The 57,223-nt window shown below is 33.3% G+C and carries 60 protein-coding genes, 2 tRNA genes and 7 pseudogenes (2 of these 69 cut by a window edge); 38 read left to right on the plus strand and 31 right to left on the minus strand.

The genetic code is table 11. The features are described 5' to 3' along the window. The 3 genes from nusA to wTKK_RS05825 all read right to left on the minus strand — a co-directional run. On the minus strand, window positions 1–1,307 hold the 5' portion of the coding sequence (gene nusA / locus wTKK_RS05815; protein ID WP_407512677.1) for a transcription termination factor NusA. The gene continues 247 nt to the left of window position 1, outside the view; 1,307 of the gene's 1,554 nt are visible here — the first part of the coding sequence; the start codon lies at window positions 1,305–1,307; its stop codon lies beyond the left edge, outside the window. 170 nt (window positions 1,308–1,477) lie between these two features. Next, window positions 1,478–4,246, minus strand: coding sequence for an efflux RND transporter permease subunit (locus wTKK_RS05820; RefSeq protein WP_407512678.1), 2,769 nt, complete (start codon window positions 4,244–4,246; stop codon window positions 1,478–1,480). A gap of 39 nt (window positions 4,247–4,285) precedes the next feature. Further along, complete coding sequence (locus wTKK_RS05825) at window positions 4,286–4,468, minus strand: hypothetical protein (RefSeq protein WP_407512680.1); 183 nt, start codon at window positions 4,466–4,468, stop codon at window positions 4,286–4,288. A gap of 161 nt (window positions 4,469–4,629) precedes the next feature. Between wTKK_RS05825 and wTKK_RS05830 the strand changes: the two genes are divergently transcribed. Further along, window positions 4,630–5,367, plus strand: coding sequence for a hypothetical protein (locus wTKK_RS05830; RefSeq protein WP_407512681.1), 738 nt, complete (start codon window positions 4,630–4,632; stop codon window positions 5,365–5,367). A gap of 3 nt (window positions 5,368–5,370) precedes the next feature. On the opposite strand, the gene wTKK_RS05835 is transcribed toward wTKK_RS05830, so the two are convergent. Continuing rightward, the gene (locus tag wTKK_RS05835) at window positions 5,371–6,108 is read right to left on the minus strand and encodes a type I glutamate--ammonia ligase (RefSeq protein ID WP_407512682.1); all 738 of its coding nucleotides are present in this window, start codon (window positions 6,106–6,108) and stop codon (window positions 5,371–5,373) included. Window positions 6,109–6,434: 326 nt separating this feature from the next. Here wTKK_RS05835 and dnaA point away from each other — a divergent pair, with 326 nt between their 5' ends. Together dnaA and secF are read left to right on the plus strand one after the other, a co-directional pair. Beyond that, window positions 6,435–7,817: a chromosomal replication initiator protein DnaA gene (dnaA, locus tag wTKK_RS05840; protein ID WP_407512683.1), complete on the plus strand. Its 1,383-nt coding sequence runs from the start codon at window positions 6,435–6,437 to the stop codon at window positions 7,815–7,817. Between the two features lie 157 nt (window positions 7,818–7,974). Next, window positions 7,975–8,850 carry a protein translocase subunit SecF gene (gene secF / locus wTKK_RS05845; protein ID WP_407512684.1) on the plus strand — a complete coding sequence of 292 codons (876 nt, stop codon included), beginning with the start codon at window positions 7,975–7,977 and terminating at the stop codon, window positions 8,848–8,850. Between the two features lie 5 nt (window positions 8,851–8,855). Here secF and wTKK_RS05850 read toward each other — a convergent pair whose 3' ends face one another. Further along, on the minus strand, window positions 8,856–9,380 hold the full coding sequence (locus wTKK_RS05850; protein ID WP_407512685.1) for a TIGR02281 family clan AA aspartic protease: 525 nt from the start codon (window positions 9,378–9,380) through the stop codon (window positions 8,856–8,858). 113 nt (window positions 9,381–9,493) lie between these two features. On the opposite strand from wTKK_RS05850, the gene yidC reads away from it, so the two are divergent. From yidC to nusB, 3 genes are read left to right on the plus strand one after another with little or no spacing between them, the layout of a single operon-like run. Beyond that, window positions 9,494–11,203, plus strand: coding sequence for a membrane protein insertase YidC (yidC, locus tag wTKK_RS05855; protein WP_407512687.1), 1,710 nt, complete (start codon window positions 9,494–9,496; stop codon window positions 11,201–11,203). Then, window positions 11,181–11,609 carry a 6,7-dimethyl-8-ribityllumazine synthase gene (locus wTKK_RS05860; protein ID WP_407512688.1) on the plus strand — a complete coding sequence of 143 codons (429 nt, stop codon included), beginning with the start codon at window positions 11,181–11,183 and terminating at the stop codon, window positions 11,607–11,609. Before yidC ends, wTKK_RS05860 begins: the two co-directional genes overlap by 23 nt. Beyond that, window positions 11,609–12,091, plus strand: coding sequence for a transcription antitermination factor NusB (gene nusB, locus wTKK_RS05865; protein WP_006014794.1), 483 nt, complete (start codon window positions 11,609–11,611; stop codon window positions 12,089–12,091). The genes wTKK_RS05860 and nusB overlap by 1 nt, the downstream gene beginning before the upstream one ends. Here nusB and wTKK_RS05870 read toward each other — a convergent pair. From wTKK_RS05870 to dut, 3 genes are all read right to left on the minus strand, one after another. Further along, entirely contained in the window at window positions 12,074–12,325 is a 252-nt protein-coding gene (locus tag wTKK_RS05870; protein ID WP_407512689.1) for a hypothetical protein, read from the minus strand. The two genes, nusB and wTKK_RS05870, sit on opposite strands and share 18 nt — an antisense overlap. A gap of 145 nt (window positions 12,326–12,470) precedes the next feature. Next, window positions 12,471–12,920, minus strand: coding sequence for a DUF1206 domain-containing protein (locus wTKK_RS05880; RefSeq protein WP_407512691.1), 450 nt, complete (start codon window positions 12,918–12,920; stop codon window positions 12,471–12,473). A 184-nt stretch (window positions 12,921–13,104) separates the two neighbouring features. Further along, a complete protein-coding gene (gene dut / locus wTKK_RS05885) occupies window positions 13,105–13,566 on the minus strand; it encodes a dUTP diphosphatase (protein WP_407512693.1) in 462 nt (153 codons plus the stop codon). A 253-nt stretch (window positions 13,567–13,819) separates the two neighbouring features. Here dut and wTKK_RS05890 point away from each other — a divergent pair, with 253 nt between their 5' ends. The 6 genes and pseudogenes from wTKK_RS05890 to wTKK_RS05915 all read left to right on the plus strand — a co-directional run bounded on the left by wTKK_RS05890 (window position 13,820) and on the right by wTKK_RS05915 (window position 16,657). Beyond that, window positions 13,820–14,029, plus strand: a complete 210-nt coding sequence (locus wTKK_RS05890) for a hypothetical protein (RefSeq protein ID WP_407512694.1) — start codon at window positions 13,820–13,822, stop codon at window positions 14,027–14,029. Window positions 14,030–14,140: 111 nt separating this feature from the next. Continuing rightward, window positions 14,141–14,433 (plus strand): annotated as a pseudogene (locus tag wTKK_RS05895) (hypothetical protein). 102 nt (window positions 14,434–14,535) lie between these two features. Beyond that, on the plus strand, window positions 14,536–14,883 hold the full coding sequence (locus tag wTKK_RS05900; protein ID WP_407512695.1) for a head-tail connector protein: 348 nt from the start codon (window positions 14,536–14,538) through the stop codon (window positions 14,881–14,883). Window positions 14,884–15,101: 218 nt separating this feature from the next. Then, window positions 15,102–15,503 (plus strand): DUF3168 domain-containing protein, encoded by a 402-nt coding sequence (locus wTKK_RS05905; protein ID WP_407512696.1) that lies wholly within the window; start codon window positions 15,102–15,104, stop codon window positions 15,501–15,503. Then, entirely contained in the window at window positions 15,478–15,867 is a 390-nt protein-coding gene (locus wTKK_RS05910) for a phage tail tube protein (RefSeq protein ID WP_407512697.1), read from the plus strand. Before wTKK_RS05905 ends, wTKK_RS05910 begins: the two co-directional genes overlap by 26 nt. 55 nt (window positions 15,868–15,922) lie before the next feature. Beyond that, the gene (locus tag wTKK_RS05915; RefSeq protein ID WP_407512699.1) at window positions 15,923–16,657 is read left to right on the plus strand and encodes a hypothetical protein; all 735 of its coding nucleotides are present in this window, start codon (window positions 15,923–15,925) and stop codon (window positions 16,655–16,657) included. A gap of 53 nt (window positions 16,658–16,710) precedes the next feature. On the opposite strand, the gene wTKK_RS05920 is transcribed toward wTKK_RS05915, so the two are convergent. The 3 genes from wTKK_RS05920 to wTKK_RS05930 form a co-directional block, all read right to left on the minus strand. Next, window positions 16,711–17,085 (minus strand): holo-[acyl-carrier-protein] synthase, encoded by a 375-nt coding sequence (locus wTKK_RS05920; protein ID WP_407512700.1) that lies wholly within the window; start codon window positions 17,083–17,085, stop codon window positions 16,711–16,713. Further along, window positions 17,082–18,341, minus strand: coding sequence for a proline--tRNA ligase (gene proS / locus wTKK_RS05925; RefSeq protein ID WP_407512701.1), 1,260 nt, complete (start codon window positions 18,339–18,341; stop codon window positions 17,082–17,084). Before proS ends, wTKK_RS05920 begins: the two co-directional genes overlap by 4 nt. Before the next feature lie 186 nt (window positions 18,342–18,527). Then, window positions 18,528–18,929, minus strand: a complete 402-nt coding sequence (locus wTKK_RS05930; RefSeq protein ID WP_407512703.1) for a hypothetical protein — start codon at window positions 18,927–18,929, stop codon at window positions 18,528–18,530. Between the two features lie 97 nt (window positions 18,930–19,026). On the opposite strand from wTKK_RS05930, the gene wTKK_RS05935 reads away from it, so the two are divergent. Continuing rightward, complete coding sequence (locus wTKK_RS05935; RefSeq protein WP_407512705.1) at window positions 19,027–19,161, plus strand: hypothetical protein; 135 nt, start codon at window positions 19,027–19,029, stop codon at window positions 19,159–19,161. 204 nt (window positions 19,162–19,365) lie between these two features. Here the strand turns inward: wTKK_RS05935 and wTKK_RS05940 are convergent. Beyond that, window positions 19,366–20,454, minus strand: a pseudogene (locus wTKK_RS05940) (IS481 family transposase). A 284-nt stretch (window positions 20,455–20,738) separates the two neighbouring features. Between wTKK_RS05940 and wTKK_RS05945 the strand changes: the two are divergent. From wTKK_RS05945 to wTKK_RS05975, 7 genes and pseudogenes are all read left to right on the plus strand, one after another. Beyond that, complete coding sequence (locus wTKK_RS05945; protein WP_407512707.1) at window positions 20,739–20,912, plus strand: hypothetical protein; 174 nt, start codon at window positions 20,739–20,741, stop codon at window positions 20,910–20,912. A gap of 38 nt (window positions 20,913–20,950) precedes the next feature. Continuing rightward, window positions 20,951–21,148: a hypothetical protein gene (locus wTKK_RS05950; RefSeq protein ID WP_407512709.1), complete on the plus strand. Its 198-nt coding sequence runs from the start codon at window positions 20,951–20,953 to the stop codon at window positions 21,146–21,148. A gap of 185 nt (window positions 21,149–21,333) precedes the next feature. Next, the gene (locus wTKK_RS05955) at window positions 21,334–22,500 is read left to right on the plus strand and encodes a hypothetical protein (RefSeq protein WP_458695415.1); all 1,167 of its coding nucleotides are present in this window, start codon (window positions 21,334–21,336) and stop codon (window positions 22,498–22,500) included. Window positions 22,501–22,543: 43 nt separating this feature from the next. Next, window positions 22,544–23,224 carry an orotidine-5'-phosphate decarboxylase gene (gene pyrF, locus wTKK_RS05960; RefSeq protein ID WP_407512712.1) on the plus strand — a complete coding sequence of 227 codons (681 nt, stop codon included), beginning with the start codon at window positions 22,544–22,546 and terminating at the stop codon, window positions 23,222–23,224. A gap of 891 nt (window positions 23,225–24,115) precedes the next feature. Continuing rightward, window positions 24,116–25,288 (plus strand): annotated as a pseudogene (locus wTKK_RS05965) (phage major capsid protein). A gap of 196 nt (window positions 25,289–25,484) precedes the next feature. After that, window positions 25,485–25,832, plus strand: a complete 348-nt coding sequence (locus wTKK_RS05970) for a hypothetical protein (protein ID WP_407512714.1) — start codon at window positions 25,485–25,487, stop codon at window positions 25,830–25,832. Between the two features lie 53 nt (window positions 25,833–25,885). Then, window positions 25,886–26,974: pseudogene (locus wTKK_RS05975) on the plus strand (IS481 family transposase). A 117-nt stretch (window positions 26,975–27,091) separates the two neighbouring features. Here the strand turns inward: wTKK_RS05975 and wTKK_RS06315 are convergent. The 5 genes and pseudogenes from wTKK_RS06315 to secG form a co-directional block, all read right to left on the minus strand. Further along, window positions 27,092–27,233: pseudogene (locus wTKK_RS06315) on the minus strand (IS3 family transposase); the annotation flags it as partial. Between the two features lie 72 nt (window positions 27,234–27,305). Continuing rightward, a complete protein-coding gene (locus wTKK_RS05980) occupies window positions 27,306–27,713 on the minus strand; it encodes a nucleoside deaminase (protein ID WP_211907921.1) in 408 nt (135 codons plus the stop codon). Window positions 27,714–27,730: 17 nt separating this feature from the next. Continuing rightward, complete coding sequence (locus tag wTKK_RS05985; protein WP_407512716.1) at window positions 27,731–28,018, minus strand: hypothetical protein; 288 nt, start codon at window positions 28,016–28,018, stop codon at window positions 27,731–27,733. 37 nt (window positions 28,019–28,055) lie between these two features. Further along, the gene (locus tag wTKK_RS05990; protein WP_407512718.1) at window positions 28,056–29,663 is read right to left on the minus strand and encodes a CTP synthase; all 1,608 of its coding nucleotides are present in this window, start codon (window positions 29,661–29,663) and stop codon (window positions 28,056–28,058) included. Then, window positions 29,663–29,983, minus strand: a complete 321-nt coding sequence (secG, locus tag wTKK_RS05995; protein WP_407512831.1) for a preprotein translocase subunit SecG — start codon at window positions 29,981–29,983, stop codon at window positions 29,663–29,665. Before secG ends, wTKK_RS05990 begins: the two co-directional genes overlap by 1 nt. 116 nt (window positions 29,984–30,099) lie before the next feature. On the opposite strand from secG, the gene wTKK_RS06000 reads away from it, so the two are divergent. Then, entirely contained in the window at window positions 30,100–30,624 is a 525-nt protein-coding gene (locus wTKK_RS06000) for a gamma carbonic anhydrase family protein (RefSeq protein WP_407512720.1), read from the plus strand. On the opposite strand, the gene wTKK_RS06005 is transcribed toward wTKK_RS06000, so the two are convergent. The 5 genes from wTKK_RS06005 to wTKK_RS06025 form a co-directional block, all read right to left on the minus strand. Then, entirely contained in the window at window positions 30,614–31,654 is a 1,041-nt protein-coding gene (locus tag wTKK_RS06005; protein WP_407512721.1) for a hypothetical protein, read from the minus strand. The two genes, wTKK_RS06000 and wTKK_RS06005, sit on opposite strands and share 11 nt — an antisense overlap. Before the next feature lie 226 nt (window positions 31,655–31,880). Further along, a complete protein-coding gene (locus wTKK_RS06010; RefSeq protein ID WP_407512723.1) occupies window positions 31,881–32,630 on the minus strand; it encodes a hypothetical protein in 750 nt (249 codons plus the stop codon). A gap of 354 nt (window positions 32,631–32,984) precedes the next feature. Further along, window positions 32,985–34,796 (minus strand): glutamine--fructose-6-phosphate transaminase (isomerizing), encoded by a 1,812-nt coding sequence (gene glmS, locus wTKK_RS06015; protein WP_407512725.1) that lies wholly within the window; start codon window positions 34,794–34,796, stop codon window positions 32,985–32,987. Window positions 34,797–34,804: 8 nt separating this feature from the next. Next, window positions 34,805–35,218, minus strand: a complete 414-nt coding sequence (yajC, locus tag wTKK_RS06020) for a preprotein translocase subunit YajC (RefSeq protein WP_407512728.1) — start codon at window positions 35,216–35,218, stop codon at window positions 34,805–34,807. A 130-nt stretch (window positions 35,219–35,348) separates the two neighbouring features. Next, window positions 35,349–35,425 (minus strand) — tRNA-Asp (locus tag wTKK_RS06025). 181 nt (window positions 35,426–35,606) lie between these two features. On the opposite strand from wTKK_RS06025, the gene rpsB reads away from it, so the two are divergent. The 5 genes from rpsB to wTKK_RS06050 all read left to right on the plus strand — a co-directional run bounded on the left by rpsB (window position 35,607) and on the right by wTKK_RS06050 (window position 39,770). Then, window positions 35,607–36,422: a 30S ribosomal protein S2 gene (gene rpsB, locus wTKK_RS06030; RefSeq protein ID WP_407512731.1), complete on the plus strand. Its 816-nt coding sequence runs from the start codon at window positions 35,607–35,609 to the stop codon at window positions 36,420–36,422. Further along, a complete protein-coding gene (gene tsf, locus wTKK_RS06035) occupies window positions 36,419–37,264 on the plus strand; it encodes a translation elongation factor Ts (protein ID WP_407512732.1) in 846 nt (281 codons plus the stop codon). Before rpsB ends, tsf begins: the two co-directional genes overlap by 4 nt. After that, window positions 37,248–37,991 (plus strand): UMP kinase, encoded by a 744-nt coding sequence (gene pyrH / locus wTKK_RS06040; RefSeq protein ID WP_407512734.1) that lies wholly within the window; start codon window positions 37,248–37,250, stop codon window positions 37,989–37,991. The genes tsf and pyrH overlap by 17 nt, the downstream gene beginning before the upstream one ends. Before the next feature lie 7 nt (window positions 37,992–37,998). Continuing rightward, entirely contained in the window at window positions 37,999–38,556 is a 558-nt protein-coding gene (frr, locus tag wTKK_RS06045; protein ID WP_407512736.1) for a ribosome recycling factor, read from the plus strand. A 194-nt stretch (window positions 38,557–38,750) separates the two neighbouring features. Then, window positions 38,751–39,770 (plus strand): substrate-binding domain-containing protein, encoded by a 1,020-nt coding sequence (locus wTKK_RS06050; protein ID WP_407512738.1) that lies wholly within the window; start codon window positions 38,751–38,753, stop codon window positions 39,768–39,770. Between the two features lie 115 nt (window positions 39,771–39,885). On the opposite strand, the gene wTKK_RS06055 is transcribed toward wTKK_RS06050, so the two are convergent. Then, window positions 39,886–40,326 carry a hypothetical protein gene (locus wTKK_RS06055; RefSeq protein ID WP_407512739.1) on the minus strand — a complete coding sequence of 147 codons (441 nt, stop codon included), beginning with the start codon at window positions 40,324–40,326 and terminating at the stop codon, window positions 39,886–39,888. A gap of 23 nt (window positions 40,327–40,349) precedes the next feature. Beyond that, complete coding sequence (locus wTKK_RS06060; protein WP_407512740.1) at window positions 40,350–40,523, minus strand: hypothetical protein; 174 nt, start codon at window positions 40,521–40,523, stop codon at window positions 40,350–40,352. 356 nt (window positions 40,524–40,879) lie between these two features. On the opposite strand from wTKK_RS06060, the gene wTKK_RS06065 reads away from it, so the two are divergent. Together wTKK_RS06065 and wTKK_RS06320 are read left to right on the plus strand one after the other, a co-directional pair. Beyond that, window positions 40,880–42,337 carry a TrkH family potassium uptake protein gene (locus wTKK_RS06065; RefSeq protein ID WP_407512741.1) on the plus strand — a complete coding sequence of 486 codons (1,458 nt, stop codon included), beginning with the start codon at window positions 40,880–40,882 and terminating at the stop codon, window positions 42,335–42,337. A gap of 141 nt (window positions 42,338–42,478) precedes the next feature. Beyond that, a pseudogene (locus wTKK_RS06320) lies at window positions 42,479–43,428 on the plus strand (IS5 family transposase). A 117-nt stretch (window positions 43,429–43,545) separates the two neighbouring features. Here the strand turns inward: wTKK_RS06320 and ychF are convergent. Next, window positions 43,546–44,640 (minus strand): redox-regulated ATPase YchF, encoded by a 1,095-nt coding sequence (gene ychF / locus wTKK_RS06085; RefSeq protein ID WP_407512743.1) that lies wholly within the window; start codon window positions 44,638–44,640, stop codon window positions 43,546–43,548. Between the two features lie 192 nt (window positions 44,641–44,832). Between ychF and wTKK_RS06090 the strand changes: the two genes are divergently transcribed. Together wTKK_RS06090 and wTKK_RS06095 are read left to right on the plus strand one after the other, a co-directional pair. Further along, entirely contained in the window at window positions 44,833–45,438 is a 606-nt protein-coding gene (locus wTKK_RS06090; protein WP_407512744.1) for a hypothetical protein, read from the plus strand. A 70-nt stretch (window positions 45,439–45,508) separates the two neighbouring features. Beyond that, the gene (locus wTKK_RS06095; protein ID WP_407512745.1) at window positions 45,509–46,201 is read left to right on the plus strand and encodes a hypothetical protein; all 693 of its coding nucleotides are present in this window, start codon (window positions 45,509–45,511) and stop codon (window positions 46,199–46,201) included. A gap of 335 nt (window positions 46,202–46,536) precedes the next feature. Here wTKK_RS06095 and wTKK_RS06100 read toward each other — a convergent pair whose 3' ends face one another. The 3 genes from wTKK_RS06100 to odhB all read right to left on the minus strand — a co-directional run bounded on the left by wTKK_RS06100 (window position 46,537) and on the right by odhB (window position 50,378). After that, complete coding sequence (locus wTKK_RS06100) at window positions 46,537–47,313, minus strand: enoyl-ACP reductase FabI (RefSeq protein WP_407512748.1); 777 nt, start codon at window positions 47,311–47,313, stop codon at window positions 46,537–46,539. 421 nt (window positions 47,314–47,734) lie between these two features. After that, on the minus strand, window positions 47,735–48,088 hold the full coding sequence (locus wTKK_RS06105) for a hypothetical protein (protein WP_407512749.1): 354 nt from the start codon (window positions 48,086–48,088) through the stop codon (window positions 47,735–47,737). Window positions 48,089–49,205: 1,117 nt separating this feature from the next. Next, complete coding sequence (gene odhB, locus wTKK_RS06110; RefSeq protein WP_407512750.1) at window positions 49,206–50,378, minus strand: 2-oxoglutarate dehydrogenase complex dihydrolipoyllysine-residue succinyltransferase; 1,173 nt, start codon at window positions 50,376–50,378, stop codon at window positions 49,206–49,208. Between the two features lie 173 nt (window positions 50,379–50,551). Between odhB and wTKK_RS06115 the strand changes: the two genes are divergently transcribed. From wTKK_RS06115 to wTKK_RS06135, 5 genes are all read left to right on the plus strand, one after another. Then, complete coding sequence (locus wTKK_RS06115; protein ID WP_407512751.1) at window positions 50,552–50,905, plus strand: hypothetical protein; 354 nt, start codon at window positions 50,552–50,554, stop codon at window positions 50,903–50,905. 493 nt (window positions 50,906–51,398) lie between these two features. Next, window positions 51,399–51,842, plus strand: coding sequence for a hypothetical protein (locus tag wTKK_RS06120; RefSeq protein ID WP_407512752.1), 444 nt, complete (start codon window positions 51,399–51,401; stop codon window positions 51,840–51,842). Then, window positions 51,839–52,279 (plus strand): hypothetical protein, encoded by a 441-nt coding sequence (locus tag wTKK_RS06125; RefSeq protein ID WP_407512753.1) that lies wholly within the window; start codon window positions 51,839–51,841, stop codon window positions 52,277–52,279. The genes wTKK_RS06120 and wTKK_RS06125 overlap by 4 nt, the downstream gene beginning before the upstream one ends. A gap of 279 nt (window positions 52,280–52,558) precedes the next feature. Continuing rightward, window positions 52,559–53,254: a polyprenyl diphosphate synthase gene (gene uppS / locus wTKK_RS06130; protein ID WP_407512754.1), complete on the plus strand. Its 696-nt coding sequence runs from the start codon at window positions 52,559–52,561 to the stop codon at window positions 53,252–53,254. Continuing rightward, complete coding sequence (locus wTKK_RS06135; protein ID WP_407512756.1) at window positions 53,244–53,870, plus strand: phosphatidate cytidylyltransferase; 627 nt, start codon at window positions 53,244–53,246, stop codon at window positions 53,868–53,870. Before uppS ends, wTKK_RS06135 begins: the two co-directional genes overlap by 11 nt. A 14-nt stretch (window positions 53,871–53,884) precedes the next feature. Here the strand turns inward: wTKK_RS06135 and wTKK_RS06140 are convergent, their stop codons facing one another. Both wTKK_RS06140 and coaD read right to left on the minus strand, forming a co-directional pair. Next, entirely contained in the window at window positions 53,885–54,094 is a 210-nt protein-coding gene (locus tag wTKK_RS06140; RefSeq protein ID WP_407512757.1) for a zinc-finger domain-containing protein, read from the minus strand. Between the two features lie 71 nt (window positions 54,095–54,165). Continuing rightward, the gene (gene coaD, locus wTKK_RS06145; RefSeq protein WP_407512758.1) at window positions 54,166–54,672 is read right to left on the minus strand and encodes a pantetheine-phosphate adenylyltransferase; all 507 of its coding nucleotides are present in this window, start codon (window positions 54,670–54,672) and stop codon (window positions 54,166–54,168) included. 74 nt (window positions 54,673–54,746) lie between these two features. On the opposite strand from coaD, the gene wTKK_RS06150 reads away from it, so the two are divergent. From wTKK_RS06150 to wTKK_RS06325, 3 genes and pseudogenes are all read left to right on the plus strand, one after another. Then, a tRNA-Phe gene (locus wTKK_RS06150) sits at window positions 54,747–54,819 on the plus strand. Window positions 54,820–54,879: 60 nt separating this feature from the next. Then, entirely contained in the window at window positions 54,880–55,818 is a 939-nt protein-coding gene (locus wTKK_RS06155; protein ID WP_407512759.1) for a gamma-glutamyl-gamma-aminobutyrate hydrolase family protein, read from the plus strand. 211 nt (window positions 55,819–56,029) lie between these two features. Next, a pseudogene (locus wTKK_RS06325) lies at window positions 56,030–56,977 on the plus strand (IS5 family transposase). A gap of 211 nt (window positions 56,978–57,188) precedes the next feature. Here wTKK_RS06325 and ubiH read toward each other — a convergent pair. Beyond that, window positions 57,189–57,223, minus strand: the 3' portion of a protein-coding gene (gene ubiH, locus wTKK_RS06175) for a 2-octaprenyl-6-methoxyphenyl hydroxylase (protein ID WP_407512762.1). It continues 1,114 nt past the right edge of the window; the window shows 35 of its 1,149 coding nt (coding positions 1,115–1,149); the start codon falls outside the window, past its right edge; its stop codon occupies window positions 57,189–57,191.

Consider the following 57,223-nt stretch of genomic DNA (forward strand, 5'->3'; position numbering starts at 1 on the left):
TCTGCTTTCAGGTAATTATTTGCCCTATTATGAAGTTCATTTGCAATATCTTCATTGAAGCCCTCTATTGAAGCAAGTTCCTTAATTGAAGTGTTAGATATATCTTCTACACTTGAAAAACCTTCTGTTACCAATAATTGGCCCATAATCTCTTCTAAGTTTAAAGCTTCAGCAAATAAAACTGAACATTGACTAAATTCTTTATTTCTTCTTTCTGATTCTTGCTGAGTGCTTAATATCTCAATTTTCCATCCAACAAGCTCTGAAGCTAATCTTACATTCTGACCCTTTTTTCCTATAGCTAAACTCAATTGATCTTCAGCAACTATTAACTCTATACAATTTTCATTTTCGTCAATAATGACCTTTGATACTTCTGCAGGAGTAATGGCTTTAATAACAAATTGACCCAAATCTGATGAGTAATGTACGACGTCGATTTTTTCACCGTTTAATTCTTGTATAATAGTTTTTATTCTATCTCCTTTAACTCCAACGCAAGCACCTACTGGATCGATATTCTTATCAGATGAAAAAACAGCAACTTTAGATCTTGAACCAGCGTCTCTAGCTATACCTTTAATTGTTATCAATCCGTCAGCAACTTCTGGTACTTCTTGATTCAATAATGCCTCTAAAAAGCCTTCATGAGTCCTAGAAAGAATGATTTGACGTCCATCGTCAGAGCGCTTAACAGCTTGTATGTAAGCTTTAACCTTATCACCTTCACGAAATGACTCACCACCAATTAAGTTTCGTAAAGGGAGGTATGCTCCAATTCCGTTTATGTCTATAATAAGATCTGAATATTCTACTTGTTTAACGATGCCATACCTCATTTCTCCTACCTTATCTTTAAATTCCTCATATTGCTTTTTTAACTCTTCATTTTTGATTATTTCAGAAATCTTTTGCTGGGCAATTCTTGCTGAAACAAGATCAGTGTTAAGAGAAATCAACTCACTAATAGTATCTCCAACTTTTGCATCTTCTTCTATTAACTTAGCTTGTGTCAGCTTAATTAAGTCACACTCACTTTCATTTGATTCATCATTAATGACTTTTAGTTGTCTATATGAGGTAACTTTGCCTGTGTTTCTATCTATATTAACTACAATTTTACTTTTGCTACCATACTTTTGTTGAGCTACTGCTTCGATAGCACTTTTAAGTGCATTTATTATAATATTAAAATCTAAACCTTTTTGAAGTGAGAGCTCCCCCGCTGTTTTTATTACATCAAGGCTTCCAACTATGTTATTTTTGTTGCTTTTCTGCTTAACACTGCTTTTACGACTAGCAATCATACAAATAAATCCAATTTAATTAGTTATAGTTATAGCTTCAACAGGTAAAGAACGCTACCCCAAATCTTAAATGATTGCTAATTTAAGTCAAGTTTTTTCATGTCTTTGTATGATAAGCAATGCCGGAGTAAAGAATAAAGTTAGGACCGTTGCAGCCAATATTCCACTTGCTATGGTTGCTGAAATATCAACCCACCACTGGCTTGACGGAGCATCATATGTGATTTGTAGCTAAAAAAACTGATATTTAACCTAGTAATCATCGGTATTAAACCAAGAACTGTAGTTGCAACGGTAAGTATTATTGGCCTGATGCGAGAAATTGAAGCGTTTATTATACATTGCTTAATGTTATTTTTGTGCACCTTAATTTTCTGATGAAAGGCATCAAGCAATAGTATATTATTATTCACTATAATTCCTGCTAAAGCAATTATCCCCACTCCACACATGACAATTACAAAAACTTTCTGAATAAGAAAGAAAATGAAAAATACACATGTTGTTGATAAAAACACCGCTGTCATTACGATAAATGTATAGTATATGTTGTTAAACTGTGCCACTAGCACCAATATCATCAATGTAATTGCTAATACAAAAGCCTTTAATAAAAATGCTCCTGATTTTTGTTGATCTTCCTTGTCACCTTTGAAATCAATCTTTACTCCTTTACTACAGTCTTGAGTAATCGAATTTTGAATGAACTTAACTCTTTCATCAACAAGATAGCCAGTATCAACGTCAGCAGAGATTGTTACTGTGCGTGATCCATCAATCCTACTTAGTTTGTTTTCCTTTTTTTCGGGAACGTATTTTACTATGCTACTCATAGAATATGGTCCATTTGCTGTATTAATAAAAAGGTTATCTATAGTTTTCATGTTGCGATTCTTTCTGGGAAAGCGTAGTACAATATCAATTTCTTCATCTGCGTTATTTGGTCTATATTTTCCAATTAATACTCCATTTGTAACCATCTTTATAGAATCACCGATGGTTGCAACACTTACTCCAGAGCTTGTAGCCTTACTCTTATCAATACTCATATTCCACTCTATTTCAGGTGATGATCTACTATCTTGAATATTTATAAATCCAGATGAAGGTTGGTCCATAATTTTTAGGATTTTCTCTGCTACTGAATTCAAGTTGGATGCACTTCCTCTTAAGTTAATTTGTATTGGCTTGTCAGCTGATGGTCCTGACTTTTGTTCCTGTACATCAATTATTACCCCTTTTATGTTTTGTACACTACTCCTTATGTCATTTAGTATTTGCTTAGCTTTGCGCCTGCAGCGCCAATCTACAAGTTCCAATTGAATTTTGGCAATAACGTTGTCTGAAAATTTTCCTGATCGAGCATAAAAAACATAAATTTCTTTTTTAACACCCAAAATATGTTCTTCTACTTTCTTAAGTATCAAATCTCGTTCTTTGGCTGATAAGCTTTCTTTTACTTTAACGCTGATTAAAATGTTATCTGAATCTACATTCGGAAAGAACTTTAATCCAGGACCAAAAGTAAAATATAATATACTAGATAAAAATAAAACAAATACAACAACACATACAAATTTTTTGGGGTGATCTAAGACTTTCTCTAACATACGTACATAAGTACTTATTATAAGCCCAGTATTTTTTACCTCACCACTTTCTATAGCACTCATTCTTATTATTTCTTTTTTTGAAGTTATTGAAGGTTCACCAAATATTGCACCAAGTGTTGGTATAAAAACCAAAGCCATAATTAGCGATCCAGTTAAAGTTAGAATTATTGTAATTGGTATGTACTGCATAAATTTACCGACTGTATCGGGCCAGAGTAACAGAGGGAAAAACACTGATAATTTAGTTAATGTTGATGATAAAACTGGATAGAACATATCATGAACTGAGGTGCAAAAGGCTTCTACTTTATCCATGCCACAAATCATCTTTCTATCAGCATATTCGCTGATTACAATTGCATCATCAACCAGCATCCTAACTGCCATAATTAGACTGAAGAGCACAACTATATTTAGAGTAATACCCATTAGGTAAAGAGCCATTATTCCTATGAGAAAGGAGCCAGGTATTGATAGTGCAACAAGAATAGCAGCCCTTTTTCCCATAAAGAGCATTATTATGGTTAGTATTAGTAATACGGCAAATATTATGCCATTTTCCAAGTCTTCAAGCACATCACGTACATTTTTTGACTGGTCATTCAAATAAACTACTTTTAAATTTTCAGGTAATTGATCTTTTGCTTTGTCCATTAAGTATTTTACTTGATTTACCGTGTCTATTATGTTTTTTCCATTACGTTTTGAAATTTCTAGTACAATGCTAGGTAGTCCATTAATACGAGCAAATCCTTGGTGATCTTCAAACCCAAAGTATACTTTTGCTATATCTTTGATTCTCAAAACTGCATCACTTTGAGATCTAATAGGAATATTCATAATATTTTCCATGTCTTTTAATAACCCTGATATTTTAATCGAATATTTACCGGTATCATTTTCTAGTGATCCAGCTCCTACCAATCTGTTGTTGTTTGATATAGCTTGAAATATCTCATTTGATTGAATGTTATATTTTGTTAGAACTGTGGGTTCAATTATAACTTCCACTGTTTCTTTACGCATACCTGCCACTTCAACTTTAAGAACATTTGGCAGAGATTCTATTTCTTTCTTTAGTTTGAGTGCTATTTCAGTTAAAGCTCTTTCCGGCAAATTACCAATCAAGCCAACGTTTAGTATAGGAAATAAGCTCAAGTTTATTTCATTGATTATCGGAGATTCTGCTTCAATAGGTAATTTTGATTTTATATTTAAAAGCTTTGAACGGACGTTATCAAGTACTTCTTTGTTATCATATTCTGTACCAAACTTAATTATCATGTGAGCACCGTCATTAGTTGCAATTGCCTTTAGCTCTCTCACGCCCTCAATGGACCTTAGTTCATTTTCTATTGGGAATAGCTAATAACTTTCACTATCCTCGACAGAAATACCAGGAAACCCAACAAATACGCTAATTATAGGAATCTGTATATCAGGATTGCTTTCTCTTGGCATCTTTATATGAGTGTATGAGCCGAAGGTAAAAATCACGATAAGCAATAATATTACTGTTCTATTTATCTCTACAAGTAAGCTTTTCATGCCAAACACCATGCGTATTTATATCATATTATGTCTAAGATAAATTATATATTAATTAATCCTTACATATATTTATGTAGATGATAAAAATTTTTATAGCTTTGCAAGCGTGAGAAAATTTCTATATAATATGACTTTAGTATGGTGTTTGAGGGATTATTATGGTAGCAGTTTTAAGTGTGACAGAAGGCAAGAATAAAGTGATCGTATCTGGGTTGGTTGGTGTTTCATCAACTTTAGTATTTTTGACAGTGATTCACATTGCTGCAAAGATAGCCATTATAGTTACTGCTGCTGCAGTTACTTATGCATTACTTTCATTGCTTAATAAATCAGGACCTAAGTCTGTTAAAACTGATGATATGTCAGAAGATGAAGGGTATAGCAGTTTTGATGAAGGTGAAGAAAAAGATACCGTAAAAGAACCAAAAAGAACTGAAACTGAGCTAGAAGAAGGATTAAAAAATAAAAGAGCAGAAGAAGAAATGAAAAATGGACTACCTAAACGTATGGATTTCAAAGGTAATTCACTTTCTAAAAGTGCTGATACTACAGATAGTCATTTCGTTTCTAGTGCTACAAATATTGTCATAGAATCTTTATCTAAACACATGGATGCATTTGGTAATCCACTTCCTGAGCAGCCAACGATCGTTTCTAGTGCTACAAATATTGTTATGGAACCTTTATCTAAACACATGGATGCATTTGGTAATCCACTTCCTGAGCAGCCACCGAGCAACCTTACCAATATAGGGCTTGAATCATCTAAAAGTACGCAGAAAATATCTGCTGCAGACTGGCTATTACAGCATGGGAATACAAATAATGATGTGAGGAAAGTGCTAGGATTGACAATTATCTCAAAGGAGTTTAATGGGTTAGGGTTTAATAGGTAGTTGCTATATCAAACTCTCCATCTTATATTGAGGATCGGATGCAATGCCATATACTCTATTTGGCGGAGCAATTTTGTTCTCTATACCAAAAACTATACCTTCAATTATTGCTGTGAGTACTTTTTCAAGATTACAATCTGCTCCAGGAACACGGTGCTCTAGGCGGCATCTTTTGGAATCGTTGCCAAAATAGGGAATTCTTATCGCAGCAGTTCTGTTATTCACTCCCCAACTAATCGTAGTTGGAGTGTGAATATCTGGGTACTGAAATCTTAAATATGAATCATCATTTGGAGCAAAGAATAGCATATGTTTTTTCATCATTGCACATAATCCACCTATGCTGTGAATAAGGTGGTCACTGTATTTTTGCCTATTGCCATAAAATAAGTTATGATTATTTGAATCCATGAGGCTAACATGTACATTTAGTGCGCTGCCTGCTCTATCCAAATAAGGTTTTGCTTTAAAAGAAACATTACCCCCAAGTTTTTGTCCTACTTCAGTAAGCAATTGTTTTGCCAACTCAAAATGCATAATTAAATTATCAGAGCTCGTATAACAGTCACTTTTTATCTCATATTGGTTTAAAGAACTCTCTTTCTCACAAAAAAATCCAAGAGAAGCTATTTTATTTTTGATGCTATTCAGAAATAAATATTCTTTTTTTATTCCCTCAGTGTAAAACTCCAGTTCAATACCGAATACAGTATTATGACTCAAATTACTTAATATAATCACAAATTTACTTCAATAAATTTATACTAAATCAGCTGTATTTATACAGTACTTTACTTATTTATCAGTCAATTTAATATCTTGTTTATACATAATATATTACTATTTTTTAATAACATACTTCTAATCCTTGGTACAAGCGACATTTACAAATTGATTGTTTTTATTTCAAAAAAAATGATCAATTTTAGTGCTTTTATACTCTTTACAACTCATCAAAAAATCTACATAATTTTAGGTGTGTATTAAGTAGTGTTAGCTTTTTATCTTACAGTAAGCTGTTGATTATCTTGCATCTTTCTGATTATTGTTCTTTCTTGGTGTGGTATATGAACTTAACTAACCCTAAGGTTTCTACTGTGTTTTTTGATCAGATTATTACAGTAACGGACCACAATGTTACTTGGGAAAAAATCCAAAATTATCTCCATAATCTCTATGGAGAAGCAACATATAACAGCTGGCTGAGTTCACTAAGATTTATCAGCAATAGAAATGGAGAAGTTTTGTTGTCTGTGCCAACAAGATTTATAAAGGAGTGGATTACAGTTCACTACATGGAAAAAATATTATCATTATGGCAAAGCGAAGATCAAAGTGTATGTTCTATTGATATTCAATTAATTGAAGAAAGAAATTCAAATTCTAATACGATACCAAAAAATAGAGAGGAAAATAATCATAATCTTGGTTCACCACTAGATACCAGATTCACTTTTGATAATTTTGTGGTAGGAAAGTCAAATGAGTTAGCATTTACAGCGGCAAAGCGTGTAGCGGAATCTATAGATCCAATATCAGGAAGCAACCCTTTATTTCTATATGGTGGAGTGGGACTTGGTAAAACACATTTAATGCATGCTATAGCTTGGTACATAGTCAATTCTCCCTCAGCAAAAAGAAAAGTGGTATATTTATCAGCAGAGAAATTTATGTATCAATATATTACGGCGCTGCGGAGCAAAGATATTATGTTATTTAAAGAGCAATTTAGATCAGTAGATGTATTGATGGTAGATGATGTGCAATTTATCAGTGGTAAAGATAGTACACAAGAAGAATTTTTTCACACTTTCAATGCGTTGATAGACCAAAATAAGCAATTGGTTATATCAGCTGATAGGTCTCCTAGTGATCTCGATGGAGTAGAAGAAAGAATAAAATCGCGACTTGGTTGGGGATTAGTTGCAGATATTAATGAAACAACTTTTGAATTAAGACTTGGTATATTGCAGGCGAAAGTGGAACGAATGAATATGTATGTTCCAAAGGATGTCCTAGAATTTTTGGCAAGGAATATAAAATCCAATATAAGAGAACTAGAAGGAGCATTAAATAAGGTTGCTCATACCTCTTTAATTGGAAGAAGCATGACAGTAGAATCAGCTAGTGAGACCCTGATTGATCTTCTTAGGTCAAATCATAGGTCAATCACAATAGAAGAAATACAGAGAAAAATAGCTGAATTTTTCAGTATAAAGGTTGCAGATATGCAATCTAATAGAAGGCTTCGCAGTCTTGCGAGGCCGAGACAAATAGCTATGTATTTCGCAAAGAAGTTTACACAAAAAAGTTTACCAGATATTGGAAGAAATTTTGGTGGTAGAGATCATGCTACTGTTATACATGCAGTCAAACAAGTGGAAAATTTCATAAGAAATGACCCAAAATTTGCTGATGAAATCAATCGATTAAAAAAGATGTTTAAGTAGCACTTTATTAATGACAACCAGGCTGTTTTCATTTTTTTGATCAAATATCTTTTTCAAGTAGATTAAGTAAATCAAAGATCATTATCAATATAAGCTAAAAGAAAATAGCTAGTCGATTGCTTAAAAAGTGTATAAAATCACAATTTAAGTAGGAAATATGGCAATTAGACTTATTCCAGATAATCTTGATATAAGATTTAGTAAATATAGAAATTTGACAGCACTTGTTAGCGTTATTCTTATCATTTTTTCAATGCTTGCTTTTATGCTGCGTGGGATGAATTTGGGTATAGACTTTACAGGTGGAATTTTGATAGAGATAAAATCTTCAAGCAAGGATGATGCTATTCTCAGTATATTAAAAGAGAGTGGATTTACGATACAGAGTTCAAAAGCTGGTGATAACTTAGTTGTGCGGTTTAAAGATGAGGGAGATGAAGATAAAATTAAAAAGGTTAAAAGTATATTAGAGAGCAAATTAGGTAATTTGGTAACTTATCGTAAAATAGATTATGTTGGTCCACAAATAGGCTCAACGCAGATATTTGAAGGGATATCAGCCATGTTAATTGCAATTATTGGAATATTTTTTTATGTTTGGTTTAGATTTAACTGGCAGTGTGGACTTGGTGGAATAATGGCACTGATCCATGATGTGATTTTAACTCTTGGCTTTATCAGTTTAACGAGTATTGAGTTTAATATTTCATCAGTTGCAGCTCTCCTTACCGTGATTGGCTACTCAATCAATAACTCAGTGGTTATATATGATCGGATTCGAGAGTATCAAAAAAGTGGAAAAAATGCAAAAATAGGTGAAGTAGTTGATGCCAGCATTAATTCGACGCTATTTCGCACTATGTTAACTTCAGGTACTACTCTTCTTGCCGCTCTTCCATTAGTGCTGATTTGTACAGGTGTGGTCAGAGACTTCTGCTTAATCATTTCTTTTGGCATTGCAATCGGCACCTGTTCCGCAATATTTATCTCTGCTCCTATATTGACCTGCAGAGCGTTGATAAGTAGAGTATAGAACGTTTAACTACGATATAATATTAGCTTGTTATCCCTAATAGTGAAATGAAAATATCTCAAAAAGCTCATACCAAGTAATGAATGGGACATAGAGTGAGTATTAACACTAGCGTGCACATCATTAATTAAAAAATTTCCTATTTTAATTTGAGGTATTTGAACCACTTCAGCTTTTATTTGACCTTTTGCAGTTTCATATATTTTAAAGTCTTGAATGTTTTGTAAGTTAATACCAGCATGTAACGCATCTTTTTTTGATAGAACAATATCAGTTGCTCCGGTATCAAGCAAAAACGTTATATTACGATTATTGACTTGAGCTTGAATATAAAAGTGTCCATCGTATGACTTTGTAAATTCAATACTTCTGCCATTTTGAACCCTTCCTTTGTACGGTAGAAAAGTGCTCAGAAACCTATTGCTTAGTTTATCCCCTTGTGAATCAATAAACATTGCAGTAATGACTATTATCAGTAGCCAAATAACTAGATTTTTTGCTGCATTCATATTATTAAAATTTGAAGCCATAAGAGTGAATTTTTAAGATTAGCGTTAAAAGCTATTATTTAAAATAGGTAAATTTTATTGTTTTAGTACAATATTTAATATATAACTTAAGTAGATATGTTCGATTGAATTTCATGTCAGAAGCAAAAAATTTAATTTTAGCGATAATTCTTTCTATATTGATTATAGTATTATGGCATATTATTTATGATAATTTTCTTAACACGAGCCAAAGCCAACCATCGGTTGAAAATATTGAACATATCGAATCTTCTAACGACCTTGCTCCTGTGGTATACCAAAATCGTTCTGAAATTATTAATTCTACTAGAGAACAGAGAGTTAATTTAACCAATAACATGCTTGAAGGATCAATTTCTCTGAAAGGTGCAAGGTTTGATGACCTAATCCTAACTAACTACCACTTAGAACCTAGTTCTTCTTCTCCACAAGTGGTATTACTGTCACCTGCAGAATCAAAAGATGTATATTTCGCAGAATTTGGGTGGATCGATCCGAATGAAAAAATTAAAGTTCCAGATTCTAAAACATTATGGCAAGCGGATAAGCTCAATCAAAAAGAGGTCAATTTATTTTGGGATAATGAAAATGGCATTTTATTTAGAATGAAAATTAGCCTTGACGATAACTATATGTTTAAAGTTGAGCAAATTATTGAAAACAATACAAAAGATAATGTAGTTTTGGTTCCCTATGGTAAAATCAATCGTAAACGTGATAATATTAACGAATCCTATTGGATATCACATGAAGGAGTACTAGGTGCATTTAACAATAAGCTAGAGGAGTGGACATATAAGAGTATTTCTAAGAAGCGTTTAATAAAGGCAAGCACGAGTGGAAAAAGTTGGTTTGGTTTTGCTGATAAATACTGGCTTACAGCCATCGTACCTGAGAAATCAGATAAAATAAATGTGAGCATTAAACACACGAATGTTAATAACATTGATAAGTTTCAAGCAGATTTTGTTAGACCTTACATACACATACTCCCTGGTACAAGTGCTTCTACTCTGAACTACTTTTTTGCTGGTGCAAAGAAATTGAATTTACTTGATTCTTATAAAGACACTCTCAATATACCTTTGTTTGATAAGGCTGTAGATTTTGGTGTTCTTTATTTTATAACCAAGCCGGTGTTTTTACTGCTTGAATATTTTAACTTTGTTTTGAAAAATTTTGGCTTAGCAATATTATTGTTAACTTTAGTAATCAAACTTTTGATGCTTCCCTTATCTAATAGATCATATATTTCGATGTTCAAGGTGAAAAGCCTGCAGCCTGAATTAACTCGTATAAAAGAGTTATACAAAAATGACAGCTTAAAGCAGCACAAAGAGACAATTGCGTTGTTCAAGAGAAATAATGTAAATCCAATGTCGAGCATTTTCCCTATGCTCATACAAATACCAGTATTTTTTGCCCTTTATAAAGTATTATTTGTTACTATAGAGATGAGACACGCCCCTTTTTATTTATGGATTAAGGATCTTTCAGCTTCTGATCCAACAAACATTTTTACATTATTTGGTTTGTTTAATTATAACTTTCCTATTTCTATAGGCATTTTACCTATAATTTTCGGCGCTACCATGATAATTCAGCAGAAGCTAAGTGAGAAAGATCAAACCAGTAAAGATGATATTCAAGTAAATGTTATGAAGTTTTTACCTTACATTTCTGTCTTTATTTTTTCTTCTTTTCCTGCCGGCCTAGTAATATATTGGATATTTAGTAATATTATAACTCTGGTTCAACAATCATTGATAAAGTTGCTTTTAACAAGAAAAGTGGGGATGAATGTCGAAAATACTAATAGTTAATTCAATTTACCACACTGAAATAGCGAACCTTTTGCTTGAAGGTGTAGTTGATAGATTAAAAGAAAGTCATGCAAGCTATGACATAATTGAAGTTCCTGGTGCATTTGAGATACCAGCTACAATTCTCTTTGCAGTAAAAAGCAAGAATGCTAATTATGACGGTTATTTAGCTCTTGGGTGCGTGATTAGCGGTGAAACTGATCATTATAAATATGTTTGTAAAGGAGTAATAAAAGGCTTAAATGAAGTTATTATGCATTATGCAATACCCCTTGGTATGGGCGTAATTACCACTGACAGCAAAGATAAAGCACTAATTAGAGCTGACAAAAATAAAAAGAACGTTGGTGGCCATGCAGCCTCAACTGTTTTGCATATGATAGATCTACACGATAAATTAAAATAATGGAGGAAAAACCAGTAGATAAAAAGTGGCGCATAAAAAGAAGTACGGCAAGATTTCTTGCTGTACAAATTGCTTATTCAAATATTTTTGTAAGTTACAACAAAAGCACTTTTAAATTGGAAAATTGTGAGCTTAAGGACTACATAAGTACGTTGAAAGATATATTTGAATGTGAAGAATTTGAACATCAGTTCTTAGAAAACTTGTTATGTAAGGTTATAAAAAGCAGTGAAGAATATGATAAAATAATAGAGTCTTATTTACACCCAAGCTGGTCACTTTCACGATTAAATCTTATAAGCTTATCTATTTTGCGTATTGCAGTATGTGAGTTAATTGATTTTGATACACCAGCACCAATTGTTATTAATGAATATACTAACATTGCATCTGATTTACTTGATGCTCCAAACAAAATTGGCTTTATTAATGGGTTGTTAGATAAGGTAAAGGATGCAGTCAGACTAAATAAAAATCCTTAGTAACTTCTCGTAAGGTATTCGTTCAGTAGGGTGACAAAATAAGATAGAAAAGACAGCTATAGAAGTAAATGGTGTTATCCAATATGATGGCAGTGCTCCTTTTTCTGTCATCCCAGTGCTTGACACTGGGATCGAGATTGCAAGTAATGCATTCGGTTTGGTAAATATGGATTTTGCGTTATAGAATGAAACACTTTTGGTAAATTTATCAAGAAAACTGGATCCCAGTGTCAAGCACTGGGATGACACCACTTTTGCTTCGATATTTACACATTAGTCATGCATCTGAATGGATACTTTGAGACAGATTCTATAATAAGCTTAAATAACTAAAACTAAAAAATGAAGGGCAGACTTATTTAGTCTACCCCTTCTATACTTAGTTGGATAATGATCTTTCTTCCTCTTGTTGCTCAATTCCTGGTGATTTAATAATTGAGCTTGGCACAAGTCTAATGATGAGTTCTTTAGGACCATAATAATCCATCATTGTTATCCATTCCTTACTTGTAGCAGTAATGTAGTAACTGTTACTTTCTAAGCTAAAATCTATAAGATACTCATCGAGGATAACACTGCCATCTTGATTCTTATTTTGGTTGTGTTTTTTGATATACTCAAAATCTTCATTTTTTACTTTCACAAATAGATCTCCTTTATTACTTCTAATAACAATGTTCGGAGTTTTAGGCTCAGATATTTTATTGTTTTTGATGATGGAATATATTGCTAAACCAACCAGTGCAACGGCAACAAATGCTAAAACACTTATTCCAAGTGGTGTAGCTGCAAAAACTGCAAGTGGCGCTAAAAGCGAAGTTGAAGACACTCAATACGGTGTTGAAAGTACTGCTGCTGTGCCTATAACATACAGAGAAGTAAGCGCTACAAGTGCAATGTTCGTTTTGTGACGGTCGTTTTTTAAAATTGACATAATTTCCTCTTAAAATAAGTTAATAATATATTAATATTATATATCAAAAAATCAATATAGTCAACTCACATATAATGAACTACCTACCGCTTGAGCCAAAGCCCCCTTCATTGCGGACGGTTTCTTCTGTGTAGAATTCTTCTCTGTCATCCCAAATTACTTGAGATACAGGAGTAATAAGGATTTGTGCGATTCTATCTCCTCTTTTTATTTCATATGGTTGATTACTTAGATTGATTAGGCAAACTTTAACTTCACCTCGATAATCGGAGTCTATAGTACCCGGAGAATTTAAGACAGTGATTCCATGTTTTGCAGCAAGTCCAGAACGTGGGCGAACTTGCCCTTCAAAACCGTTTGGTATTGCAATTACAATGCCAGTTGGAATAAGTAACCTTTCAAGTGGATTTAAAATAATAGAGTCGTCCAATGCAGCATAAAGATCCATACCAGCACTCTGCATAGTTGCATAACAGGGAAGAGGCAGGCTTTCGCCATGTAATAACTTTTTTATTTCTACTTTAATTTTATCTCTTTGCATTTTTATTAACTAGTTATGAAAATTTGATTGTAGCATGTAAATTATGCCTGTAAAAGATAAGAAAACTACTTGACAAGTTTTTCAGCTTCCTTACCATAAAATTGAAACTATTTTATTTACTTCAATCTATGCAGATTAAACGACAAGAGTATTATACAGTTGGCCTCTTATAAATATTTGCGCTATGTGCACTTTATGTCCTCACAATAATTTCTAGGTTTTTACCTAATATAAGCTGAAGCGGGCTCATAAAATGTTTAAATACAGTATAGAACGCCAATTTGTAGGATTAGAGAGTAACAACTGGCTAACGCTTTTGCCTTTTTTTATTAGTAAATTTCTTAATGTTTATACAGAGGGTGTCATTCCAGCGCGTGACGCTGGTTCCTGGATCTCAGTGTCTGTGCACTGGGATGAGAAAAAAAAGGGCTACTTGAATGACATACTTGAATTTACGCTATAAAGTGAACCGGTTTGGTGTGCTGCTGTTGTTTGCAGTATTGTAGTGCTAATTTTACTTCGGTAGTCTTTGTTATTGTCATTATAATTACAAGAATAGTTGAGGCCAATTAATATGAAAACTTTTACGAAAAATTTTAAAGGTAAGGAAAGAAAGCTAGAAGAGTTCAATGAGAAAGTAGAAGACATATCAGCTGTAGCTCAAGATAAGTTTGCACATGAACTTGAAAATATCGCATATGAAAGTGTGCAGAAATTTTGCAGTCTACTTGCTAAAGAAATAAACTCCACTTTCAATGACACTCATTCTCAGAATGTCAATCTACTAAAATCCTGCTTAGTAAACCTGATCAATAAAAAGGAGAAACAGCGTTAATACGTTCTCTTCTCAATATACTTGTACGATAGAGTTGCTGCTGCAATTTAATATTAAGTGATAACTAAAATAAGTAAGATTTTTTATGGATAAGTCTTACTTATTTTAGCTATATATAGAAAAGGAGGGTTGTTATGTCAACAAGACTGAAGTATCCAATCATAAACATACAACGTAAGTCTAAGCCTAAATCTTTTCCAGTAACTTTAGGAGAGGTTAAATCTTTTTTACGAATTGAAAATGATCAAGATGATAAGTTGACTTCAAGTTTTATTTTTATGGCAAATGATTATGCTCAGTGGCATATGGAAAAGTCTCTAGTAAAGCAAACGTGGCAAGTTTCATATGAAGGTTATATACCTCGTAGAATCTATTTAAGCTATGGTCCTGTGAATAAAATAATATTGGCTACTGATAAGAATAGAAAACTTAGTTATTATTTTCGTGATATAGGAAGCTATATTGAATTTTCAATTATTTGAGCATAATTAAGAGCTGACGTTTTATATGAAGCTGGTTATGATAGTGTTCCTGAGCAAATAAAGCTAGGTATTATGCAGCACGTTTCTGCTCTCTATAAAAATAGTGAATCAGAAGTAAGTAGCCATTTATCTGAAGTGAAGAAGGTGTATTCTCCATTTCGCGAACCAAAGGTTGTTTTGTACCTACAAATTGCAATCTTCGTAACCGTATCTGTGAGATGGAAAAAATTCAAATTATAAATGAGTTGTATAATAGTATTTATGAAGAATTAAAAGCAAACTCTGATTTAAAGAAATATGTTACTAACATGTATGATTACCTGCCTAAGCAGGTTACTATTCCTTATCTGAGATTGAGCATAGTAAATTATATTAACCTGCATATGCTATCTAACTTTGCTACAAAAGTAAGATTTTCATGCGACATATATACTTATCATATAAGCAGCATGCTTGCTGCTATAAAGCATGTTAGCTTGGTGGTAAAGAGCATTAGTAGTGAGACCATTTTGGAAAGTAATTGTGCTATAAATCAGCATGATGAAGTTTTACATTCAACAATTAATTTTGATATTTTAATACAGGGAGGTAGCGATGAGCAAATTACAGCTGAAAATTAAAGGTCATGACAATAATTTTGTCGTGCTGAATAATATACGAAACTTAAGGTTTACTTTGCGTAATAACAAAGAAGAGATGAAAGATATTTCCTCTTTTGGCTGGAGAAAAGTGCTTGATTGTGCTGGAAGTAGAAAGATTACAATAAAAATTAATGGCATTTTAAATTCAGTATTGGCTGATGAATTATTGCGTAATTCTGCAATGTTAAACTCTAATAATGATTATGAGATTAGTTTCAATGCTAAGGAGAAGATAAAACTCAGGTATTCGGTTGAATTGTATGAGAGATATTACGATCCTGCCACTTTTGACAGCTTCACTGTAGTTTTAGTCAGTGCTGAAGTTGTGAACACTTTTCATTAGTGTTAATTTAATTTTTTCATATACAATAATAAGTGGGAATGCATTAAAAAAAATTATGAACGATGAGGATCTTTTCGAAGAAGCCGATGATAATGTTGAAGAGAATAGCGATGACAGAAGAGAAAGGAATTTGAAGAATGAAAATCAGCTTGAAGAGCAGTGCAAAGAGTATTTAAAACCTTTCGAGGATATTTTAAGTCAAATTGATGAAGGAGTTGATAATTTAGATAGTTATGAAAGGACTATGCAAGTAAAGCGAAGTATAGATAGGCTCATAGAAACCTTATATAGCCAAGCAGCATCTGAGGATATTGATGTTGAACTTGAAACCACAAAACACACTCGCGATAAATCAGAGTCCAAGAAAAGAGTTCTGGAAAAGAGAAAGAAACAACTGATGGAAGAGATCTTAAGTTTTCAACAACAAAAGGAGCTAATGAATAGTAGGGAAAAACATGAAGTAGCAAGTGATGGGGATGTTCAGAAGGCAAAAGCACGAGTGAAGTCTTCAATTAGGGGGGTGTTGTTTTCAGTTATTGCTCATAGAATGGATCCAAGAAGGAGGGCAGGGGAAACTGCTGATGACAATGAAAAGCAAGCTCGTATGTACGGTAGAGAAGCAGTTGGTGGAGTTTTAGGTGGATTGTTCAAGGCGTTTTTAACTGCAGTTGCTGCTGTTGTGCGCGAAATTGCTAAACCACTTCAACATATGAACACACAAGAGACGTCTTTTGCAAAACAAGTTGCAGAAAGCAGAAACCAGGATTCACAAAAAGGTCGATCTGTGTAGTTCAAAGTATAATTTCAAAAAAAAATTTTGAAATCGTATGCACTAAACAATGTCTATGCAACGCAAATTACAACAAACGCAGTAGCATAATCTTGATCATCACTTAGAGAAAGGTGTATCTTGTAGTCTTTCGAGATGAAATCCTTTGTCATAGCAAGATGTGGTTTTCCCCTGATATTACCGTATATTTCTATATCTTTCATTATAATTCCTTGGCTGAATCCAGTGCCTAGCGCTTTAACAAAAGCTTCCTTTGCAGCAAAGCGTTTAGCAAAATATTTTGCTCTTACTTCTTGGCTATTATATTTTTTGCTTATCTCTATCTCCTTCTTAGTATAGACTTTATTGAGAAATTTTTCCCCGTATTTTTGTGATATTCTCAATATTCTGGGTATATATACTATGTCAGTGCCAATACCGTATATCATTTTGCGCTAAAACGATTTATTGCTTCTTCAACTTGTATTTCCTCTACCTCTCCAGTTGCCCTATTTTTTACTTCAACTATATTTGAAGTTACTGCTTTCTTTCCAATAATTATTTGCCACGGCAAGCCTACCAGATCCATTCTGGCAAATTTCACTCCTACACTTTCGTCCGTATCATCATAAAGCACTTCATCGCTTTTCAAAGCTTTGTATATTTTATCTGCAGCCTCTGTTACTTTCGTTTGTAAACTGATCAAACCAACTTTAAAAGGAGCTACTGCCTCTGGCCAGATAATCCCTTTATCATCATGGAAAGCTTCTATTATTGCGCCAACAAGCCTTGAAACTCCGATGCCATATGAACCCATATGTATGTTAACATTTTTTCCATCTTGAGAAGTAACACTTGCCTTCATAGGTTTTGAATATTTATCACCAAAATAAAAAATATGCCCTATTTCAATACCCTTGCTAACATTTAACTGTTCTTGCGGTATAGGACAAATTTTAGGATCATGCATATCGTCTGCAACTATATATATGGTCTTCAGGCTTTCAATATCTTCACTCTCTAGCAGTTCAGAAAATTTATTGTCATAATATAAAGTGCTCTCACCGGTGCTTGCCAATATATGAAATTCATGACTTAAATTTCCTCCAATTGGTCCTGTATCTGCCCTCACTCCAATTGGAGTAAGTCCCATGCGTTTGAAGATTTTTATGTAAGTTTTATACATCAAATTATATGAATTCAGTGCACCTTCGTAATCTACATCAAAACTGTATGCATCCTTCATCAGAAATTCCCTGCCTCTCATAACGCCATAACGAGGTCTTACTTCGTCACGAAACTTCCACTGAATTTGATATAAACAAAGTGGCAAATCTTTGTAACTTTTTACTGTATTTCTAATCAAATCAGTTACCACTTCTTCATGTGTTGGACCAAAAAGCATATCGCTTTCATGCCTGTCTTTAATACGCAGCATTTCTTTGCCGTAATCATCGTAACGTCCTGACTCTTGCCAAAGACTTGCTGGCTGCACACAAGGCATCAACACTTCAATAGCACCAATTTCATCTCTGATAATATTTTCAATATTTTTAAGTACCAAAAGGCCAAGAGGTAACCAAGAATAAATTCCAGATGCTGTCTGCTTGATTAAGCCCGCACGTAACAAATATTGATGAGAAATAATTTCAGCACCAGAAGGGGTTTCTTTTAAAGTTGGCAGGTAATATTGAGATAAGCGCATTTGATAAATCTGATTGTACTGAGTAATCCTAATACAATTAGACTCATAGGTAAACTTATTTTAAGAAGGATGCACTACTGCTCTTGCCTCGATCTGTGACACTTTTAAGTTGACATGGGTCTGCTTTTCCACCAAAAAGATTAACCTTTTGAATAACAAAAGAAGATGGTTTTTGCACCTCACTATTCACTGGATCAACATTATTTGTTTGTACTCCAGGAGAAGCTTCAGATTTCGTTTGTAAACCAGCAGTCTTAGGAGGTACCAGTGGCTTACCTTCTGTTTGCACAGAACGTAACGGAGATGTAGGTTTAGATTTTTCATTATCATCAGATTCATGACCACTGTCAGAACTTTCACTTCTTTTTTACCGTCTGATTGCGGAGTTGAAGGTGTTGAATCTTCCCACTCACTATCAGATGTACGATTTTGATCATCATCTTTGTCATCACTTTCGCTATCTAAGGATTTAGTTACTTCTAGCATAGAAGAATTCTGCAAATTCTCAAATGCGTTCTTTATCAAATTTGTATTTTCGTTATTACTTAGCTTTTTATCATTTTTATTCTGATCGGAAACTTTTCTCAACGTAAAATCCTTCTTCTTTGTTTGTTCCAACAAAGCATTTCTATCATCCTATTGATTAGCGTTATTACTAACTTCAGCACCAGGCTTATCAGAACCATTGGTCTTTTTCAATGAATTAATTCCACCTGGAGCTGAAGGAGGAGATGGTGGTGAAACAGCACCTTGTGGCAATGGAGGTGGTGGTGTCGGTGTACTGGATGTTCCAGGAGTTACTGGAAGTGATGATGTATGAGTGTTGCTATGTTCAAGTCCTTTTGCTTTCTGTAAACTACTATCTTGCGTAATAGTTTAGACTTGATCTGACAGATTAATAAAGTAAGATAAAAATATAAATAAATTTTAAAGGAGTGTCAGACATGAGTACAACACAAGAAAAAATACTAGAACCAAAGTTGGGGTTGCTAGAACTTGCAAAGCAATTAGGAACTCTAATAATTTAGACTTGATCTGACAGAAGAATTGACGAGTTCAAAACTGATATCAGAATCTGTTTTAATGTTATCAATATTTTTTTTTGGTAAGCAATACTCATACTATCAAAAAAGGTCTGCATAGGCATAGCAATACTTACTGGAATGAGTTCTATCTCTGTTATAAGAATGCAACCAATGACGACATCTAACTGAAGCTCCTCCAAAGTACTATAAATCTTTTTCCTAAAGATAATATTGTAACATTCATCTTGCATAGTTCTATGAAACCTTTGACATATACCATTAGTTTGTGGAGAATAAGCTTTGGTTCTAGAATGATCAATATTTTCTACTCCCAAATATAACAGGTACGCATGACTACCTGGTTTACCACAATACTCTGTACCACGATCAGTTAAAATGCGTAGCAATGGAACTTTCTGTTCATCAAAAAATGGTATAACTCTATCATTGAGAAGATCTGCAGCTGTGATAGCAGTTTTCTCCGTATAAAGCTTAGCGAAGGCCACTCTAGAGTAGGTGTCAATAAAAGTTTGTTGATAAATTCTTCGAATACCTTTGATATTGCCTACATAATAGGTATCTTGACTACCTAAGTATCCAGGGTGTTGTGTCTCAATTTCGCCATTGGCTTCTTTTTGTTCCCTAGTTTTTTTCTAAAGCAGCAACTTGCTCCTCCGTTAAAATTATACCGTCTTGGACCACCTTTGCTTCCAGGGCTTTCAATCTCTTTTTAAAATTTTCGAGATCGTTTCTTTGCCATATTGACCTTATACCACTAGCAGATATTAGAATTCCTTTTTTCTTTAATTCATTAGCTGCTCTTTCTTGTCCATATGCTGGAAACTCTACTGCTATTTTAACTACTGCTTCTTTTGTATCCTTTGGTACTCTATTGGTAAGTAATGGTTTGCTTTTGTTTATCTCATATAATGCTTTTCCCCTCCTGTTTCATATAGCTCTTTGAAGCGGTAAAATGTATCCCTTGAATATCCCATTACTTTACACGCTTGGGATACATTTCCTAATTGCTTTGCAAGTTCTAGCAACCCCAACTTTGGTTCTAGTATTTTTTCTTGTGTTGTACTCATGTCTGACACTCCTTTAAAATTTATTTATATTTTTATCTTACTTTATTAATCTGTCAGATCAAATCTAAACTATTATAATTTAAGACTTAAATCATCGGATTTAGAAGAAGAAAAAAAAGACGATTACAAGAAAAGTTAAATGAAAAAACTCAAGAAGTGATTAAACTGACTGTAGATTTAGAAGAACTGAGTAAGCAATCGGAAGAGAAAGAAACTAAATATTTCAGTAGGATTAAAGAGTTAGAAAAAAAAATCTTAATAAAGAAAGAAAAAACAGTGAAGAGTTGGAAAATTATAGCATCAATCTGGAGGAAGAAAGTCAAATTCAACATAAAAAGTACAAAGAGTTACTATTTGAGAAGCATTCTATAAAAGAAGAAGTTTCAGATTTGAATGATCAATCTTCATTAGTTTATCATAATCGTGTGAGCTTAGCACAAGATTTGGCAAAAACATGATATATTTGTTCAAAGAGAATGTAAGAGAAGGAGATAAAGTGATTATATCACAGGAAACTGTATTAGAGATTTTGAATAGATTGGAGGAATTAATCAAGAATGTTGGAGTCAGTGATCAAGAAATAAAAGGAGTAATTGAAGAAATATCTGTACAAACTAATGATAGCCTTGCTCCTTCAGATATAAGTAATGGAGATTTATCAGCACTACCAAATAAAGAGCTAGATAAAGCTTAATATTCAGAAGATTTTGGATATTCTAGTAGATGTTCTACTCCCGTCTGATGCCACCTTGCATTTTGAGTTTAGTTAGAATATCAACTAAAGTTGATCGCTGGTACAATTGTGATAAGTGTTCTCCTCTACAGGTAAGACAATTTTAATCAATATATATAAGAATGCTGAAGTTTTGTATATGGATGATGAGCAATTTACTTAATAAATATAATACGTTTTATTTTATAGCTAGTTCTCTGGCTACTTTCACGTTACTTGAATCTTTAGCGCTTATTAATGTACCTAATTCTTTAATTCTCGCTTTAGCTGTATTATCTGTTTTGGCTTTTATGATTTTATATAAAATAATTATTGACGCTAGTAAAGTGGAGAAGAAATTTGCTCACAAAGAGCGTGAGTTGACTCAAGAAAAGCACAATTTATACGAGAAAGAAAGAAAATTTGGTCAAAAAATAGAAGATGAGAGGAAATCTTTTCTTAAAGAAAAAAAATCTTTGGAGGAGAAATTAGAAGAAAAAATTATCTATATAATTGGAATGGAAATTATTACTGGGTCAAACACTATATACAATGCTGTAATTACAGACAAATTAGAAAAAGTAACGAAGGAGAAAGATGAGCTTACTGCACAAGAAAAAGAACTACTCCATAAAATCTCATATTTGTGTAAACAGTTACAGGAAAAAGAAGCTGATCTAACTGAGAGGAAAAAACTTATAATCGAATTGAAAAGAAAAATAGACAGTGATAAATATGGAGAATTATATAAGGAAATAGACAAATTACGTAAAGAGAAACGTATACTATATATGCAAAAAGAAGAATTGCATAAAAGAAAAGAAGAACTTTGTGTGAAATCAGATGAATTACAATGTAAATTTAAAGAAATTGGTCAGAAAAATAAAAACTTATTTCAAGAGTTAAAAAGGAAATTTGAAGAGCTAGATAAAGCAGACGGTTTCATTAAAAATCAATCTTTTGAGTCAGACAGAATAAGACAAGATTGTAATAACGAAGTGAAAAATTTAAGAAATTCACTTTTAGAGCAATACAGTCAAATAAAAGAACTTCAATATTTGATAGATAAGATAGAAGAATCGATGAGAGAAAATGAAACAATTAAAGATTATAGCAAAAAAATAGTATTAGGAGAGACTCAGAAAGTAAAATTTATATTAGGGCAGCTTATGGAATTCAAGCCAATTAAAGGTTCGAAAACATCGGAGGAAACTTCTGATTCTTTACAGGAAGATCTTGGATGCGCCAGTCGTTCACCCACTACGACCAGATTATCGTGTTCAATGTCTATACAAGGCATTGCAAGTGGAACAATCACTGAATATCGATTGTAAAATGCAACAATTACTCTTATTATAAAAAAAATTATACAAGATAATGAATCCAATAATATGCGCACTAGATACACAAGATTTGAATAAAGCTATATCTTTAGCTAATGGTCTGCGTGATAAGGTTGGCATGATCAAGCTTGGGTTGGAATTTTTTGCTGCACATGGCCCTTCTGGAGTGAGAGAAGTTGCAAAGTGCAATATACCAATTTTTTTAGATCTTAAATTGCATGATATTCCAAACACTGTCGCTAGAACGATTGAAGCAATCAAGATTCTAGATATTGAAATGCTAACATTACATATCAGTGGTGGAACAAAAATACTTAAAGAAGCACTAAGTGTAGTGCAAGGAAAGAAAATAAAGCTAATTGGAGTAACAGTACTGACCAGCATGATCAATGAAGATCTGAGTGAACTCGGAGTAGCAAGGGAAGCAAAATCACAGGTAATTTTGCTGGCAAAGCTTGCAAAAAAGATTGGACTACATGGAGTAGTTTGCTCTGCACTAGAAGCTCAAGAAGTGCGCCAAGAATGTGGTAAAGACTTTAAAATTATTACTCCAGGAATCCGTATGAATTCAACTCATAATGATCAAAAAAGGACAGCAACACCAAAAGAAGCAATAAATTCAGGAACTGATTATATCATAATTGGCAGACCCATTACAAAAAGTGACAATCCCGCAAGTAGTGCAGAATTAATATTGAAATCCCTTACTGATTGAAGCAGGGCAGATAAGGTAGAATAGGGTAAAAGCAACAAATGGTATGTATCCGTTCAGCAGGGTGGCAAAACAAGGTAGACGAGAAAAGATAACTAAATGGGTGTCATCCCAGTGCTTGACACTGGGATCCAGATATAAAAAGTATTTGCAAATTATGCAGTAAATAATAGTCCTTAAGGACATATGTCAAAATAATGTCCAAAAACTAGATCACAGTGTCAAGCACTGGGATGACATCATAGACACGCAAAGCTACTTGTTTCGAAAACAGTATGTTAAACTAATTTTGCCTCGAACACAAAGGCAGTGCTTGACACTGTTTACTATGAAAATTGCCACAATGTTCGTACAGCTGTGACTGAAATGATAAAAAGAGGATAATTAAAGGGTAACATTTATTGTTTTAGCAAATTTGTACAGCTACGTACTTTACTTGCACATTCTTCTGAACAGATACGCAGCGAAAAAATGCTTGACACAAAAAAAATGGATGCTGTATGGTACTAACAGTTAAGTATAGTATTTACCGTGGTGTAATACTACACTACCTTTTTTTTCCTTCAACAAGTAATCATTATTATTTTTTTCTCACTGCCAAGTAGCTTACGTTCATCTGTATCTACCATGAAGCCAATGCTAGAATCCAGAAAAAAGACCAGTGAATGGCAGGCGCGAGCATTATACGTATACAGTTGTATGAACGTTGTTTACCATGAGGGCAACATCCCAGCACTGGGATCCATATTGTAAACAAGCGTTTGAGTTATAATAAGCTGCCATTCACCGGTCTTGTTTCTGAATGAAGTTTACATGATAACAAAAAGGTACTGAGATGAAAGATTACCTTCAAATTACAATACTATTCTAATTTTATTTTTAAAGGAGGCTATTATGTCACTTACTGATATCGCTCACCGTGTTAATGAACTCGCTTCATCATGGGAGCAATTTAAATTAATAAATGATCGCAAACTAAAAGAAATCGAAAGCAAAGGACCTGCAACGATCGAGGAGCTATGCAAGATAAATAGTAATATTGATAATTGCAAAGAGCGCTTAGATTTTATTGAAACCTCAGCTCAACGCCCAGAGATTAACACAGATTGTAATACAGGTGATAAATATTTTTCTGATTATATTCGCAAAGGAATGGAAAACAGGTTATCACATAAAACCCTAAGTGGAGATGACAATGATATTCGAGGGTATTTAGTTATTCCTCATATTGTAAAACGCATAAACAAGCGTGTAACTGATTCATCTCCAATGCGGCAGATATATTCCAATCAAAGAATCTCTACTGAAACGCTGGATTATATTATAGAAGATTGTGACCGTGTTGGTGCAGGTTGGAGTGGTGAAGTAGTAGACGACGAGGATGGTAGCTATAAATCCAAGTATGATTTTGCACAAGACACAAGTACACCTAAAATTCAAAAGATTTCCATCACAACTTATGAGCTCTATGCTCAGCTGCAAATATCACAAAATTGCTCGATGATGCATTTGTCAATGTTGAAAATTTACTTGTAGAAAAGGTTGCCGAAACTTTCAGTAAGAAGGAGAACGAAGCCTTTATTAAAGGTGATGGCACTTTTCAGCCTAAAGGAATTTTAACTTACGAAAATGGAAATGGTCATAATAAGATAGAGCAAATTAAAGCTGATAAGCTAGACAGCGACGCCATAATGATATTGTACTACTCTCTAAATGAACATTACTCTAAAAATGCATCATTTTTGATGAACAGGAGTACGTTAAAGGACGTGAGGCTACTAAAATCTGAAACAGGTCAGTATCTTTGGTAGCCCAGTTTATCGCTTGAAAAACCAGATACTTTAATGGGAATACCAGTATATCAATCTGCTGATATGCCACCTACAATGATTGCAGTAGCGGATTTTAAACAAGCTTATAAGATCGTAGATAACAGAGGAATGAGAACTACTTAGAGACCCTTATACAAACAAACCTTATGTTAGATTTTTTGTCACTAAGCGTGTTGACGGGGAGATTGTCAACACCAGTGCTATTAAATTGTTGAAAATTGCGAGCAAGTACTAAAATTTTTATGAAATAATTGACATATTATACTTTTTATATAACAATTAAATTATTATTAATTTAAGGAGTAAAATATGTTAAAAAAATAAAAGAGTCTTTTAAGTGGATTGCAGGAAGAATTTCATCAGTCTGGAACAGCATTAAAAACTTGTGTTCTGGTCAATCGGATCAAAAGATTCTAACGAGAAAAGATGTGATGACGAAACTAATAAATGGTAAAGCCAATTTTTCTTTTGCTATTGTAGAAGATAATAGTAAGCGGTTAGTAATCCATATAAGGGACAAGGACATACTAGAATCTCTGGATTGGAGAAATATTAATTATGAAGATCCATCAAAATATCGTGTATGTGTCAAACGTGACAAAGATATATTCAAAATTACTTACAGCGAACTTGTTGCCGTGAACAATAATTTTGTATCCTTTATAGTGAACTCGGTAGAAGATGGTAAAACTTCGTCTTGTGAGTTAGAAGGAATGAAAAAGATGTTGGGTTTAAATAGTAATCGTGAAGTTTTTTGTAATAGTTTAGATTTGATCTGACAGATTAATAAAGTAAGATAAAAATATAAATAAATTTTAAAGGAGTGTCAGACATGAGTACAACACAAGAAAAAATACTAGAACCAAAGTTGGGGTTGCTAGAACTTGCAAAGCAATTAGGAAATGTATCCCAAGCGTGTAAAGTAATGGGATATTCAAGGGATACATTTTACCGCTTCAAAGAGCTATATGAAACAGGAGGGGAAAAGCATTATATGAGATAAACAAAAGCAAACCATTACTTACCAATAGAGTACCAAAGGATACAAAAGAAGCAGTAGTTAAAATAGCAGTAGAGTTTCCAGCATATGGACAAGAAAGAGCAGCTAATGAATTAAAGAAAAAAGGAATTCTAATATCTGCTAGTGGTATAAGGTCAATATGGCAAAGAAACGATCTCGAAAATTTTAAAAAGAGATTGAAAGCCCTGGAAGCAAAGGTGGTCCAAGACGGTATAATTTTAACGGAGGAGCAAGTTGCTGCTTTAGAAAAAAACTAGGGAACAAAAAGAAGCCAATGGCGAAATTGAGACACAACACCCTGGATACTTAGGTAGTCAAGATACCTATTATGTAGGCAATATCAAAGGTATTCGAAGAATTTATCAACAAACTTTTATTGACACCTACTCTAGAGTGGCCTTCGCTAAGCTTTATACGGAGAAAACTGCTATCACAGCTGCAGATCTTCTCAATGATAGAGTTATACCATTTTTTGATGAACAGAAAGTTCCATTGCTACGCATTTTAACTGATCGTGGTACAGAGTATTGTGGTAAACCAGGTAGTCATGCGTACCTGTTATATTTGGGAGTAGAAAATATTGATCATTCTAGAACCAAAGCTTATTCTCCACAAACTAATGGTATATGTCAAAGGTTTCATAGAACTATGCAAGATGAATGTTACAATATTATCTTTAGGAAAAAGATTTATAGTACTTTGGAGGAGCTTCAGTTAGATGTCGTCATTGGTTGCATTCTTATAACAGAGATAGAACTCATTCCAGTAAGTATTGCTATGCCTATGCAGACCTTTTTTGATAGTATGAGTATTGCTTACCAAAAAAAAATATTGATAACATTAAAACAGATTCTGATATCAGTTTTGAACTCGTCAATTCTTCTGTCAGATCAAGTCTAAATTATTAGAGGTATAATATAATATTTAAGTTATTTATGATAAAAAATAGATTTCTTGCATAACCAGCCAGTCCGCGATTTAGCAAGAAAATCTAGATTCCAGTAGTGCAAGAAATCTAATTTCTACGTATTCAAATATGGAAGTCCTAGTTTGTTGAACAGAACGCTGAGAAGTATCAATAAGAAGCTCCCTTTTGAGTAAAATTTTCTGCAACGGAGTTATCGTAATAACATCCCTTGTGTACGTTGAATGAGCAAATTGGTCAAATATACGAAAGAGTTATAATACAGATTTTACTCAAAAATATTGAAACAATCTCACAAATCTTAAACTAAGTTCTCAATTTCTCAAAGAAATCTTTTAATAAAAGAGAACATTTTGTTTCTAATATTCCACCATAAACTTCAGGTATGTGGTTACAGAATTGAAATATTCTAGTGCCGTTTTCAACTCCTCCACCTTTGGGATTGTAAGCCCCGAAGTACAGACGTTTAATTTTTGCAAAAGAGATAGCTTGAGCGCACATCGGGCATGGCTCTAACGTTACGTACATTTCAGCTTCATAAAGCGTGGAAGTTGAAAATGCTTTTCTAATTGTTAACATTTCTGCATGTGCAGTTGGATCATTAGATATATTGTGTGCAGAGGAGATGATATTGTTTCCATTAACTATTACAGCACCTATTGGCACTTCGCCATCTTTCTGAGCAAGTTTTGCTTGCTCTATGGCAAGTTCCATGTATTGGTACTTAAACATTAGGTGGTTGGGTAAATATAATTTTCTTTTCTTGGCTTTTCTATTTTTTCTAGGTTATAGAATCCACTAAGGACTATTGTCCTTTTTACAAGGCTATCTATTTCTCTCTTTAAATATTTTTTTATTTCTTCTACCGATTTTAGTTCGTTTATAGCTACAACTACTTCTTCCATTATATCCTCTATAATTTGATCCTCCTCTAATTTATATATTATTTGTTCTATATGCCTATCTTCGAAGGTCGCAGATCCATATGTAATGCTATTTTTACTATTTCTTAGTAACATTTTACCTCTCTATTAGAATAGAGTTTATTCAGTTCTATTAAACTCTATTGTCAATAGCTGCCTTAATAAATGATGTAAAGAGAGGATGAGGAGAAAATGGTCTTGATTGAAATTCTGGATGAAATTGCACACCAATAAACCATGAGTGATTTTTTAGCTCCACTGCCTCTATGCATGTTTTATCTTCTGATATACCACTGCATATCATTCCATTCTCTTCTAAGTTATTTTTATAATCTAAATTAACTATATATCTGTGTCTGTGTCTTTCTGAAATAGTGACACTACTATACACATTTGCCATTTTTGAATTTGGATTTACATTACACTTGTATGTTCCAAGTCTCATGGTTCCACCAAGATCAACGTTCTTACCATCAGCGAGCTTGATGATTGGGTGTTTGCAAGTATAAAATTCTTCAGAGTCTACATCTTCAAGCTTAATAACGTTACGAGCAAATTCAATCACTGCAAGCTGCATACCAAGACATATTCCTAAAAAAGGAATGTTATTTACACGGGCATAGTTTATTGCTAATATTTTGCCTTCTATTCCGTTATCACCAAATCCTCCTGGAACAAGGACTGAATTAGAGCTTTGTAATTTTTCTCTGATAAACTTTGCATCTATAAATTTTCCATTCTCTTCTCTTGAGTTGACCCAATTTATCTTCACTCTAGCTTTATTACTAATTGCACCATGGTTTAATGCTTCAATCAGTGATTTATATGCGTCAGGAAATTCAGTATATTTTCCTACTATGGAAACGATAACTTCTTGTGTTGGATGTCTCATAGAGTGTACTATTTGGTCCCATTTAGGCAAGCTTGGTTTTGGCTTACTTAAGTGAAAGTGATCCAAAATTTGTGTCCCGAGCCCACATTGATTATACAAGGAAGGTAACTCGTATATATGGCTTACATCAGGAGCAGGTATTACGTTAGATAAAGAAACATTGCAAAGATTGGCTATCTTTTCTTTTTGATTATCGGAAATTTCTTTTTCACTGCGACATAATATAATATCTGGTTGTAACCCCGCAGAGTTTAACTCTCGAACTGAATGCTGTGTCGGTTTTGTCTTTAATTCTTGTGCTGCAGTGAGATATGGTATTAAAGTTAAATGAATAAGGATAACTTTTTGCTTTCCTAGTTTATAATTGACTTGGCGTATAGCTTCCAAAAACGGTTGGCTTTCAATATCACCTACGGTTCCGCCTATTTCGCATATTACAAAATCTAAATCCTCTGTACCATTAAAAATGAAAGATTTGATTAAATCTGTCACATGAGGAATGATTTGCACAGTTTTGCCTAGATAATCACCACACCTTTCCTTCTTTAATAATTTATTATATACTTTGCCAGTCGTTATATTGTCGTCCTTGGTTGCTTTAATTTTAGTAAAACGCTCGTAATGTCCAAGGTCTAAATCAGTTTCAGCACCATCCTCAGTAACAAATACTTCCCCGTGCTGAGCTGGGCTCATTGTTCCAGGATCAATGTTGAGATATGGGTCAAGCTTTCTGATGCGAACATTGAACCCATGAGCTTGAAGAAGTGCCCCCACACTTGAAGCAACTAAACCCTTACCAAGTGATGAAACAACTCCACCTGTAACAAAGATAAACTTGGTTTCTTTCATTAATTTTCAAATGGAACAGAAGTTGATTGGCCTTCTTGCTTTTTTTCTAATATAATCTTCTCTGCAATTGATTTTTTATGTACATCTTTTGAACATAATCCTGATAGTAACAGTGTATTTACAATGAACAGTCCAGCAACTATAGTAGTTATTCTACTGAGTGGATTTTCAGAAGACTTTACCGGAATTATTGAATTCATTCCCTGTTGTGAATTACTAAAGCCACTTAACGAACCACTTTCAGGTGGCTGCAGGAGCACTAAAATTACCAATACAACAACCAATATTATTTGAAGTACACTAAGCACTGTTACTGACATTATGAATAGAGCTAAAAATACAAATTTTAGGAGCATGAGGATCATAAGTCAAGAATATCTTTACCCAAGTAACTTGACTACTGGAATCTAAGTATGTATTAAACCTTATTTAAATTATGAGCTATCACATTTTAAAATACAAAGATTATGAGCCAAAAATGGATGAAAGTTCTTTTATCGCAGATGGTGTGCGTATCATAGGTAACGTTGAAATAGGAAGGAATGCGAGTATCTGGTTTAATTGTGTGATCAGAGGAGATGTTGGATCAATCGAAATAGGTGATGAAACGAATATTCAAGATGGCACCGTAATTCATGTAGATAGAAATCCAGGAGGTGACACGGTTATTGGTAGTATGGTGACGGTTGGACATTTTTGTGTGTTGCATGCATGCACGATACATGATAAAGCATTTATTGGTATGGGCTCTGTTATAATGGATCATGCGATTGTCGAGTCTGAAGCTATGGTAGCTGCTGGTTCACTGGTGACACATGGAAAAGTGATAAAAAGTGGTGAAGTATGGGCTGGCAGGCCAGCACAATTCTTCAAAAAAATGTCAAATGAAGAAATAAAACATATTACACAATCTGCACAAAACTATATCATGCTGATGAAAGAATATAAGGCTATGTGCTAGGCTGAGAAATCTTCAGCTCTGGTGCACATTCTACGCTAACTACTTCAAAAGTTTCTTCAACTATATAATTCTTATCAATATAAGGCTCAATCACTTTTTCAACTCTAGTTTGCTTATCAATAAGCTGATTAATAAAACCACCTCTGACTATAATATCCTTTATTGGCCAATTTGTTTCTGTTGGAGTACCTGATGATTTAGCTGCAAGTTTCATCAGTTCTGATGTTAGAAAAAGAGATATAGTATTGTTTAAGTTAAGAGAGAAATTTGCATGACTCCTGCAGTGTTCAAGAGATTTGCCCACTAGATAATCTGGTATTTCACCTATAACCTTTCTTATTAGCCAATTGCATTCTTTGGTAAGTATGCTTGCTTCTTTTGGAACTTGTAGCAGTATTATAATATCATTCCTAATTCTACTTTCTTCTTGAGAAAAAAGTTCGCTGTAAGCTCCTTTTTTACTGTGTTTCTCAAAATACTTAGGAAAATAAATATTGAGATATTCAGAGTGTAATTCTATTCGATTTTTCTGATCATTTTCCAAGACAAACGTATATTTATCACCATTTTGCTTAAGTTCGCATAACTTAAATTTACTAAGGTCAGAGTCTGGAAATGGCTTTTCAATTTTAAAAGCAAGTGTAAGAGTGTGCGTTGTGTGATCAAATTCATTTTTTTCTTGTAGACCATCTTGTAGACTATAGTACTTATTTTTTTCATATTCCTTTTTTTCTCTACTAGCATTAACTTCCTGTTCATTAAAACTTTCAACATCATAAAAAAATTCTTCTTCATCTAGCTCTTCCCCTGTTAGAGCATCCTCAAAAACATCCTGTTCATCCTCTAAATCAATCTCATTACCTTTCGTTTCTATTTTATTCTCTATACTTATTTTTTTTGTATGGTTATTTCCATTGCTAGCAGTTATTTGACGATGTGCATCGTTAATTTTAAAAAAGCTCTTTACTCTTGATATTAACCTATTCCATGAAAGTCTGACTTGATTGAGTAGCCATTTGAAACTCTTCATTATTTTACCCAACGTGCTCACCAAGAATTATAACAGAATAAATTAAATATGTCAATAAGATACGCAGATTGTACTAACTGGGAATTAGTGGCAGCACTTAACATCTGTGTAAATTTTGACATAGGCGTTTTCTGCATTTTAACCGAATCAGTAGGGAGGACACCATTGATATTCTCCTTTTGGAAGCAACTTGAATAAAACTGATAAAGTTTGAATTAAAGTGTGATTAGGAAAGTGAGTGATGAGAACTCTTTATTTGGACTTCTTTTGATTCATCTATTTTGGTATTAGGTCTTAGTGCTTCATATGTAGCACCACCAGCTACGAGTGCAGATGCTGTAGCTATGCCAATTATTGCTAATATACCTAGTCTAGTTGTATGTTCAAGTATAGTACTCGCTACTAGCCCAACAGCAAGAACAACACCAATAACAGCAGTGTACAATATTCTAGGATTATTTGAATTAGGCATATAGCTCACTAACTCTCTGCAACACTTTTCTGATTCTTTCTCTATGCCCCCGAGCTTATTTAGATCTTCTTTTTCTATTTTAGCATTTAATTCTAGTTTCTTACATAATTCTTGCATTTGTTCTACTTGTTTTTCTAATGTTTTTAAAAAATTTATTATTTTTGTTCCTTGTAATTTTATCATTTTTTCCTTACGTAGTAACTTTGATACTGGCATTGCTATTTCTTCTACCTCTTTTTCTGTTTTCCTTTCCAATTCCACTACTTTTTCTATTACCTTTTCTGATATTTTAGTGTCTTTTTTTAGTTCTATTCCAAACTTTCTTTTTTTTAACTCTGATTTTGCTTCTTCTAATGATTCTAATAGATTCCACAGCTTTTTACCGTAATTCTGGCTCTGTTCTGGTGACATATACTGACTGTCTTTTAACTTTTTTGGTGATATGGTCTGATTTTTACCATCTTTAAGCTTTTTTGAGTTTTTACCAGCACTTGCTTTAGCCATAATAAACCTCGCATATTAGATAATACTACTACGTAACATCTTTAAACCTCAATGTCAAATAGTATCTTTACATAATATAACTCATAAACAGAAAATTTTAGTAGTATTACATTGAGAAACTGGTATTGGTTTTCAATTTTTCTGTTAGTTAATTCTTGCTTTCTAGGTTAAGTTGTCTCTGATAACCATGATGGTAAATCTTGTTAATTTGAAGCGTGGATTTTAGCCTCTCTCATCCTCACATTAGTTACATATTCTTTCGCAAAGGGCTAATGATAGCAATGAACTTATTAGTAAAATTCAGTGATTTATAACTGACAATTAGAGCTGTATTAGTAACTCACTTTAAATAAGCTACTCAACTGTGACAGATTTAGCTAAATTTCTCGGACAATCTACATCTAACCCTTTTTTTTCTGCAATAGAATAAGCAAGAAATTGCATAGCAACACTGTAGATAATTGGAGAAACAAAATTGTCAACTTCTGGAAGTTCCACCACATCTATGCAAATTCCCTTTAAGAGCGGTGCTCCTTGCTTATCACTAAAGGCAATTACTTTACCTTTTCTTGCAATAATCTCTTGTATATTGGATAGCGTTTTAAAGAATAAATTATCGTAAGGAATAATTGCGATAACAAGTACAGTAGAGTCTATCAAAGCGATAGAACCGTGCTTCATTTCTCCCGCTGCAATACCAATTGTGTTGATATATGAAAGCTCTTTTATCTTCAATGCACCTTCCATTGCAACTCCATATGAGCTTCCTCTCCCAATTATAATTATATTATTGTGCTCTAATATACTGCCTGATATATGTTGTATTTCCATCACATTTAAAACATGCTCAACATGTTCGGAAATAGAATTAATAGCACCGCTTAGTTCCTTTATCCTTTCTCTACCCAGTATACCTTTTATTTTTCCAAGTTCTACAGCAAAGCATGCTAAAATTGCAAGCTGCGTAGAAAAGGTTTTTGTCGAAGCAACACCAATCTCAGGTCCAGCAAGAGTATGCAATACAATATCTGAGGCTTTTTCTATGCTGCTATTAAATGTATTAATTATGCTAATGATCATTTGTTTCTGCAATCTTGCATAACGTAGTGCTTCCATAGTATCTGCAGTTTCACCAGATTGAGAAATGAATAAGCCAATACTACCTTCTTCGAGCTTGACGCTGCTATACCTAAATTCTGACGAGATTTCTAGATATACCCGAATTTGAGCAATACTTTCCAGCCAACACTTTGCTATTAGTCCAGCAAAATAGGATGAACCGCATCCAACTATAGTAATGTAACCTAGTTCAGAAAATAATTCTTTGTTGATTTCTTTATATTGTTTATAAAATTGATTTATTGTTTTCTTTAATGCATACGGCTGCTCAAAAATTTCTTTTAGCATAAAGCTAGGGTAACCATTTTTACTAATTAGAAAATTCCTTGGACTGCTATTTTCTGTTCTGCGTTTAACTTGCGTGCCATTATTATATATACTAAACTCGTTAGGTTTTATTACTGCAATATCATTATCTTCTAAATGCAATACTTTTTCTACAAATGAACTCAAAGCATTAGTATCAGAGGCAGCAAATACTTTATTACAGTTATATCCTATTGCTAAAGGCAAATTTCTTTTTGCAACAAATAAAGTATCTGGATATTCTGCAAATAATAAAGCCAAAGCAAGTGAACCTTGTAAATTGTTTAGACACTGTAATATAGAATCAACTGGTGACAATCCTTCATTAAGATATGCAGTTAATATGTTTGGTATTACTTCTGTATCAGTGTCGGTATGAAAAGATACTCTCTTTTCCTCCAGATCCTTTTTTAATATATTGTAATTTTCAATTATGCCATTATGAGCAACAACAACATTATTTATATAAATGGGATGAGCATTTTTAAGATTTGGAACTCCATGTGTAGCCCAACGAGTATGTGCTATACCAACCTTGCTACTAGATATCTTGCTCTCATGAACAACTTCACATAATCTTTCAACTTTACCTTCTGATTTTTTGACTTCTATCTCACCTCTATTGTTTATAATTGCTATACCTGAAGAGTCATAGCCTCTGTATTCCAATTTTTGCAACGCGGCTAGTAGAGTTGGTATTACTGAATCACCGCTACTTACTATACCTAGTATTCCACACACCTCGTAAATTATGAAGCATTTCTGTCTTTTTTACTTTCCTCTAGTTTATTTTTCTTGCCATTCTTTTCAATTTTGCTTTTTTCAATAGATTTAGCTACTGGATTTTGAATTTCTTTATTTAAGATTTCAGATATAGCAGACTTTAGGATTTTTATTTCAATTTTTGGTGCTATTTCTAGTATTAGTTGTGCATTTACTTCGTCAACTTTGTTTACTTCACCTATTATTCCACTAGAAGTAATAACCGTATCACCACGTTTTATTTGATCTATCATCCTTCTATGTTCTTTTAGTTTTTTGTGATTGGGGCGAATAATGAGAAAATAAAATACTACAAATATTAAAATGAGTGGAATAAAGCTAGCAACAGATGCTGATACATTGTTAGTCGCATCTGCTGCAAAAACCTCAGAAATAAACATATTTAATCCCAATTATTAACGATAAAACTAAATAGATTAAGCAGCAATTACAATATCATGTCAAGTCTCTGAAAGAAATTAATTCAAATTAATAAGAAACTTAAAGAATTTTAGGGTGTTCCTGCTGTAATGGCGGGAGTGATGAGACTTGAACTCACGACCTCATGCGTGACAGGCATGCGCTCTAACCAACTGAGCTACACCCCCCATTGCTTTTTAACGTCTGCAGCTTTAAAGCTAATCAACGTGTTGCCACTTGTCAATATTTTTTGTTTGCGCTTTTTTGTCTTTTTTATTACTATGTAAATAACTTAATTTCACACATGGCTTATGCAAATAGTCCCATTAGGGTTATGCCATGGAAGGTAAACTATTTGGAGGAGTAAATATGATAAATTTGCCTAAAGTTACTATACGTGATTTAGCTGAATCTGGCGTGCATTTTGGCCATAAAGTTAGTCGCTGGAATGCGAAAATGGCCCCATACATATATGGTATACATCAACAGAATCGCATACACATAATAGACTTACGAAAAACATTACCATTGTTAGAGGTGGCGATGAAAGCTTTATACGGTATTGCATCTCAAGATGGTCGAATTTTATTTGTTGGTACGAAATTTCAAGCTTTAGATATTGTTGCAAGTGAAGCAGTTCGTTGTGGTCAATATTATGTAAATGATCGATGGCTTGGTGGTATGCTTACTAATTGGAACACTGTTTCTTCTTCGATAAAAACTTTGATACAATATGAGAAAATATCCAATGATGAAGATAGCATCTTAACAAAAAAAGAATTAGGAAACATTGAAAAGAAAAGAAAAAAGCTTGATAAAGAATTGGGTGGAATTAGAGAAATGGGAGCAGTTCCTGATATTTTATTTATTATTGATACTAACAAAGAGCATATAGCGGTTAAAGAGGCCAAAAAACTGGGTATTCCTGTAGTTGGAGTACTTGATACCAATTCTGACCCAGATGGTATTGCCTATCCTATACCAGGAAATGATGATTCAAGAAAATCAATAGAGCTCTATTGTAAATTAGTTGCTGATTCTATATTAGCCGGAATAGAGTCTAGTTTGACAAGGTCTAGAGTTAAGAATGATGAGCTTATTCAAGAAAAAGAAGAGGATATTGTGCAAACTAAAAAGAAGCGTATTAAGGTTGAAACAGAAAGGGGGGTAATAGTAAGTAAATGAAGATGGATTCAAGTATTATAAGGGAATTACGCGATAGAACAGGGCTTGGCTTAAGCGATTGTAAGAAAGCGTTAGAAGAGTGTGATGGTGATATTAAGAAAGCCGTTGATAGGTTGCGTACAATAGGGCTTGCTAAAGCTGACAAAAAGTCTGATAGAGTAGCTTCGGATGGGCTTATTGCTATGTGCTTGGCTAAAAATTATGGTGTATTGGTTAGAGTCAATTGTGAAACTGATTTTGTTGCTAGAAATGAGAAGTTCATAGCATTAGTTTCAAATTTAGCATCAATTGCTTGTCAAGAACGTTGTACTAGTCTTGATGAGTTAAAAAATGCTAAATGTGAAGATGTTGGTACAGTACAGGAAGCTATTATGAGTGGTACATCGGTTCTTGGTGAGAAGTTAGAGTTAAGCAATCTTTGCTACCTAGAGACTAAGGATGGGATTATTGCTGGCTATGTACATGGTGATATGCATGGCTTAGGTAAGATTGGTGCTTTAGTAGCATTGCAATCATCTGGTGATAAACAAGAGATTGGAAAGCAAATAGCTATGCATGTAGTTGCTATGAAACCTGAAGCTTTATCTATAGATGACTTAGATCAAGAAAAATTAAACAATGAGCGTTCTATAATTGAGGAGCAAGTAAAGAGCTTAAATAAACCTGAAGAGGTAGCGAAAAAAATAGTAGATGGACGAATGGCTAAATACTATGAAGAAGTTGTTCTGCTGGAGCAGAAGTTTATAAGAGATGATAAAATAAAGATTGCTGATTTTATAGAATCAAGTGCTGTTAAATTAGCTAGTTATAAGTTACTTACTTTGGATGGTGCAAGTAAGTAACAAAACTTCAGAAGTAAAATACCCCAGAGTTTTATTCAAAATCTCTGGGGAGGCTTTGATGGGATCAAAGCTGTTTGGCCATGATATGGAAGTAATAGATAAACTATCCAAAGACATAGTTGAAGTTTGTAATCTCGGAGTTCAAGTTTGTATTGTTGTTGGTGGTGGGAATATTTTTCGTGGTGCATCAGCATCTTTAAGTGGCTGTGAAAGAGCAAGCAGTGATTATATTGGAATGCTTGGCACTGTCATTAATGCTTTAATTTTGCAAAATTTTTTAGAAAAAAGCTCTATAGTCTCTAGGGTGTTGTCTGCTATACCTATGACTACTATATGTGAGCCTTATATAAGAAGGAAGGCTATTCATCATTTAGAAGAGGGCAGGGTGATAATTTTTGCAGCAGGAACGGGTAATCCATTTTTTACTACGGATACAGCTGCAGCTTTACGCGCTGTTGAAATGAATTGTAATGTTATTTTAAAAGGTACGCAAGTAAGTGGCGTGTATTCTGCTGATCCAAAAAAAAATGAGAATGCTGTAATGTACGATAGGCTTTCTTACACGGATTTGTTAACTCGTGATTTGAAGGTTATGGATGCGTCAGCAATTTCACTTGCTCGTGAAAATTCTATTCCAATTGTAGTTTTTTCTTTGAAAAGTGAAAAAATGGTCAATATTGTTAAAGGTCAAGGTACTTATACTATAGTCTCAGATTATAAACATTAGGTAATTTATGTTAAACAAAATAAAAGCTAAAACAAAAGAAAGAATGCTAAAAACTATTCAGTCTTTTCATGATGATATGAAAGGTGTACGTACTGGTAGAGCTAACTCATCATTACTTGATGGTATAGTTGTAAATATCTATGGTGGACATCAAAAACTGAACCAAGTTGCAGGCGTTTCAGCTATAGATAACAAAACTCTATCAGTTAAAGTTTGGGATGCTACTGTTATCGGTGAAGTAAAAAATGCGATAATCAATGCTAACCTGAATTTAAATCCTGTTGTTGAAGGAAATACTATACGTATAGTTCTTCCAGACTTAACACAAGAAACCCGTGAGAAGTTAGTGAGGTTATTGCATCAATTTTCTGAAAATGCACGAGTTGCAATTAGAAATATACGCAGAGATATTATGGAAGAAATAGAAGAAATGAAGAAAAATAAGGCAATCTCAGAAGATGATTTTCATGTTGCCAAAAAGGAAATACAAAACATTACTGATGATAATATAAAAAAAGTCGATGACGACTTATCTATTAAAGAAAAGGATATATTGCATCATTAAGTTAATATGGAAGAATTTTCAGTGTTGAAAAACATACAAGGATTCGATACATATGCAACTGTATGAATGCTGTGATTCAGATCTCATCATTACGCACACATTTGATCGTTATACCTTTTGAAATCTAGAAAAAAAAAGCTTTTCAGCTTGATTTTTTATTACGATAATTAAGTTTACACTCTTGAGCGAAAACGATGCTGAGACGCCTTTTCCTTATTTTTGCATTTGTATTACTCATCCCACTGTCAAATGTTGATGCCAGAAGATATATCAGAATTGTTGGATCTTCAACTGTTTTTCCTTTTATCTCATTTATATCTGAAGAATTCAGCCGTATATTTTCCTTTAAAACTCCAGTTGTAGAATCGATAGGAAGTGGATCAGGGTTCAAAATGTTTTGTTCAGGAATAGGGGAAGGCACACCAGATATCACTACTTCATCTCGCCCTATGAAGGAAGTAGAGAGAGAATTATGTAAAAGAAATAAAGTGAATGAAGTAATAGAGATCATAATTGGCTATGATGGAATTGTTATTGCAAATTCAAATCAAAGCCATAGATTTGATTTTACAAAAAATGACCTATTTGAAACTTTATCTTCATATTCTGAAGACAATGATAGATTAGTAAAGAATAACAAGAAATTTTGGTCTGACGTAAATCAAGCTCTACCAAAAACAGAAATTAAAATCTATGGCCCACATCAAAATACAGGTACACATGAAACTTTGATTAATTTTATTATGCTTGATCAATATTCGTGTATGAACTCAAGGATTTTCAAAGAGAATTATCAAGACCAAGAAAAGAGAAAGAAAGCATGTAGTAATATCAGAGATGATGGAAGATATATAGAAGTTGGAATTAATGAAAACATAATAATACAAAAGTTGAAGAGTAATAAAAATGCTTTAGGAATATTTAGCTTCAGCTTTTTAGCGAGAAACCAAGATGAGATTCAAGGAAGCACAATCGCAGGAATTGAGCCAACTTATAAAAATATATCATCGGGGGAGTATATGTTAGCAAGGCCTTTATATCTTTATATCAAGAAAGAACACTTAGATACTGTTGATGGATTAAGGGAATTCATTAGAGAAGTTGTAGACTCTATTAGTACTGAAGGTGGATATCTATCTAGGCTTGGTCTAATTCCACTTTCAAGTGAAGATATGAAGAAAATCTTGGAAAAGGTTCGTGATATAATATTATGATGACTTTGATATTTTTTTTATTCTGGATACTAGGTTGACAATAGAATATTTAAATTCTTGTTTTTATTGTTATCATACTTAGCTTTCCTAAGCACTCATTTACTACAAAAACTTTCTACGAAATATAACAGGCTCTATTTGTGCTCACTTTAGAAAGTTGTGTGTTTTGCAGAACACATTTGGTGATAGGTTTCTCTATGGCTATTCCACAATTCTCTTTTATGCTTTTTTGTTCTTTGTAATCCTTAACTTTTCGAATAAAATCTTCAAGCCACTTCTCACTACCTATCTTGGAATGCCGTTGTTGCTCACCTTTAAGAAGTTTTATTACAGCTGCATCTTGATTTTCAGGCACTCTTTGATGTTTAAGCCACAAGTCACGAATATCAGGAGAAGCTTTATCCCCAAGAAGTTTAGTAATTTCTTTTATATTTCTCAGATCTTCTTGTTTCAATCTTTTACCATCACCTATATATCGTTTATTAAGACCAACTTGCAGAGGATAAAGTAAAAGGGTAGTTTTGCTCTGTGAATGTATAGGTCTATTTAAAATCATTGCTAGATTTGTATCACAATCTTCTAATACTGCTTTAACTTTTTTTTAACATCTAAATAATCTATTGTTTGACGTAATTTGTGGTGAAGATCACTTATTCTCTTTAAGTTTTTCACTTTTTGCATATGCGAATCATCACTTCCTTTCCCTTCTTGTATAGCTATATCACATGAAATACTCTCAATTTTTTGCTCCATTTCTGTATAAATTGATTCATTTCCTTTTGATTTTTTTAGAATATAATAAATTGTGAAGTGGTACAAGGATTAGGTAGATCGCCTTTAAACTCTTCTTTTATATTACTAGGTAATTCGTTTTCAAAACTTCTTGTATATCGCTATCGCGATTATTTTTTGTATTCTTAAAGTTGCCTTTTATAGCTTCACTAATTAATGAATCTCGAATTTTTTTTGTCTGTCAGTTAATAACATACCTTACCTCTATCTCTTATGGCAAATTTAGCGCTATAGTTATACTTATTTATAATCAAATCAAGAGAAAATTAGCAAAGCGGTTGAAGTTTTAATAACATATAGCTTTCAAAGTACTGTCTATGGAAAATCTGCAAGTTTTACGTTCAATTGTGTTTATTGTGGGAATTTTTCTGTTGTTGTTTGGCGTAGCAATGCTTATTCCTGCTATTACTAATAATTATCTAGGTTACGAATGGAAAAATTTTCTGGTTGGATTTATAGTTACCTGCATATTTAGTGCGATTTTTATTCTACTGGGTAAACTAAGTAGGTTACATGGAATGCCGGCAATTTTTGCGATTACCAGTTGTACCTGGATTGCATTATCTCTATTTGCAGCTATTCCATTTTATCTTGATAGTTTAAGCTACATTGATGCACTGTTTGAAGCAGTATCTGGGATTACGACCACAGGAGCAACTGTTCTAAGTTACATCGAGCAACAATCTCCGGGGATACTATTGTGGAGAGCAATGCTGCACGTTATAGGTGGTTTTGGAGTAATTACAGTAGGAATTGCAATTTTTCCCATATTTAAGGTTTTGAGCTTAAATAATTTACTCTATTCTGAGTACTCAGATGCTCTTAAAAGAAAGTTACCACATACGCGAAGCGTAGTAATACATATTGCAGAAATATATTACTGCCTAATTTTATTGTGCATATTTTCCTACTATCTAGCTGGCATGCCATTATTTGACGCAGTATGTCACGGAATGTCCGCTGTATCAAATGGTGGACTTGCTAACTATAACGATTCTATAGGCTACTACAATAACCCTATATTGGAGGTCATAACAATTATCTTTATGATTTTAGGCTCTTTACCTTTTATGAGCTATTTAAAAGTTATAAGACGATTAGACGTTTGTTATGATGAACAGGTCTCTTACTTTATTAAGATAGTTGTTATCTCATCTTTTCTTGCTTGTTTTTGGTTATATAAAAATTTTGACTTAGGAGTATTTTTATCATTTAGGTACAGCACATTCACCATTACCTCCTTTATCACATCAACTGGCTATGTAATGTGCAACTACTTGAATTGGAGCTTTATTTCAGTCTTAGCTTTCTTTTTAGCCTTTATTGGTGGATGTGGTGGTTCTGCTAGTGGTGGAATCAAAATCTTCCGTTTAGTCATTTTTCTAAAATCTATAAGGAATTACTTTAGCTATTTATTAAATCCAAGTGAAAGAGATAGAGTAAAACTCAATGGTAAAATACTGGAAAATGATGAAGTTCAATCCGTCTTTACGTTTTTTGCGATTTACATGTTAACGTTCGCTATATCATCAATAGTGATGTCTTACTTGAGCAATGCGGACTTTATAACTAGCATCAGCTCTGTTTCTGCAATGCTTACAAATTCTGGCCTAGGATTTAGTAACCTAATAGGTCCTTCAGGTAATTATTCCTCCTTTAGTGGTGGAGTAAAGCTGTTTCTATCGTTTTTGATGCTGCTTGGCAGGCTTGAAATATTGCCAATTTATTTTTGTATAGGTAGTTTATACTGTAAACTTTTCCATTCCAGGGTGTAACGCTAATTCAGGCTGGCTTTGTTGCATAGCTAGTGTTGGTAGAGGTTATTGTAAGAAGAAAAGCTTTTCAATATATGACTACTAACGAATTTTGTTGTAGAATAGGCATTTTCCAAACAAGCATAACTTATGCTGTAAAAAGTGAGAGTAAGCAACCAAAGAGAATATAACGAATTTCTCAAAAAAAAGAGGAAATATTTTTCATTTTGTTAATCAAGCTATAGAAAATTGGTATGAAAATAGTCCAAAAGTTGCAGGTGGCAATACTACTTATAGTGATAAGGTTGTGATTTTAATACACATAATAGTTCATCTTTTTAGAATTGGCTTGAGGCAAGCTGTAGGTTTTGTAAAAGGTTATATGGTACAAATAGGCAAAAAAACTTAAGATTATCAGCTATACACAAGCTTCCAGAAGATTTAAAAAGCTTAATTTGAAGATTGATGACAATAGAGCCAATAAAGATGATTTTGAAAATATTGAAATTGCCGTAGATAGCACTAGAGTTAGTATCTACAATAATAACGGTGGGCACAGTAAGCTTAATACTCGAAAAAGAAAATACAGTGGTTATGGTCAAGTAAGAAAACTACATGTTGTTTTAAACGTGAATGATAAGAAAGCAATAAGCATGAACTACACTAGTAGTGTTGCTGTAGACTATTTGCCGGTCTGTGATATGTGAGAAGAAGTCAGTGATAAGTATAATATTTGTTCTATTCGAGCAGATGCGGCTTATGATATAAAAAGTGTGTATAAAGAATGCAGAAAATACAATATTGTGCCTATTATTCGCCCTAGAAAGGATACTAAAATTTGTTTAGCTGATTACTTATCAGAAGGAAACGAGTATATTAGTAGAATTAGGTCATATGAGAATTATGAAGATGGTATTAATGAATGGAAGAAAAAAATTAAGTATGGAGCACGGTCTTATATTGAAGTCTTTTTCTATAGGTTGAAGCAAATATTTGTGTTTAGCTTGAAAAATAAATCAGAGGTAAATCATGAAAAAGAGCTGTTAATTAAGTGCTACTTATTGAACATATTTACTGATATAGGTATGGCTAAATTTAAATTATCTGCGTAAATTTACTTTGATTTACATGCCTATCAGTCCTATGCAATAAAGCCAAGAGGAGATAGAGGAAGAAGAGAGAAGAAAATATAAAAATTCACGGACTGCATCAGGAAGGCGCTAGACTAATTAGACATTAAACCTAAAGTGCATTATATCCCCATCTTGCACGATATAATCTCTGCCTTCGAAGCGAACTTTCCCTGCATCTTTGCAAGCTAATTCGCTTCCATATTTTATATAGTCTTCAAAGCTTATGGTTTCTGCTTTTATAAAGCCCTTTTCAAAATCAGTGTGAATTACACCTGCTGCTTTGTCAGCTGTTGATCCTATCTTTATTGGCCATGCACGTGCTTCTTTGGGGCCCACAGTAAAAAAAGTTATCATACTTAGCACTTCATACATAATACGTGCTACTCCATCAAGTCCTGATTCTTGTAAGCCAAATTCTGATAAAAAATTCTGTTTTTCCTCTTCACTATCAAGATTTGCAATATCTGCTTCAAGTTTCGCTGAAATACAATAAAATTTGCTTTTATTTTCTTCCGCCATTTTTTCCACCCTTTTAGATAGTTCATTACCAGTTATGATATTCGTATCTTCAACATTGCATACATACATAACAGGCTTTGTTGTTAGCAATTGAAGCAACTTCATCTCATCTTCATCGATATTCTCCGAGCTTCTTGCCGGTTTACCTAATTTTAAAGTAGCTAATACCTCTTTCATTAATTCAAGTTGTCTCTTTAGCTCTTTATCACCTTGCTTTGCTTTCTTTTCCAATTGAGGAAGCCTTTTTTCTATGCTATCAATATCAGCTAGAATTAACTCAGTTTCCACTATTTCAGCATCTGATATTGGATCTATTTTACTGTTTACATGGCTGATATCGTCATCCGTAAAGCACCTGAGAAGATGAACAATGGCATCAACTTCTCTGATATGACTCAAAAATTTATTTCCTAGTCCTTCACCCTTGCTTGCACCCTTAACCAAGCCGGCAATATCGACAACTTCCAGTTGATTGTAGATTGTTTTCCCTGAGTGAGCAACCGCGGCAATTTGTTTCAAACGCTGATCTCGTATTGGCACTTTGCCAACATTTGGCTCAATTGTACAGAAAGGATAGTTTGCAGCTTCGGCTGCACTTGACTCTGTAAGTGCATTAAATAAGGTTGATTTTCCTATATTCGGCAGTCCAACTATGCCACAGTTAAAGCTCATATTTGTTATTTAAAGCAATGATTATTGCATAATTTAAAAATTTCTGCTATACTTAACTTAGCCGGTTACAATTTTGTTGGTATATAGCTCAAATTAAAGTAAAAACTATGACTACAGCTAAGAAAGGGAGACTACAAAGTGACTTTCATGATGTTGAGGTTGGAATAGAAAGGCCCAGGATATTTAGGGCAAATGAATGTACCTAGGAAACGGAAATCATCAAGTGGTCTTCACGGTGTTGAAAGTCCGAAAAGCTTCAAGAGCTTTGGGCAAGAAATAACTCTTTTCGATAGTAATTCTTACCCTAAAGATTTCTACGAAGGTAAACTTAGTGATGTTGTGGGGCAGTACGTTAGTGATGTGGAACAAAAACTTTCTAGCAGTCAAGTAGCTAAGTATGATACTGCAGGGGATGGCAATTGCTTTTTCCATGCCGTGTTTAGTGAAAATAGTTCTAATGTATATAAAACTGATAAAGCTCAAGCAATGCGTAAAGAGTGGCGCGAATTTTTAAATCAGTTTAAATCATTGAATGATCCGAAAATGCCAAATGCTCTTAAGCAACACTTGAGAACATTCTTTGTAGATCTATTGAGTAACACTAGGGAAGTGCTTAATGCACCAAAAGAGATAAAAGAGCTCATTGAGGAAATAAATAAAAAAGTTGACGATATAATAAATGAAAGTGTTGAAAGAACGAAAGCTCTAAAAAATAACATTATAGAAAAGCTTTCTGAAGATGAAAAATTTTCTAGTGAAATATATAAAGTAATAAAGCAAGCATACCAATGCATATAATGCGCGTAATGCGCAGCAAAGAGATTTACTTAGTATTGAAGATTTACTAAAGAAAGAAAATGAGAAAACATTGTATAATAGAGTAGAGGAAGAGCTTGAGTCTTGTGCATATGGACTTGACACCACGCTTACTAAAGAAAAATATAAAGAGGAATATATAATTAATAACGACAGAATATTAGACTCAGTTATTGGTCAAAAAGACTTCTATCAGACTTATCTCAAAGCAATACAAAAACAAGGGTATTTTGTTTTTCACGGTGAAATCCCTATTTTAGCTTCTTTATCTAATACTGAAATCGAAGCATATTTTGAGTATCAGGAAGGTATGACAATATATAAACCAGACCCAAACATGATAAATCCTGAGTATGTAAGGAAAGATGAATTATGGGGCAATAAGAAGAAGGAAGTAATATACCTGGGTGGAAACCATTATTCTAGAGCTAGGGTTATAACTAAGGAAATTCAAGAGCAAGAAGACTTTCAATTAGCAAAAGAACTTCAATTAGATGAAATTTTGGAGTATTGTAACCTTTTAAAGGATATCTCTGAGAGAGCAGAGGTTGAGAAGAGGTTTGATGAGTTATTGGCAAAAAATGCTGATGGAAAAATTGGTGATGTTATAGGGCAGTGCATTAATGATGTACAGCAACGTATAAAATGCCTTGAGGAGCCAGTCTTATCAAGGAGATGCAGTGTGGAAGAAGCACGTGTAGAAAGAACATTTTATCAACAACAAGTACCACAAACTGTAAGATAAGTCTTCATGGTCTATATACTTCTATAGGGGGTATTCTATAATAAAAGCCATGCTCATGATTAACCACTGCTTAATAAGAATAATGGGATTTCTTGCTTGCAAAGCAACTCCAAGATCGGGAGAAAAAAGACTTTTTCCTTGCAAGGCAACTTCAAGAGCAACCCTCACGCACAACTCTTAACCCAAATGGAAGAAGTAAAAATAGAAGATCAGCATGGTTAATATGCGAAGATTTAAGTAAAAAATGTTGTCATTCTAGTAGCTGATACTGGGCTCCAATGTCAATTACTCGGATAACAAAAAACACAGGCTTCACATGCATCTGCAGTACTGTATTAGTCTACTATCTTCATTCCCACAACATTATACCCTGAATCAACATGTAAAATTTCTCCAGTTGTACCACTACTCAGGTCGCTTAATAAGTATAGTGCTGCCTTGCCAACATCTTCTATTGTAACATTGCGTCTAAGTGGAGAATTACTTTTATTCCATTCCGATATGGAGTGAAAGTCACTTATTCCAGAAGATGCTAAAGTTCTGATTGGACCAGCAGAAATTGCATTTACTCTGATGTTCTGTGTTCCGAGATCACATGCTATATATTTTACACTTGCTTCAAGTGCTGCTTTACATAAACCCATCACATTATAATTTGGCATAACTTTTTCAGCACCATAGTAAGATAAAGTAAGTAAACTACCGCCATTTAACATCATTTTTTCCGCTCTTTGCGCTAAAGCAGTAAAAGAATAGCACGATATATGCATTGCATTAATAAAGTTGTTTAGTGAAGTATTGACATATTTACCATTTAGCTCATTTTTATCGGAGAATGCTATTGCATGTACCAAAAAATCAATAGCACCCCACTTCTCCTTTATTTCCTTAAAAGAATTATCTATAGTTTCCTCATTTGAAACATTACAGTGCAATATTAACTCTACATTTAATTCACTTGCTATTGGTAATAATTTCTCTTTTATTGTTTCATTTTGATAAGTGATTGCAAGCTCAGCTCCATGTTCTGAGAGGGTCTTTGCTATACCATATGCTATTGACCTCTTATTTATTATTCCGGTTATTAACCCTTTTTTGCCCTGCAACATCATAGAAATTATTTGCCTTTTTTATAATTTGAAATATTAACTAGGCAAAGTCAATTATGTTTTAACTGTAGCTAACGTATAAAAATTACTTCCGCATATTTCCAACCTCATTATAATTACAATCGTAGATATTTTAAGAGCTCAAAATCTATCTTTAGTCTGCAGATTTTTTAATCAAACTTATTAAAAAATATATTCTTCAGTGTATATCTGTAGTATATGCACCGCATTTTTTTCTAACTTTGTTTTTTACACAGGAGGATTTTATGTCAAATATTCCAGATACTTGACCTTTACTTTAAAACCAACTGGCGCCTATGGTTTTTATAAAAAGATTACAGGAAATAAAAACACTCTAGAGAACGTGAAATAAGGATACTGAAATATAAGCCGCCTACATTTGCAAGCAGCTCATAAAGTCTACTTATTTACTTACTCCTTGAGCAGAAGAAAGTTGTTTCGATATAGTCACACTTTCCATACTTATTGAAGGATTCTGTGAAACTTTTACTATTTCATAACCTTCTTTACGTAAGTAGGATAGTGCATCATACAAGGACTTCGCTTCATATTGTTTTCCTACTTTTACTTCTTTATGTGCAGCTATTTGCTCCCAAGTGATATCATTGCTTTCAATAAGCTTGATAGAACCGTCATCACTAATATTAATTTTCATTTTACACTCTTTTTCTTCACCGTACCAATTCAAAGTCATGTTATATGAGCCATTAGCTACTTCATAAATTCTTACTCCATGCTCATCAACTCGTCCAAGCATTCCTCTTTTTTTTCATCTCCAGGTAGCAACAATGTAACCGCCGTTATCCTATTGCTTTCAAAAAAAAGCATTAGTTAAAGTATTGCTAATGTTTATTTTTTCTTTATTATCATTCAGCGCAATTCTTGCATTCAACATAGTTCTAATTGGACTTCTCACTCTAAGCTGTACAGATTCTACATCACTGTTTTCTATGTGTTGAGCAATTTCTTGCTTAGTTTCATCAATAATCTTGCCTTTTAGATATTTACCGTGTTTTCATTTTCTGAATTATAAGAAGAGCTGTCAGCAAGAATTCGCCTTTTTGACTCTATCATCATTACAATCTAAATATTCAATTTTGCGGTCATGCTTGGTACCTAAAAATGGATGATCATCTGCTCTAACCCTATTATTCGGAGGAAAATTGAAAGTCCTATTCGGTTTATCACTCGATACTGATTAAGATATACCTTGAACAGCTTCAAAACTTTTTTTAGAAGAATTAGTTAAAATTATATATCCCCTTATTCTATAAACAGCCTTATCTTAGAATGTTTTTAACATATGTCAAATAAAAATTTGACATATTTAGCATAAAAGCGTTTTAAATAATAAGAGCAAAATGGACAAATCTATTTCGTGAGTAACCAAAAACCGTTTTGTATTCATTCAGACAAGAAAAAATAGCAAATAGTGTCATGCAAGTAGCTAACACCCTTTTGGTGGACCACACACAACTTTACAAACATTGTAATATGGCACATAGTAAATGATGTCATTCCAGTGCTTGACACTGGAATCCAGTTTTTCATTTTATCTCATCAAATTTAGCATAAGCCTAGTTTGCTTGTAAATTTTTCTGGATTCCAGTGTCAAGCACTGGAATGATACCATCATTCTATAACGCAAGACCTATACTCACCCAACCTAATGCATTACTTGCAATTTGGATCCCAGTGTCAGCTACTTGGATAACACCAAATGGGCTCTCGCATTTTTAGGCCTAAATCACAATGCTCGTACAGCAAACACTGACCATTTTCGTATAAGTTACCCTTATAAATAAATGTTTGCACAGCTGTAACACCCACCTTGAAAACTTCAGAAAAACTTACTTGTCGTTTTTTTAACCTGTTTAAATTTCCAAAACCAATCTATTTGGATCTTCTATGTAATTTTTGATTTTAACAAGGAAAGTAACTGCTCCTTTGCCATCAACTATTCTGTGGTCGTAAGAGAGAGCAATGTACATCATTGGTCTGATTTCAATTGAGCTATTCACAGCAAATGGCCTATTTTGTATTGAGTGCATGCCAAGTATTCCAGATTGCGGAGGGTTTATTATCGGAGTAGAAAGAAGTGAACCATACACACCACCGTTTGAGATAGTAAATGTTGCACCTTCCATTTCCGATACTTGCAGCTTACCTTCTCGTGCTTTTTTGCCAAGAGCAACTAAAGTTAGTTCAATTTCAGCAAATGACATTTGATCAGCATCACGAATAACTGGTACAACAAGACCTTTGTCAGTGCCAACAGCAACACCTATGTCATAGTAATTTTTATATACAATTTCATCACCTGAAATCTCAGCGTTAATCTCACGAATTTCTTTTAGTGCTTGCACTGCTGCCCTTATAAAAAAGGACATGAAACCCAGTTTTATTCCATATTTCTTTTCAAAAGTTTCTTTATACTTTGCCCTAAGATCCATGATGTTTTTCATGTCAATTTCATTGAACGTGGTCAGTATTGCAGCAGTATTTTGCGATGCTTTCAAACGAGCAGCTATTACTTGCCTTATTTTGCTCATTTTCACTCGCTCTTCTCTTCTCTCTCCACTTACTACACTTTTTGGCGATTCATATTGTTTTACCGGAGGTTGTTTAGCTTTACTCATGTGGTCTATCACATCCGCTTTAGTTATTCTGCCTCCCATGCCAGTTCCTTTTACATTTTCTGCACTAATTGCATTTTCTTCCATAATTTTACGAGCTGAAGGGGCATCTTTTTTATCAGCGCTTTCGCCTTTATCTTCTTTTTTCACTTCTTCTCTTATTTCTCCTACAGCAAGTTTTGCCAGTAATTGATCAGGGCCAATTATATCATCTTCTTTCACAAAAAATTCAGTTATTTGTCCTGAAGCTTCTGCAGTTAGTTCTAGCGCCGTTTTATCAGTTTCAATTTCAAAGATCAAGTCATCTACTTTTACTGCTTCGCCGATATTTTTCTTTATTTTTACTATACCTTCCGTAACTGATTCACCACCAAGAGTTTTTGGCGCTCTGATTTCTATAATCTCGCTCATAAAATAACTTCTACATAAAACTTTCTATAAGTTTATACATGAAAAGAAACATAAATAAACTAATAAATTCATTAGGACTTTTATCATAATGCTTGATTATTTCCTCCTAATACATGAAAAATTAAAACACTAAGTAAATTGAAATAAGATTATGGGTTTCGATAAGGCAGGAAGTGCAGAAGACTTATAACAGAGAATTACTATCAAATCAAAGAGTTGTTGATGGCATCAATTCAATGGATTACAGTAAGCTTAAAATCTTATGCAAGTATCATAATAAGTTTAGTCACAAAGGTATTGAAGAATTACTATTAGATGAGAGCATTGTTAATCACATCAACGATTATGATGATGAAATGTTTAGGTCCATGCTAAATGATGCACCTGCGGAGCACAATATTCTAGAAATATTAAAGGTGGGAAGGTTTGCAATATCAACAATGAATTCGAAAGTAGTGATAGTGAGGAGAATGAAGAAGATTATGGATATTATGATAATTATGATTACGAGGAAGATGAAAAAATGATCCGAATAACTTCGCGAAAGAAGCATTAGGAGATGAAGGAACTAATGAAAAACGTGTTGATGATGTTCGATTTTATCTTAATGAAGAAATACTAAAATGTATATTTGAAAGTGGTAAGCTTAGTGATGAAGATGTTACAAAATTATTAAAAAACAAGGAAATTATTGAACGCATCAATTCGATTGCTCCTGAAAGATTTTAACTCATACTTAATAGTGGTAAGTTTCATGATATCAATATTATTTTAGAACTACTAAAAAATAAGAAAGTTGCTAAGAACGTCACTATTATTAGTGGGGAACTGCTTAAATACATAGTTAAAAGTGATAGGTTTAGTAGTGAATATATTATAAAAGTACTAAAAGACCGAGAATTTGTTAAGCTTATCGATTTGATTGATCCTAGAAAATCTAAATCCGTATTTAGGAAATTTGATTATACAATTATTATAGAATTACTAAAAAATCAGGAAGTTGTTGAACGCATCAATTCGATGAATCGTAAAATATTTGACTTGATATTTAAGTATTCTGATCAAGGATATATTATGAATTTACTGAAAGATCATAGTTTATTTGATCAAATCAATTCTCTTGATGAAAGTAAAGTGAGTATCATGAAAAGTGATTATTTTTTTACAGATAAAGAGATTGCAGAAATACTAAAGACTTCATTACCTCAACTCCATTCTATTGATGGTAATAGATTAAAAATTATGTGCAAAAGCATTAAGTTTGATTCTACAGATGTTAGAGAAATACTAAAAGATCAGAGTCTATTCGTTCGAGTCAATTCTATCGATCTTGAAAAACTTGAACTTATATCTAGTAGTAGTAAATTTGATCGCTCCATGGTTATGGATTTACTAAAAAGTCGGAATTTATCGATTCTATTGATACTGAAAAATTTCGACTTTTACTTGATAATGCAAGCTTGAATAACAAAAGGATTATAACACTACTAAAAGATCAAAATGCTGTTGAGAAGATCAATTCTGTTACCACTAAAGAGCTAAAAGCAACAACAGATAATGTTACTGTTAAGGTATTTGTCAATATATTTCAAAATTTTAAACCTAGCGTAAAGTCGACTTTGAGGCTTACTATACTCCTACGTAAAGCTGGTAAAATTACAGATATTAATATCGATTATTTTAACAACAAGGAACGTATTTACGAAGATATAATTAAATATGTTTCCCAAGAGCTGAGCATATATACTCAATATCCTTTCCCAGGGATTTTCTTAGGCGGTAAAGATCTTCCTCAAGAGCAGGACATAAATATAAATTCACTTGTACCATTCCTTACATTTGAAAGATATATTGAATGCAAAGAACCTGTGTCAAAGTTATATAATTTATCTTTAGAGTAGGTTATTGAGAATATCAATCCACATAAAAGAGCTAGGTATTTCTAATAACACCAAATCATTTATTTATAATAATTTTACTATATCGTAAAACCATCTATATCAGAGTATTTTTACTATATTTTCTTGGTAAAATCACTGGCAGCTGACACCGAGGTTGAGAAAATTTTTGTAATATAGACTATCAATGATTTTTCAGTAATAATATAGTTTTAGGTGGATACGGTGAACGTTTCATACAGAGATATAGACATCAAGCTAATTAGAACAGGTTGAATTCAAATGTTGAATCTAGAATCTCTGCCAAAACATCTAGCAATTATTATGGATGGTAATGGTAGGTGGGCAAATAATCAAGGAAGGGTAAAAATTGATGGCTATAGAAAAGGCAGTGAGGTTGCATTTGATATTGCTAAGCATTGCACACTCCTGGCCATACCTTACTTAACTTTGTACGCATTTTCCATGGAAAATTGGCTCAGGTCTGAAAATGAAACAGACTACCTATTTAATTTATTTTACTCCACTTTGACTAATGAAGATAAAATGAAATTCATCTGTAATTGTAACATTAAGTTAAATTTTATTGGCAATTTAAGTCTCTTGCCCAGTAAAATATTCGATCAAATCAAAAAAGCAGAAGAAGTGACACATAAGAACGATGGTCTATTACTCACTGTTGCAGTTAGTTATGGAGCAAAGCAGGAAATTATACATGCTATCAACAACTTCATAAAAGGAAATATTGATTGCGTATTGGAAGAGGAATTTGAAAAATTTCTGTATACTAAAGATTTACCAAAACTTGATTTATTAATTCGCACTGGTGGCGAGAAAAGGTTAAGCAATTTTTTACTATGGCAAGTAGCTTATACTGAATTGTATTTTTGTGATACTTTGTGGCCTGATTTTTCTTGTCAAGATTTGAGTAAAGCGTTAGCAGATTATACAAAGAGAGAGAAAAAATATGGTAGATAATAATTTTATGGTGAGAACACTGTCTTCAATAGTAATATTACTAATATTTTCTTTTGCTACATATTTCAGTGATTTATCATTTTATCTACTAATTTTTTCAATTGCGGTTCTATCTTCTTTTGAATGGTATAACCTAACTAAAGGCAATAGTATCTTATACATTTTTGCATTACTACTCATTGCACTACCAAATGCATCGCTGATATACTTATATAATCTACCACAGGGAAAATATGAATCAATATGGCTTATCTTAACCATTTGGAGCATCGATATTACCGCTTACCTATTTGGTAAAAACTTTGGTGGTGCTAAAATTTGCCCAATTATTAGTCCTGGAAAGACTTGGTCAGGGCTTTTAGGTGCAGTTTTAGCTGGAGTATTTTGTACAATTTTTGGCTCAATATTTTTGAGTTTATTTCCAATTTTCTATTCCCCAATAATTGGCTTCACAATTGCTATTCTAGCCCAACTTGGAGACTTTACTGAATCACTCATAAAAAGAGTTTACAATGTTAAAGATAGTGGAGGTATAATACCTGGCCATGGAGGGGTACTTGACCGTATGGACGGTTTCATTTTTACTGCCCCATTTGTTGCTATTTACATAAGCTAAGGAATGAAGTGCTATTAACCTTTGGTCCTTCCCTTTTTATTCACTGCTTTCACCTCAACAGATTGAAGTTCTTCGGAGTTTACTATTTCACTCATGGGCTTACTGCAATAAGGACAATACATTCCTCCTTCTTTATGTAAATATACTACTGGATGACCAGAACCATCATCATTCTCATCACCACGGCAGCAAACTATTAGATCATTATCCCTCACTTCTGACATTTCTCTCCTTTAATTTATAGTATTTTATACATCGAACATACTCGTTTGGAAATAAAAAAGACAATAAATACTTATTCTCCATTTTTTACCCTATTTAGATCAATCAATTCGTTTTGGACATTTTGTGATACAAAGCTGCTAACATCTTCTCCTAATCTCGCTATTTCTTTCACAAAACTTGATGAGATAAATTGAGTATCTTCAGATGCAGGAAGAAATATGGTTTCGATTTCATGGGAGAGCTTATAATTTACCCAACTCATTTGAAATTCATAATCAAAATCTGATACTGCCCTCAGTCCTCTGATAATAACAGAGGCATTTTGCTCTTTGGCAAACTTCACGAGCAATCCATTAAAAGACATAACATCTGCATTAATTTCTGCTCCTTTAACTTCATTTTCAGCCATGCTTGTGCGTAGCTTTATATTAAAGGTAGTATGTTTGTTAACATTTTCTGCAACACCAACTATCAACTTATCGACTAGCTTACATGCTCTTTTTATTATGTCAAGGTGCCCAAAAGTTATAGGATCAAACGTACCAGGATAAATTCCTATTTTGTTATTAATGTTCATTTTTTGTTTCTATACTTCAAAAACTTTTGATGGACATAATAACGTTTTTTGTCTAAAAATAAAAGTACGTAGTTGGCCTGATAGCTCAGTTGGTAGAGCAAAGGACTGAAAATCCTTGTGTCGCTGGTTCGATTCCTGCTCAGGCCACATTCTTTTTCTTAATGTTCTGTGATATATTATAATATTAATGCAACTATTTAGGAAATAATGTCTAAGCATTACAGCAGAATATTTAATACACTGTTAATTACATTTCTACTATTAAGTAATATCTCTTATAGTGAAAAAGTGAACAAAGAATTATCTGCTTTGACAGCGGAAAATGCAGTAAATTACAATATAATTGTTGGTTTATTTCAAACAGATGAATCTCAAAATATCCATGAGATATTCAATAATTTTGGGGTTAAAACTATATTCATTGACTACGACAAAATAATTAATCTAAAAGAAATCCAAGAAGAGTTCGCAAAACAAGATGAAATATTGGCAAAAAAGCTGATACTAGATCGAATAAAGGTTGAAGTTGTAAAATTTATCAAAGAGCAAAAGATAAACAGAATATTTATTTCAGATAACTCTCATTCAGCTCTTAAACCTTACCGCCAGCTTGTGAATGAAGCAATTGTAAAAATAGTAGATGAAAATCCTACAATTCATTTGCTTTCCATATGCGGTGGTTTACAAGACATTATGCATGCAAAAGAAATTGAAACAACAAATGTTGTTAATGATGAGAAGAATAATTTAAAATCAGCATTCTATACACAAAAAGAGAATATACCTCTTCAGCAGATAAAAATTGTTCCAGGTAGTAGTTTGGAAAAAGTTGTAGCTAGATTTTTACTACCTAATCAAAATGGCTGGTTTTCAACTTATTTTCCGAATGCTCATTCAGGTACAGTAAGTAATACTACAGAGAATAGGAGAAGGCTAGAGCTACTTGGATATAAAATTGCAGCATTTGCCAATGACGGTTTAATAGAAGCTATCGAAGATAAGCATAGTAATATTTACTTTCAAAGTCATCTAGAAGCCCTTGTTGTCAAATCAGATAAAAACTCTCATTTGTCAAGCCAAAAGGTACGTCAGGTTTCAACACTAGTTGCTATAGCGATTATAAATGATTTTCTTCATCGTGTTTAATGCTAAAATAAGGAAAATTATTTAATGTCATTCCAGTGCTTGACACTGGAATCCAACTAAGTTGGTAAACACGAAAGCGCTTTTTTTTGACGGAATTGCACAAAAAAAAACCGGATGCCAGTGGGCTTTGTTGCATAGGTCAAATAAAAAGAACTGGCAGCTACTGACAAAATTCACTATAAGACAAGGATTTAACCTACTAAAGAAAAATATGCCACAAAAAATGAGAGTCAGTAACTGCCATGAATATAATAAATTTCTCCAAGAGAGGGGAAATATTTTTTATTACGTTAATGATGCCATAGAAAATTAGTACGAAAAAGGTCCAAAAATGGCTGGTGGCAACTATATTTATAGCGATAAGGTCGTGATTCTGGTTCACATAATAACTTATTTATTTAGAATAGGTCTGAGACAAACAGCGGGATTTATAGCAGGTTACCTTGAGCAAGTAAGGAAAAACTTGCAAGTTATTAGATATTCCCAGTCCTCAAGAAGGCTTGAAAAACTTAACATCAAAATTAGTGATCGAAGACATGATAAAAATAATACAGAAGATATTGAGATTGCCATAGATAGTACTGATCTACAATAATATTCCAGGTCATAGCAAGGCAAATGGTACAGATAGAAAGTATCGACGCTATGAGCAAACAAGAAAACTGCATGCAATGCTAAGATAGGTAGCAAAAAAGTTATAGCAGCAAAATACAGTGGCTGAGTTTATTCTGACCACTATGGAGCATGTGATCTTATTGCAAGGATTGATGTTAAATATAATATAAGCACACTATATGTAGACAGGGCATATAATCGAAAGAAGTTATACAAACTGTGCGATGAGCTTGACATAAAGAGAAGGATTCCTCCGCAAAATAATGCAATAGAGCATCCAAAGTTGGATTATATGGATGAGAGAAATTCTACAATCAAGCTCATAAAGTCATATGATGAAGATGGTATGAAGAGGTGGAAAAAAGAGATAAATTATGGGAAGAGATCTTATATAGAAAGTTTTTTCTCGCGACTGAAGCAAACATTTGGGTTTAGTTTTAGAAACAAATCTGAGGTTAATCGTGAGAGAGAACTGCTACTCAAGTGTTATTTGCTTAACAAATTTACTGATATAGGCATGGCTAAATTTGAGATAGCTTCATGAATTTATTCCACGTTACCTATTATCCGAAGAGTGATGCAACAAAGCCTGCTGGAATCCAGTTTTTCATTTCATCAAATTTAGCATAAGCTCAAGTTTGCTTATAAATTTTTCTGGATGCCAGTGTCTGGGAACTGGCATGACATTATGGAATTTGGGGTCCAGTGTCAACTACTCTAATGACACCTGATTATGGTGAAAGAAATCTAATTATTTATATAAACCCCATAGCGTGGCAAATGAAGCGTT

It is taken from the genome of Wolbachia endosymbiont of Trichogramma kaykai (assembly GCF_045765165.1).
Classification (GTDB): Bacteria; Pseudomonadota; Alphaproteobacteria; order Rickettsiales; family Anaplasmataceae; genus Wolbachia.

What these genes read in the sequence shown, in the direction of transcription:
- wTKK_RS05825 (WP_407512680.1), bottom strand. Translation starts at nt 4,468, where the DNA reads ATGAAAAGCTTACTTGTAGAGATAAATAGAACAGTAATATTATTGCTT.
- wTKK_RS05830 (WP_407512681.1), top strand. Translation starts at nt 4,630, where the DNA reads ATGGTAGCAGTTTTAAGTGTGACAGAAGGCAAGAATAAAGTGATCGTA.
- dnaA (WP_407512683.1), top strand. Translation starts at nt 6,435, where the DNA reads ATGAACTTAACTAACCCTAAGGTTTCTACTGTGTTTTTTGATCAGATT.
- secF (WP_407512684.1), top strand. Translation starts at nt 7,975, where the DNA reads ATGGCAATTAGACTTATTCCAGATAATCTTGATATAAGATTTAGTAAA.
- wTKK_RS05850 (WP_407512685.1), bottom strand. Translation starts at nt 9,380, where the DNA reads ATGGCTTCAAATTTTAATAATATGAATGCAGCAAAAAATCTAGTTATT.
- yidC (WP_407512687.1), top strand. Translation starts at nt 9,494, where the DNA reads ATGTCAGAAGCAAAAAATTTAATTTTAGCGATAATTCTTTCTATATTG.
- wTKK_RS05860 (WP_407512688.1), top strand. Translation starts at nt 11,181, where the DNA reads ATGTCGAAAATACTAATAGTTAATTCAATTTACCACACTGAAATAGCG.
- nusB (WP_006014794.1), top strand. Translation starts at nt 11,609, where the DNA reads ATGGAGGAAAAACCAGTAGATAAAAAGTGGCGCATAAAAAGAAGTACG.
- dut (WP_407512693.1), bottom strand. Translation starts at nt 13,566, where the DNA reads ATGCAAAGAGATAAAATTAAAGTAGAAATAAAAAAGTTATTACATGGC.
- wTKK_RS05890 (WP_407512694.1), top strand. Translation starts at nt 13,820, where the DNA reads ATGTTTAAATACAGTATAGAACGCCAATTTGTAGGATTAGAGAGTAAC.
- wTKK_RS05900 (WP_407512695.1), top strand. Translation starts at nt 14,536, where the DNA reads ATGTCAACAAGACTGAAGTATCCAATCATAAACATACAACGTAAGTCT.
- wTKK_RS05905 (WP_407512696.1), top strand. Translation starts at nt 15,102, where the DNA reads ATGGAAAAAATTCAAATTATAAATGAGTTGTATAATAGTATTTATGAA.
- wTKK_RS05910 (WP_407512697.1), top strand. Translation starts at nt 15,478, where the DNA reads ATGAGCAAATTACAGCTGAAAATTAAAGGTCATGACAATAATTTTGTC.
- wTKK_RS05915 (WP_407512699.1), top strand. Translation starts at nt 15,923, where the DNA reads ATGAACGATGAGGATCTTTTCGAAGAAGCCGATGATAATGTTGAAGAG.
- wTKK_RS05920 (WP_407512700.1), bottom strand. Translation starts at nt 17,085, where the DNA reads ATGATATACGGTATTGGCACTGACATAGTATATATACCCAGAATATTG.
- proS (WP_407512701.1), bottom strand. Translation starts at nt 18,341, where the DNA reads ATGCGCTTATCTCAATATTACCTGCCAACTTTAAAAGAAACCCCTTCT.
- wTKK_RS05955 (WP_458695415.1), top strand. Translation starts at nt 21,334, where the DNA reads ATGAGCAATTTACTTAATAAATATAATACGTTTTATTTTATAGCTAGT.
- pyrF (WP_407512712.1), top strand. Translation starts at nt 22,544, where the DNA reads ATGAATCCAATAATATGCGCACTAGATACACAAGATTTGAATAAAGCT.
- wTKK_RS05970 (WP_407512714.1), top strand. Translation starts at nt 25,485, where the DNA reads ATGACGAAACTAATAAATGGTAAAGCCAATTTTTCTTTTGCTATTGTA.
- wTKK_RS05980 (WP_211907921.1), bottom strand. Translation starts at nt 27,713, where the DNA reads ATGGAACTTGCCATAGAGCAAGCAAAACTTGCTCAGAAAGATGGCGAA.
- wTKK_RS05985 (WP_407512716.1), bottom strand. Translation starts at nt 28,018, where the DNA reads ATGTTACTAAGAAATAGTAAAAATAGCATTACATATGGATCTGCGACC.
- wTKK_RS05990 (WP_407512718.1), bottom strand. Translation starts at nt 29,663, where the DNA reads ATGAAAGAAACCAAGTTTATCTTTGTTACAGGTGGAGTTGTTTCATCA.
- secG (WP_407512831.1), bottom strand. Translation starts at nt 29,983, where the DNA reads ATGTCAGTAACAGTGCTTAGTGTACTTCAAATAATATTGGTTGTTGTA.
- wTKK_RS06000 (WP_407512720.1), top strand. Translation starts at nt 30,100, where the DNA reads ATGAGCTATCACATTTTAAAATACAAAGATTATGAGCCAAAAATGGAT.
- wTKK_RS06005 (WP_407512721.1), bottom strand. Translation starts at nt 31,654, where the DNA reads ATGAAGAGTTTCAAATGGCTACTCAATCAAGTCAGACTTTCATGGAAT.
- wTKK_RS06010 (WP_407512723.1), bottom strand. Translation starts at nt 32,630, where the DNA reads ATGGCTAAAGCAAGTGCTGGTAAAAACTCAAAAAAGCTTAAAGATGGT.
- yajC (WP_407512728.1), bottom strand. Translation starts at nt 35,218, where the DNA reads ATGTTTATTTCTGAGGTTTTTGCAGCAGATGCGACTAACAATGTATCA.
- rpsB (WP_407512731.1), top strand. Translation starts at nt 35,607, where the DNA reads ATGATAAATTTGCCTAAAGTTACTATACGTGATTTAGCTGAATCTGGC.
- tsf (WP_407512732.1), top strand. Translation starts at nt 36,419, where the DNA reads ATGAAGATGGATTCAAGTATTATAAGGGAATTACGCGATAGAACAGGG.
- pyrH (WP_407512734.1), top strand. Translation starts at nt 37,248, where the DNA reads ATGGTGCAAGTAAGTAACAAAACTTCAGAAGTAAAATACCCCAGAGTT.
- frr (WP_407512736.1), top strand. Translation starts at nt 37,999, where the DNA reads ATGTTAAACAAAATAAAAGCTAAAACAAAAGAAAGAATGCTAAAAACT.
- wTKK_RS06050 (WP_407512738.1), top strand. Translation starts at nt 38,751, where the DNA reads ATGCTGAGACGCCTTTTCCTTATTTTTGCATTTGTATTACTCATCCCA.
- wTKK_RS06055 (WP_407512739.1), bottom strand. Translation starts at nt 40,326, where the DNA reads ATGATTTTAAATAGACCTATACATTCACAGAGCAAAACTACCCTTTTA.
- wTKK_RS06060 (WP_407512740.1), bottom strand. Translation starts at nt 40,523, where the DNA reads ATGGAGCAAAAAATTGAGAGTATTTCATGTGATATAGCTATACAAGAA.
- wTKK_RS06065 (WP_407512741.1), top strand. Translation starts at nt 40,880, where the DNA reads ATGGAAAATCTGCAAGTTTTACGTTCAATTGTGTTTATTGTGGGAATT.
- ychF (WP_407512743.1), bottom strand. Translation starts at nt 44,640, where the DNA reads ATGAGCTTTAACTGTGGCATAGTTGGACTGCCGAATATAGGAAAATCA.
- wTKK_RS06090 (WP_407512744.1), top strand. Translation starts at nt 44,833, where the DNA reads ATGAATGTACCTAGGAAACGGAAATCATCAAGTGGTCTTCACGGTGTT.
- wTKK_RS06100 (WP_407512748.1), bottom strand. Translation starts at nt 47,313, where the DNA reads ATGATGTTGCAGGGCAAAAAAGGGTTAATAACCGGAATAATAAATAAG.
- wTKK_RS06105 (WP_407512749.1), bottom strand. Translation starts at nt 48,088, where the DNA reads ATGCTTGGACGAGTTGATGAGCATGGAGTAAGAATTTATGAAGTAGCT.
- odhB (WP_407512750.1), bottom strand. Translation starts at nt 50,378, where the DNA reads ATGAGCGAGATTATAGAAATCAGAGCGCCAAAAACTCTTGGTGGTGAA.
- wTKK_RS06120 (WP_407512752.1), top strand. Translation starts at nt 51,399, where the DNA reads ATGAATCGTAAAATATTTGACTTGATATTTAAGTATTCTGATCAAGGA.
- uppS (WP_407512754.1), top strand. Translation starts at nt 52,559, where the DNA reads ATGTTGAATCTAGAATCTCTGCCAAAACATCTAGCAATTATTATGGAT.
- wTKK_RS06135 (WP_407512756.1), top strand. Translation starts at nt 53,244, where the DNA reads ATGGTAGATAATAATTTTATGGTGAGAACACTGTCTTCAATAGTAATA.
- wTKK_RS06140 (WP_407512757.1), bottom strand. Translation starts at nt 54,094, where the DNA reads ATGTCAGAAGTGAGGGATAATGATCTAATAGTTTGCTGCCGTGGTGAT.
- coaD (WP_407512758.1), bottom strand. Translation starts at nt 54,672, where the DNA reads ATGAACATTAATAACAAAATAGGAATTTATCCTGGTACGTTTGATCCT.
- wTKK_RS06155 (WP_407512759.1), top strand. Translation starts at nt 54,880, where the DNA reads ATGTCTAAGCATTACAGCAGAATATTTAATACACTGTTAATTACATTT.